Origin of the sequence: Aurantimonas sp. 22II-16-19i, assembly GCF_002088275.1 — a bacterium.
GTDB lineage: Bacteria > Pseudomonadota > Alphaproteobacteria > Rhizobiales > Rhizobiaceae > Jiella.
Genome location: NZ_AQQS01000021.1, coordinates 56,455 through 104,720, shown reverse-complemented (window position 1 = coordinate 104,720; position 48,266 = coordinate 56,455). Strand labels below are relative to the sequence as shown.

The window sequence follows — 48,266 nt, the reverse complement described above, 5'->3', positions numbered from 1 at the left end:
GCCAGACTTTCCGCGGGCGGCGCCATCCGGCGCCGCCCGTTTCGTTTTTCGATACCAATTGCTTAGAAGTTTATTGTTCCATAACGCGACGGTAAGGATTACGTCGAAAGAATGCCCAGCGACGAATCGAAGCCGGTCGCGGGCGTGTCTCGATTTCCCCCCCTTCGGCGAGCGCGCCGCGACCGAGCCATGGATACCCGTTCGATGGAAGCCATGCCCCAGGACACCCGAAACGAGGCGGACCCGATCGGCGACGTCTTCCAGCTGGCGCCCCTGCCGCTCTGGCTGGAAGACTTCAGCGCCGTCAAGACGCTCCTCGAGGGCTGGCGTGCGGACGGTGTGAGCGACCTCCGGGCCCATCTCGAGGCGCATCCGGACCTCGTGCGCCAGGCCGCCCTGTCGATCCGGGTGATCGCCGTGAACGACAAGACCGTCGAACTCTTCGAGGCCGACAGTCCCGAGCACCTCATCGCCAATCTCGACGTCGTCTTTTCCCGCGACATGCTCTCCTCCCATATGGGCGAACTGTGCCAGCTGTGGGAACGCAGCGACGGCTTCGAGAGCCAGGCGGTCAACTACACGCTGTCCGGCCGCCGCCTCGACGTCCTGCTGAAGGCCCGCATCCTGCCGGGCCACGAGGACGACTGGGGCCGGGTGATCCTGTCGACCGAGGACGTGACCGAAGGCGAGGAGGGCCGCCGGCGGCTCGCGGCCAGCGAAGCCTTCGCCCGCGGGCTGTTCGAGCACTCGCCGATCTCGCTCTGGGTCGAGGACTTCTCCGTCGTCAAGTCGCTCATGGACGAGGTGCGCGAGCGCGGCGTCAGCGACTTCCGCACCTTCCTCGACGTGCATCCGGAATTCGTCTTCCGCTGCATGAGCGAGATCCGCGTCCTCGACGTCAACCGCCACACCCTCGAGCTGTTCCGCGCGAAGGACCGGCCGGATCTCCTCAGCCGCCTCGGCGAAGTGTTTCGCGACGACATGGAGCCGCATTTTCGCGAGCAGCTCATCGATCTCTGGTCCGGCCAGCTGTTCCAGCAGCGCGAGGTGGTGAACTACGCCCTCGACGGCGAGGGACTGCACGTCCACATGCAGTTCTCGGTGTTTCCCGGACGCGAGGACGACTGGTCGCTGGTGCAGGTGGCGCTCACCGACATCACCGCCCGCAAGAAGGCCGAGGCCTATCTGGAATTCCTCGGCAAGCACGACATCCTCACCAAGCTCTACAACCGCTCCTTCTTCGTCGACGAACTCAACCGCCTCGAACGCAAGGGGCCGCTGCCGGTGACGGTGATCGTCGCCGACCTCAACGGCCTGAAGGCGGTCAACGACACGCTCGGCCACGCCGCCGGCGACGCGCTGCTCCGCCGGGCCGGCGAGGTGCTGCGCGAGGCCGTGCAGAAGCCCCATTGCGCGGCGCGGATCGGCGGCGACGAGTTCGTCATCCTGCTGCCGGCGAGCGGCGAGGCCGAGGGCCTGCAGATGATCGCCGACATCGAGGAACTGGTCGAGCTCAACAACCAGTTCTACACCGGCTCGCCCCTGTCCTTCTCCCTGGGCCTCGCGACGTCGCTGCAGCTCGAGCGGCTCGAGGAGACGGTGAAGCGCGCCGACAAGCGGATGTACGAGGCCAAGCACCGGCACTATGCCGAGGCCGACGGCGAAGCCGGCGCGCCCGGCGTCAAGCACAGCCGGGGGGCCTGAACACCGGCCCCGCCGCCCGGCGCGACCGTCGCCGGGTGGGCGATGCAGGCCGACGAATGAGGAGACTGTCGACGGCGGCGCCGGAACCGTCTATGCCGTCGAAAAAGGCTCGCGAGCCGCGCCCAAGCGGCAACCGACGACCCCTTCCGGCGCCGCAGCGACGGCACAGGGGACGGGCGGGTCAAGCGACAGCAACGGGATCGAAGACGCTTTTGCCTGCCAAACCAACCAATCGCGACGCATCGCCCAACACTCGGCCCAGTGCTGGACCCGGCGCCTCGCCCGGCGCCGGGGCTGGCCAGCCCTCCGCCGGGCCGGCAACGCCCGTCCTCCTCGCCGTCATCGGCGGCGCCCACGGCATCCGCGGCGAGTGCCGCGTCAAGTCCTTCACCGAGGAGCCGGAGGCCTTCGGCCGCTACGGCCCGCTCTACGATGCCAAGGGCAACCGCTACACGGTGAAGGCCGCGCGGCCCCAGAAGACCGTGCTTCTGGTGCGCTTCGCCGAAGTCGCCGACCGCAACCAGGCCGAACGGCTGAACGGCACCGAACTCTTCGTCGACCGCTCGCTGTTGCCCGAGACCGAGGACGACGACGAGTTCTATCTGGAGGACCTGATCGGCCTCGAGGCGCGGGCGGTCGATGGCGAGCTCATCGGCCGGGTCTTCGCGGTGCACAATTTCGGCGCCGGCGACATCCTGGAGATCGCCCCGCCGAAGGGGCCGACGGTGATGATCCCGTTCTCCGAGGCCGCGGTGCCCGGGCTCGACCTGGAGGCGGGGACGATCAGCGTCGATCCGGTCGCGGCGGGGCTCGTCGACAGCGACGACGACGCCGACGAGATGGGCGAAGATCCGGCGGGCAAAGACGAGATGGGCGAAGACGCAGGCGCGTCGCCGCGCCGCCACCAGACACGAGAGGACGACCGATGATCATCGTTTCCGGCATCCTGCGGCTTGCCGCAGCCGATCTCGCCAGCCTGCGCGAGGCGGCGGCGGGGGTGCTCTCCGCGACCCGGGCCGAGGACGGCTGCATCGTCTATTCCTTCGCCGAGGACCTGCTCGAGCCGGGTCTCGTGCGCATCTACGAGGAATGGGAGAGCCGCGAGGCGCTCGCCGCCCATGGCCGCTCCGCCCACATCGCCGCCTGGCACAAGGCGCTCTCGGCCGTCACGGTGATCGAGCGCGACCTGAAGCTGATCGAGGCCGGCAAGGCCGAACCGCTCGGCTGATGGCCTTCCGCGCCACCGTCCTGACGCTCTATCCGGAGATGTTTCCGGGCCCCCTCGGCGTGTCGCTGGCGGGCCGGGCGCTGGAGCGCGGCGACGCCGTCGTCGAGACCCGGCAGATCCGCGACTTCGGTCGCGGCCGCCACCGGGCGGTGGACGACACGCCGGCCGGCGGCGGCGCCGGCATGGTGCTGCGCGCCGACGTCCTGGCCGATGCGATCGACGCGGCGTGTGATGAGGGCGATCTTCGGCCCCGCCTGCTGATGAGCCCGCGCGGCCGGCCGCTGACCCAGGATCTCGTCCGCGAACTCGCGGCGGGCGAGGGGGCGCTGATCGTCTGCGGCCGCTTCGAGGGCGTCGACGAGCGGATCATCGAGGGGCGGGGCCTTCGCGAAGTCTCGATCGGCGACTATGTGCTGTCGGGCGGCGAGATCGCCGCGATGGTGCTGCTCGACGCGGTGATCCGGCTGCTGCCGGGCGTCATGGGCAACGACCAGTCGGGCCTCCACGAGAGCTTCGAGACGCAGCGCCTGGAACACCCGCACTATACCCGGCCGGCCGAGTGGGAGGGCCGGACCATCCCGCCCGTCCTCACCTCCGGCGATCATGGTGCCGTCGAGCGCTGGCGTCGCGCCGAGGCCGAGCGGATCACCGCCGAGCGGCGGCCGGACCTTCTCGCACGCCACGGCCGCGGCGACAGCTCGGCCTGACAGGTGGCCGCACGGAACCGCTACCGCCTGCGCCGGCGGCTCGTCCCATCGGCGGCGATCGCGACCGGCTCCATCCCGTCCTCGTGACGCTCCCGCCGGAAGGCTGGTCGAGCCACCCTCCCGGATCATGCGACGCCGGCTCAGCGCCGACGGGCGCGGCCCGACGGACCCTTCGACCGTGTCCCCGGACGCGCGCGCGTGGGCGAGGTCGGGGCGGGTCCCGAGGTGAACAGGTCGCTCGCTCCGCCGGCCTCCGAGACCTGGTCGTCGGAGGCCTTGGCGCTGACGGCGCCGGTCTTGGCCGGCGTCTTCGCCGCCGCCTTGGCGTTGCCGGAGGCGGGCTTTTCGGCAGCCGACTTCTCCGGCGCGGCAGGCTTGGCTTCGCCGGCAGCAGGCTCGGACGCCGTCGGTTCCGGCTTGGCAACGTCTTTCGCTTCGGCTTTCACGTCGGCCTTCGACTGTGCCTCGGTTTCGGACTTGGCCTCTGCCTTGGGGGACGCCTTCGGTGCGGGCTCCGCCTTGGCAGCCGGTGCGGGCTCCGACTTGGCCGCGGGTTCGGCGGCCTTCGGCGTGGCCTCCCCAGTCTTCGCCGGGGTCTTTGCCGGAGCCTCGGCCTTGGCCTTCGCCTCGGCGGTAGCGGGAACCTCGGCCTTCGCCGCCGGTTTGGCGGCGGGTGCTTCGGCCTTCATGTCACGCTTTGTTGCCGGCTTGTCGGCCTCGGTCTTCGCGGCGTCGGCCTTGGCCTCGACCTTCGCGGCCGGCGCGTCATCCTTCGGCGCAGCCTTCGCGGCCGGAGCGGGCTCGGCCTTGGCGGCCGGCGCGGCCTCGTTCTTCACCGCCGGTGCAGGCGCTGCCCGAAGCGTCTCCGCCTGGGCGGGCGTCTCGGCGGCCGGCACCGGAAGGGGCGTCGCCTTGATGCCGCCATTCGAGGTCGACCCGGCGGGGCTCGCCGGCTGGCGCGTGATCGATGGCGCGGAGAAGCCGGAATTGTTGCTGCCGGCAAACGAGCCGTAGGAGTAGTTGGCGGCCTCGAGGGCTGTCGACATCAGCGCCTTGGCCGGCGCCGCCATGGCGTTCATCGCCGCTTCGAGGCCCTCGAGCCCGTTCAGCGTGGCGACTGCGCCGATGCCGCTCTCGCCCGAGGCGGGCACGCGGCGGCCGAGGGTGCCGGCCTTGGCGATGCGCTCGGCATAGGCGCCCATGCGGCGGGGGCCGGTCTCGGCTTCGGCCGACTTGCGCGGCTGCGAGGCGCCGGTGTGGGTGGTGCCGTGGGTCAGCGCGAAGTCGACGATGCGCGGGGCGATCTCGGCGCGGAAGCGCGAGCCGTTGAAGACGCCGTAATGGCCGACCTTCGGCTGCACGTAGTGGACGCGCTTGTCGCCGGGAATGTTGATGCACAGGTCCTGCGCCGCCTCGGTCTGGCCGACGCCGGAAATGTCGTCGTTCTCGCCCTCGACGGTGAGGAGGCCGGTGCGCCGGATCGCCGTCAGGTCGATCCGCTTGCCGCGATGGGTGATCTCGCCCTTCGGCAGCGAGTGCTTGACGAACACCTCGTCGACGGTCTGCAGGTAGAACTCCGCCGTCATGTCCATCACGGCGTTGTACTCGTCGTAGAAGCTGCGGTGCTTCTCCGCCGAATCGCCGTCGTCCTTGACGAGGTGCCAGAAGAAATCCTTGTGCGCGGTGACGTGGCGGTCGAGATTCATCGACATGAAGCCGGTCAGCTGCAGGAAGCCCGGATAGACCTGCCGCATGAAGCCGGCATGGGGGAAGGGCACCGACATGATGACGTTGTCGCGGAACCAGTCGATGCCGCGCTCCTTGGCGAGATCGTTGACCGCCGTCGGGTTGATGCGCGTGTCGATCGGCCCGCCCATCAGCGTCATGGTCGCCGGCGCGCACGGGTCCTCGGCCGCCTCCATCACCGCCGTCGCCATCAGCACCGGCACGGCCGGCTGGCAGACGCCGATGACATGGGTGTCGGGCCCGAGGAACTGCAGGATCTCGATGACATAGTCGACATAGTCGTCGAGGCTGAAGGAGCCGGCCGCGAGCGGCACGCTGCGGGCGTCCTTCCAGTCGGTGATGTAGACGTCGGCATAGGGCAGCAGCGCCTCGACGGTGCCGCGCAGCAGCGTCGCGTAGTGGCCGGACATCGGCGCGACGATGAGGATGCGCGGGTCCTTGCCGTGGCCCTTCGGCAGCGCGCGCTCGAAATGCAGGAGGTTGCAGAACGGCTTCTTCCACACCGGCTTGTCGGCGACCGGGACACGTAGCCCGCGGATCGTCGTCTCGTGGAGGCCGAATTCGGGCTTTCCGTAGACCCGCGTCGTGCGTTCGAACAGTTCGGCCATGGCCGCGAAGGAGCGGCCGGCGGTGGTGTGCGACAACGGGTTCAGCGGGTTCTGGTAGAACAGGCGGGTGGCGTCCGCCACGGCGCGGAACGGCGTCAGCGCGGCGTGATTCCACTCATAGAGCTGGTACAACATGGCAAGTGCCTCTCGTTTCCGCCGAATATAGCAATCGTTGCTGCAATGCACAAATTGAAGCGTCTGGCTTCGGGCGGCCCCTTGCGAAACGCGCCAGCTCGCGGTTTCGCTGCAGCGGTGTCGCAAATCCGTTCCGCTCGCCGTGCCGACGCCGAAGCAGCGCGGCCGCCCGTCACGGCCCCCGCCGCTGGTGCCGTTCGGCAAATGTCGCAAGGCCTGCGGCCGGCCGATCCCGGCTCGTCATGACTTAACCGACAAATCCTTTCGTGAAACCTTCATGACATCGCCCTGATCATAACAGGATGAATCATTGCGCAAGTCGACCGCTCTTGCGCATGGACACCGCACGCGGGCGAACGACCGTGCCTTTCGCGTCACTGCGAGGCGTCTGCGGGCCCCTCGGCGGCCCGTCGCAGTCGTCCGGGCGGCTCCTCACAGCCAGCGGATCATCGCGCAGCGTGTCGCCGGGTCGCTTCCCGGCGGCGTTTCCACCTGCCGGAGGTCGCGCAGCCAGGGCGGACAATCGTCCCCCGGGATCTTCGTGAAACCGGACGTCTCGTAGAAGGGCGCGCCGACGGGGATGTCGGCACAGGTCGTCAGGCCGACGGCCCGGTGCTGGAACCAGCGGGCCCGTTCGAGAACGGCCCCGACCAGCGCGCGGCCGATGCCGCGGCGCCCATGCGCCGGATCGACGGAGAGTTCGGCGATCCAGTAGAGGTCCGGCAGATCGTGCGCCGCGACGAAGCCGACCGCCTCGCCCGAGCGCTTGTGCTCGGCGACGAAGACCTCGTTCTCGACCAGCAGCCTCACGAAGTCGCCGATCTCCGGCGGCGGCGCCTCGGCGAGCTCGGCCTTGCCGAGGGCGATCAGCGTCGCCTCGGCGCGCCGCTCGATCGCCATCAGTTCGCGCGCCTCGCCCGGCTCCATCATCCGGATGCGGTAGCCCTTCGGCGCCATGCCCTTGAACGCCTTGCGCCCCGGCCGCGGCTCTCGGCCAGGGGCGCGGCCGCGAGGCTCAGCCGTCATAGCCCTCGATGATGATCATCTCCGCCTCGGCGACGGTCTGGCGGATGGCCTTGGCCTTCTGGTAGTCGTCGCTCTCGTAGCAGGCCCGGGCCGTCTCGACGCTGTCGAACTCGATCACCACGTTGCGGTTGCGGGCCGTTCCCTCGAGTGCCGCGAACTCGCCGCCGCGCGCCAGGAACTTCGCCCCATGGGCCTCGAAGGCGGGCTTGGCCGCCGCGACATAGGCCTTGTATCCCTCGGGGTCGCGGACGTCGACGCGCGCGATCCAGTATCCCTTGGCCATCATTTGCCTCCCTTTTCTTATGGTCGTTTTGCAGTCGCGCCTCAGGCCGCGGCGCCGGCCATTTCGGCGAGGATCGCCTCGGCTGCTGCCCGAGCGTCGCCGGCGGCGACGATCGGCCGTCCGACGACGAGATGCGAGGCGCCCGCGGCCAGGGCGTCGGCCGGCGCCGCGATGCGCTTCTGGTCGCCGCTGTCGCTTCCGGCCGGCCTGATGCCCGGGGTGACGATCGCCATGTCGGGGCCGATCGCGCGCCGGATGGCCGCGGCCTCGGCGGGCGATGCGACGACGCCGCCCATGCCGATGTCGCGGGCCTGGGCGACGCGCGCGGCGACGAGCTCGGCAACGCTCATCCGGTAGCCGCTGGCGACAAGGTCGTCGTCGTCGAGGGACGTGAGCACGGTGACGCCGAGAAGGGTGAGGGGGCTGCCCTCGGCCGCCTTCACCGCGGCGCGCATGGCATGCGGATAGGCGTGGATGGTCAGCATCGAGGCGCCGAGGTCGAGGGCGCTGGCGACACCCTTCTCGACGGTGTTGGAGATGTCGAGGAGCTTCATGTCGAGAAACACGCGCTTGCCCGAGCGGGCCAGCTCGCCGACCAGCGGCAGGCCGCCGGACAGCGCCAGCTGGAAGCCGATCTTGTACCAGGTGACCGTGTCACCGAGGGTGTCGACGACGGCTTCGGCTTCGGCCCGGCCGGTCACGTCCAGCCCGACGATCAGCCTGTCCCTTGCGGCTTCGAGACTCAAACTTCACACTCCTCGCGGCTCGTCGGCGTCAGGCTTCCGGCCGCCGTCATTTCATCATTCGGGAGGAATGTCGACGGTCACGGTGGTGCCGGTGGTAAGGGAGTTCACGTCGATCGTGGCGTCGAGACCCCGGACCAGCGACACGGTGATGCGGCCGCCGAGCCCGCCTTCGACCTCCCGCGCCCTCTGCCGGCGGGCCGCCTGCTCGCCGGTCTCGACGATCTGGCTGCCGGGCTCGCTGGTGCCGCGCGACATGCCGAGGGAGTCGGCGAGCTGGCGCGCCTCGTTGACAGTGTCGTCCTCGACCGCCGCCCGTGCCGCCTCCTGCCGGATCGCGTTGATCTCGTTTTGGCTGAGGGGTGCCGGCTTGGAGTTGTCGTAGGGCCACGCGCTGCCCTTGGGCAGGCCGACGCCGTCGTCGGTCACGGTGAGGCGGATGACGCCGGAGGAGAGCATCTTCAGCCGCGCCTCGACGAGGCCTTCCTCGCGGCCGTCGAAGGCATGCTTGAGGGCGTTGGTGAGCAGCTCGGAAAACAACAGCCCGATCCGCGCCGCGCGGTCGACCTTCACGTCGATGGCGTCGCAGTCGACATTGATGCGCACCGAGTTGCGGCCGTCCAGATGGCCGATCGTCGCCGCGACGCGGCTGACATAGGCGCCGAGCGGCACGCGCTCGGAGCGGTGCGAGCCGACGCCGGCATCGGTCATCTCCTGATAGAGCAGCTGCAGGCTCTCGATCCGGCGCGCCAGCGCGCTGAAGCTCTCCTGGCTGGTCTTCATCCGCGCCTGCATGCGGATCATGCCGACGATCATCGACAGGTGGTTCTTCACCCGGTGCTGGATCTCGCCGAGGGCGGAATCCACCGGCGCCTTGGCGCCCTGCGTATGGGTCGTCGCGGCGTCCTGGCCGTCGCTCATGTCGCGCTGGACGCCGAGGAAGCACTGCAGCTTGCCGTTCTCGTCGTAGAGCGGCGTGATCATCAGGCGGTTGATGAATTTCGTGCCGTCGGCGCGGTAGTTCAGGATGTCCAGCGAGATGTCGCGCTCGGCCCGCAGCGCTTCGCCGATCTGGCGGGCGTGCTCGGGATCGGTCTCGTCGCCCTGGAGGAACCGGCAGTTGCGCCCGATCGTCGCCGCCGCGGCATAGCCGGTGATGCGCCCGAAGGCGTCGTTGGCGTAGATGATCGGGTTGCCGTCGAGATGCGGATTGGTCAGGACGAGCGCCAGCGGCAGCTTGGCGAGAGCCGCTGTCGTGATGTTCGACGGAACACCGAACGTCTCGGGAGTGTCGTCCTCGCGCGTGTCCATTTGACCTCACTGGCGCCGCTTCCAGCCGGGCGCATTCCTAAGCCGATGGGGAGCCGAAACCGTTCTCGAGCCGCCTGGCCGTCATCGGCGAGGCTGCCCCGAGGATCGTCATTTCGGATAACTCGCCCGGCAACCGCCGATAACATTGGCTCGGCCAGTCCGTTTTCAAGACTTCGGGATCGGCTCCCGTTGCGGCAATAGCCTCATGAATGCATGGGCTTGGCTGCTTCCCGGCAGGCGCTGCGAGTGCGCTCGAGGGCGGCAACTCCTTGTCGCGTCCCCGGTTTCAGTTGCAACGAGGACATCCCCGGGGATGCGCTCAGTGGGCCGCTTCCCAGTCCGCCGCCGCCTTGGCGTCGACCTCGAGGGGCACTGACAAATTGACGCGGGGGAGGGGGGCTTCGGCCATCACCCGCTTGACCAGCGGCAGGGTCGCCTCGACCTCCTCCTCCGGCACCTCGAAGACCAGTTCGTCATGGACCTGCAGCAGCATCTTCGCGGACAGCCCCGCCTCGGCGAGCGCCCCCTCCATGCGGATCATCGCCCGGCGGATGATGTCCGCCGCCGTCCCCTGGATCGGCGCGTTGATCGCCGCGCGCTCGTTGAAGGCGCGCATCGCGGCGTTCGGCGACTTGATGTCCGGATAATGCGCCCGCCGGCCGAACAGCGTCTCGACATAGCCGTGCTGCTTGGCGAAGGCCTTGGTGGCGTCCATGTAGTCCCGGATGCCGGGAAAGCGCTCGAAATAGCGCCGGATGTAGAGGCCGGCCTCCTCGCGCGGGATCGCCAGCTGGTTGGCGAGGCCGAAGGCGGAGATGCCGTAGATGATGCCGAAATTGATCGCCTTGGCCCGCCGCCGGACGTCCGACGGCATGCCCTCGACAGGCACCCCGAACATCTCCGACGCCGTCATGGCGTGGATGTCGAGCCCCTCCTGAAACGCCTGCTTCAGCTGCGGGATGTCGGCGATGTGGGCGAGGATGCGCAGCTCGATCTGGCTGTAGTCGGCCGAGACCAGGCGGTTGCCCTCCGGCGCGACGAAGGCGGTGCGGATCGCCCGGCCTTCCTCGGTGCGCACCGGGATGTTCTGGAGGTTCGGCTCCGAGGAGGAGAGCCGCCCGGTGGTCGTCGAGGCCATGGAATAGGAGGTGTGGATGCGCCCGCGCGCATCCATGTGGTTCGGCAGCGTATCGGTGTAGGTGCCCTTCAGCTTGGTCAGCTGGCGCCACGCGACGATCTTCGCCGGCAGCTCGTGGCCTTCGGCGGCGAGCTCCTCCAGCACCTTGACGTCGGTCGACCACTGGCCGCTCTTGGTCTTCTTGCCGCCCGGCAGGTTGAACTTGCCGAACAGGATCTCGCCGAGCTGCTTGGGCGAACCGGGGTTGAACTCCTCCCCGGCGAAATCGGCGATCTCGGCCTCGAGCGCGCCCTGCTTCTGGGCGAACTGCCCGGAGAGCCGCGACAGGATCTGCCGGTCGACCATGACGCCGCGCTCCTCCATGCGGGCGAGCACCGGCACCAGCGGCTTTTCGAGCCTTTCATAGACCGAGGCGAGGCCTTCGGCGACGAGGCGCGGCTTGAGCACCCGCCACAGGCGCAGCGTCACGTCGGCGTCCTCGGCGGCGTATGCGGTGACCTTGTCGATCGGGCAGGCGGCGATAGGCCTGGCAGTGCGGCCCGAACCGCAGAGATCCTTGAACGAGATCGGCTTGTGCCCGAGGAAGCGTTCCGACAGCTCGTCCATGCCGTGGCCGGAGAGCGAGGCCGAGGCGTCGAGGGCATAGGAGATCAGCATCGTGTCGTCGAAGGGGGCGACGGCGATGCCGTGCCGCAGCATGACGAGAGTGTCGTATTTGGTGTTCTGCCCGACCTTCAGGATTGCCGGATCCTCGAGAACCGGCTTCAGGATCGCCAGCGCCGCCTCCAGCGGGATCTGCGGGCCGATCTCCTCTTCCAGCGATTTTTCCGACAGAAGGTCCGCCTCGCCGCCGGGCGAGACGTGGCCGAGCGGCACATAGGCGGCGCGCCCCGGAGCCGTCGCGAAGGAGACGCCGACGAGCTTGCCGTTCATCGCCGAGAGCTGGTCGGTCTCGGTGTCGAAGGCGAGGATGCCGGTCTCGATCGCCTCGGCGAGGAAGTCCCGCAGTGATGCCTCGTTGCGGATCGTCAGATAGGCCGAATGGTCGAAGCTGGCGCCCGCCGCCTCGGCGCGGCGCTGTTCCACGAGCATCTGCGGCGTCAAGGCGAGGCGCGGCGCGCCGCCGTCCCCGTCGCCGATGGTCGGCCGCGAGACTGCCGCCGCCGCGGGATCGAGATCCGGTCCGCGCGCCGGGCCGTCCACTGCGATCGTCGCGGTCTCGACATCGCTCGCCGAGACCGAAAGCCTCGCCGCGACCCGGCGGGTGAGGGTGGTGAACTCCATCGCCTTCAGGAAGGCGATCAGCTTCTCGCCGTCCGGCTCGTGCAGGAACAATTCGTCGAGGGGGGCGTCGAGGGGTGTGTCCTGATCGAGGGTCACCAGCCGCTTCGACAGCCGCGCCTGCTCGGCGAAGGCGATCAGGTTCTCGCGGCGCTTGGCCTGCTTGATCTCGCCCGCCCGCTCCAGCAGCGTTTCGAGGTCGCCATAGGTCTGAAGCAGGTCGGCGGCGGTCTTCGGGCCGATCCCCGGCACGCCCGGCACGTTGTCGGAAGTGTCGCCGACGAGGGCCTGCAGGTCGATCATCTTGTCGGGATAGACGCCGAACTTCTCCTTCACCTCTTCGGCCCCGAGGCGCTTGTCCTTCATCTGGTCGTAGAGGATCACCCCCGGCCCGACGAGCTGCATGAGGTCCTTGTCCGAGGAGACGATCGTCACGTCGCCGCCGGCCTCGACGGCAAGCCGCGTATAGGTGGCGATCAGGTCGTCGGCCTCGTATCCCTGCTTCTCGATGCAGGGCAGGTCGAAGGCGCGCACCGCCTCGCGGATCACCGCGAACTGCGGCACGAGGTCTTCCGGCGGCGCCGTCCGGTTGGCCTTGTACTGGTCGTAGAGCTCGTTGCGGAAGGTCGTGGAGGAATGGTCGAAGATGACGGCGAAATGGGTGGGCGCGACGCCCACCGACGTCTCGCGCGATTCCTCGACCAGCTTCCACAGCATGTTGCAGAAGCCCGAGACGGCCCCGACCGGCAGGCCGTCGGACTTGCGGGTCAGCGGCGGCAGCGCGTGATAGGCCCGGAAGATGTAAGCCGAGCCGTCGACGAGGAAGAGGTGGTCGCCTTTTTTCATGGCAAGCGTGGTATCGCGCGCCCGCCGGCCTGTCCATCGCAATGGCGATGCCGCCCGGCCCCTCCCTGAGCATGGCCCCTCCCGACCATTGCCCCTCCTGACCATGGCCCTCCCGACCATGGCTTCGACGGGAGGGCCCGACGGCGGGAAGAGCCTCCGGAAAGAGGTCCGGATGAAACGTTGCTGAAATGTCACGTCGTATGGTTTCTGCATGATTGCGCCCGCTGGAGCGTTGCATTGCAGTGCGATCCATGGTCATTTCAGGAAAATCACCCAAATCACGTCGATGTGAGAAGGTGAGCCTTACCCATAGCTTGATTTCCGTGATCCGCGGTCGCATTATAATAAGCGACGGCGCGATACACAGCGTCGTATTCGGCCAAGGCACGTCCCCCGCTTTCGAGCCGAAATTCAGACGCCTGGATCCTCTTCCCCCCTCTCCAGGACCGGCGTCGCTGACAGTGAAAGAGAGCCGTCCCGGCGTATCCCCCTCCAGGCCGCGGCGGCTCTCTTCATTTGTGGGAATTTTCCGTCTTTCGCCAGTTCAGGCAAGCATACAGGCCGCTCGGTGCGACCGTTCAACCTCGAGCCCGGCCACATCCCCGCGTTCTCCAATCCAAGTCTCAGCCTGGAAACGGCCATGCGAGCGCGGTCGTCTATCTGCGGGTCACCGACGATCTGCATGAGGAGTTGTCGTGATGTTGGCCTCGGCGGAACGAAATGCAATCGACGCGATGGAGCCGCGCTGGAAGTCTCAGGGCTACCAGCTCATCCGCGAACCCGATCGCAGCGACCTGCCGGATTTTCTGGGTGGCCTTGAGCCGGATGCCATCGCGGTCGGACCCGAGCCGTCCCTCCTGATCGAGGTCATGGGGACGGGCAAGGCGGCCGAGTACAAGCTCGACCAGATCCGCAAGCTCCTGGGCGGACGGAGCGATTGGCGTCTGGAAGTGGTCTATGCGCCTTCCGACAGGCCGGTGGTTGGCCCCGTCCACGAGGCTCAGATCGCGGAGGCGCTCGCCTCCGCCGGAAGGCTGGCCGGGCAGGAGCCGAGGGCGGCCCTGCTGCTTGCCTGGTCGGCCTTCGAGGCGGCAATGCGGCGGCGGTTTCCCAACGAGGCCAAGGGACCCGTCACAGCGGGTCTGTTGGCGCTTCTCGATGCCGGCGAGATCGGCGAGGCGGACCATCGGCGGTTGCTGGGCCTCTGGCGCATACGCAATGCGCTCGCGCACGGCCAGCTGGACGTCGCGATTGTCGCCGAGGACGCGATTGCCGTCGCCAACGCCGCGTCTCGGGCCCTCGTCTCGCCGACCCCGGCCTGACCCGATCTTCGCTCCGGCCCTCGTATGCCCCAACCCGCCCGAGGCGAGGGGAGCGCTCTCCTACCGGAACGCCTTCGACGGCGAGCCGTCATGGGCGGCGACGGTGTCGCCGTCCTCGATCTCCAGCAGCTTGACGTCGTAGCCCCAGAGATTGGCGAGATGGTGCAGGACCTTCGCCGCGTCCTTGGCCTCCAGGGTCACGCCGTCGACGACGTTGTGGTGGAGGATGAGCTTGCGGTCGCCGGCAAGGTCGACGTCGGCGACCTGAATGTCCGGATCCTGCCGGCCGACGTCGAACTGCCGCGACAGCGACTGGCGCACCGCCTTGTAGCCGCGCTCGTCGTGGATCGAGGCGACGAGGATCTCGTCGTCCTCGCTGTCGTCCACGAGCCGGAACAGCTTCTGCTTGCGGATGACGTTGGGGCTGAGAAACTGCAGGACGAAGCTCTCGTCGCGGTAGTTCGCCCAGGCGTCGCGCATGACGCCGTAGGCGTCGCCGCAGCCGGCGAAGTCCGGGAAGAAGGCGCGGTCCTCCGGCGTCGGCTGGGTGGCGATCCGCTCGATGTCCTGCATCATGGCGAAGCCCAGCGCATAGGGGTTGATCCCCGAATAACGCGGGTCGTCATATTCGGGCTGGAAGACGACGCTGGTGTGGGAGTGCAGGAATTCGAGGTACGACCCGTCGGTGATCTGGCCGCTCTCGTGCAGCCGCGTCATCAGCCGGTAATGGCTGAAGGTGGCGCAGCCCTCGTTCATCACCTTGGTCTGGCGCTGGGGATAGAAGTACTGGGCGATCTGGCGCACGATGCGGATCAGCTCGCGCTGCCAGCCGGCGAGGCGCGGGGCGTTCTTCTCGAGGAAATAGAGGATGTTTTCCTCGGGCAGGCCGAGCATCTGGCGCCGGCGCTCCGAATCGTGGTCGCGCTTCGGCCCGGCCACCGTCTTCGGCAGCGTGCGCCAGAGGTCGGAGAAGTGCTGCTCGGCAAACGCCTGGCGCTCCTCCAGCCGGCGCTGCTCGAACTTCAGGTCGAGCGCGTGCTTGCCGGGATAGCGGTGGACGCCGTGGCTCATCAGCGCATGGGCGGCGTCGAGGATCTGCTCGACATTCTCCTGGCCGTGGCGGTCCTCGCAGGCCGCGACGTATTTCTTGGCGAAATCCAGATAATCGAGGATGCTGGTCGCGTCGGTCCACTGCTTGAAGCAGTAGTTGTTCTTGAAGAAGTGGTTGTGGCCGAAGGCGGCATGCGCCAGCACCAGCGTCTGCATCGTCGCGGAGTTCTCCTCCATGATGTAGACGATGCAGGGGCTCGAATTGATGACGATCTCGTAGGCGAGGCCCTGCCAGCCCTTGCGATAGAGCGTCTCGTTGCGCACGAAATGCTTGCCGAAGGACCAGTGCTTGTAGAACAGCGGCATGCCGGTGGAGGCATAGGCGTCGAGCATCTGCTCCGACGTGATCACCTCGATCTGGTTCGGATAGATGTCGAGCTGCAGTTCCTTTTCGGCGATCTCGCCGATCGCGTCATAGACCCTGGAGAGCAGCGGAAAGTCCCAGTCGCGGCCGGTGAACAGCGGCGGGCGCGAGGCGGGTGTTGCGATCTTCGGGGCGGTCTTGGCCATGGCTCACGTCTCCGCCATTTCGTCGCGGCGCTCGAACAGTTCGCGGAACACCGGATAGATGTCGCGCCGGTCGTTCACCTTGCGCATCGCCATCGGCAGGTTCGGCCGGATCAGCTCCTGATAGGCCCGCCACAGCGTCGTCTCCTGGCGGGCGAAGACGCCGTCCTCCCGGTCGTAGTCGCCGCGCCCGACCTGCAGATAGGCGTAGTATTGCGACATCGGCAGGATGGTCTCGCGCAGAAGCGCCACCGAGCGGGCGTTGTCGGAGGAGAGGTTGTCGCCGTCCGAAGCCTGCGCGGCATAGATGTTCCACTGGTCCGGCGGGAACCGCGTCTTGGCGACCTTCGCCATCTCGATCAGCGCCGAGGAGATCACCGTGCCGCCGGATTCCCGCGAGTGGAAGAAGGTCTCCTCGTCGACCTCCTTGGCCTCGTGGGTGTGGCGGATGAAGACGATCTCGACCTGCTTGTAGCGCCGCGTCAGGAACAGGTAGAGCAGCGAGAAGAACCGCTTGGCGAGGTCCTTCATGTGCTCGTCCATCGACGCCGAGACGTCCATCAGGCAGAACATCGCCGCCCGTGCGATCGGCTCCGGCGTCACCTCGATGCGCCGGTAGCGCAGGTCCACCGGGTCGATGAAGGGGATGACCCGGGCGCGCCGCTCCTGCCGCTCGATCTCGGCCTTCAGGGCGGTGATGCGGGCGGCCTCGCCGCCCGCCGCCTCGAGCTCGCTCAGCTCCTGGCGCATCGCCTCGAGCTCGGCCGGGTTCGGCCGCTTCAGCGCGATCCGGCGCGACAGGCTGCGCCGCATGGTCCGCCCGACCGACAGCGAGGCCGGCGATCCGGAGGTCTTGAAGCCGGCCGGATGCCGCTTCTCGGCGGCGTCACCCATCACCTGCCGCTTGGCGAGATTGGGCAGTTCGAGATCTTCCAGGAACAGGTCGAGGAATTCGTCCCGCGACAGGACGAAGCGGAAACTGTCCTCGCCCTCGCCGTCGGCGCTCCCCTGCGAGCCGGAGCCGGCGCCTTGCTTCGGCCGCTGGATGCGATCGCCGGAGACGAATTTCTTGTTGCCGGGCAGGACATAGTCGCGCATGCCGCCGTCCCGGCCGGCGTGGAAGCTCGGCTCGTGGACGTCGTCCGCCGGGATCGTCACGGCGCCGCCGCCGTCGATCTCGCGGATCTTGCGGCTGCCGGCGGCCTCGCGCACCGCCTGCTTCACCAGAGCCCTCGCGCGCCGCATGAAGCGTTGGCGGTTGGCGAGGCTCTTGCCCCCGGGGTCGCGGCGACGGTCGATGATGTGCATAGCTGATCCCGTGGAAAGCCTGAGTATCCTCAGCTCGCCTGTCTGACACGCATATACCATTCGACGAGTCGCCGCACCTGCCTTGGCGTAAACCCGCGCTCGACCATCCGCTCGACGAACTCGTTGTGCTTCTTCTCGGTCTCCGAATCCTTCTTCGATCCGAAGGAGATCACCGGCAGGAGATCCTCGACCTGGCTGAACATCCGCTTCTCGACGACGTCGCGGATCTTCTCGTAGCTGGTCCAGGAGGGGTTGCGGCCGCGATTGGCGGCTCTCGAGCGCAGCGAGAACTTCACCACCTCGTTGCGGAAGTCCTTCGGGTTGGCGATGCCCGCCGGCTTCTCGATCTTGGTGAGCTCCTGGTTCAGAAGGTCCCGGTCGAGCAGCTGGCCGGTGTCGGGATCCTTGTAGTCCTGATCCTCGATCCAGGCGTCGGCATAGGAGACGTAGCGGTCGAAGAGGTTCTGGCCGTAGTCGTGATAGCTTTCGAGATAGGCCTTCTGGATCTCGTTGCCGATGAACTCGGCGTAGCGGGGCGCGAGCTCGGCCTTGATGAATTCCAGATAGTCGCTCTCGATGTCTTCCGGAAACTGCTCGCGGCGCACCGCCTGTTCCAGCACATACATCAGATGCACCGGATCGGCCGCCACCTCCTCGGTGTCGTGGTTGAACGTCGCCGACAGCGCCTTGAAGGCGAACCGGGTGGAGATGCCGTTCATGCCCTCGTCGACGCCGGCCGCGTCCCGGTATTCCTGCAGGGTGCGGGCCTTGGGGTCGACCTCGCGCAGGCTCTCGCCGTTATAGACGCGCATCTTGGCGTAGAGCGAGGAGTTCTCGTGCGGCTTCAGCCGCGACAGGACGGCGAAGCGCGCCAGCATCGACAAGGTGTCGGGCGCGCAGGGCGCCTCGGCGAGTTCCGAGCCCGATACGAGCTTCTCGTAGATCTTGGTCTCCTCGTCCACCCGCAGGCAGTAGGGCACCTTGATCACGTAGATGCGATCGATGAAGGCCTCGTTGTTCTTGTTGTTCTTGAAGCTCTTCCATTCCGATTCGTTCGAGTGGGCCATGATCATGCCGGTGAAGGGGATCGCGCCGATGTTCTCCGAGCCGACATAGGAGCCTTCCTGCGTCGCCGTCAGGAGCGGATGCAGCATCTTGATCGGCGCCTTGAACATCTCGACGAATTCGAGCACGCCCTGGTTCGCCCGGTTGAGGCCGCCGGAATAGGAATAGGCGTCCGGGTCGTTCTGGGCGAAGGTCTCCAGCCGGCGGATGTCCACCTTGCCGACGAGGGAGGAGATGTCCTGGTTGTTGTCGTCGCCGGGCTCGGTCTTGGCGACGCCGATCTGCTTCAGCCGCGAGGGCATCAGCTTGGCCACCTTGAATTTCGAGATGTCGCCGCCGAACTCGTCGAGGCGCTTGACGCACCAGGGGCTCATCAGCCCCGACAGGCGCCGGCGGGGAATGCCGTATTCGGCCTCCAGCATCTCGCCCATCGTCGTCGGATCGAACAGGACGAGCGGGCTCTCGAACACCGGCGAGAGCTCGTCGCCGGCCTTCAGCACGTAGATCGGCTGGTTCTCGATCAGATATTTGATCCGCTCCGCCAGCGACGACTTGCCGCCGCCGACCGGGCCGAGCAGGTAGAGGATCTGCTTGCGCTCCTCGAGCCCCTGCGCGGCCTGGCGCAGGAAGGCGACGATCCGCTCGACCGTCTCCTCCATGCCGTAGAAGTCCGGAAAGGCCTTGTAGGTGCGGATCGTGCGGTTCTGGAAGATCCGCCCGAGCCGAGAGTCCATGGACGTGTCCACCATCTCCGGCTCGCCGATCGCCGCCAGCAGCCGCTCGTGCGGCCCGGCATAGAGGATCGGATCCTCCCGGCAATTCTCGAGAAACTGCGACAGCGACATCAGCGTTTCGCGCCGCTGCTCGTATGTCCTGGCGTACTGGTCGAACAATGTGCTCATCACCCACCTCCATTCGCCACGGCATGCTTCGAGGTGTCCTCGCGGGGCATGCCCGTCAGTCCCGACTACGCCATGCTACATCTCAAACCGTTGGAAACAATCATTAAATTTCAAAATCACCCGGCGTTTTCCATTGTCTTTGCCGCCCGGATGCGCAACTATGCGCCCGCCGGTCAGCCTGTGTGTGTCGAACGCTTCGCCATCATGCCGCGCCGCCATGCCGCAGTGCAAAACAGTTTCACCCGGCGGCCATGGAATCAAGTGGGCCGCGGCTCGAGATGCGGCAAGGCTTGCAACCGTCCGGACGCTTCACCTTCGACGTGATCGCTCCCGCTACAGGCCCTCGGCACGGGATGCTGCGCGCACGCCACGGGCAGGTTCGACCGACAAAGCGGCGCGGATGCGGCGCCGGGAATTCACGCCTGCGTCAGGCTGCCTTTCCGTATCCGGGTCCGGCCCCGGTCTCGCCGGTCCGACAGCAACGCTCGCACGGCAATCTTGAGCCAGACTATCGCGGCCTTCCGGCGGCGGGCACGCCGGCGAGGACGGCCTCGACGAAGGCGGGGACGAGGGCCGTGGCGGGGCCGTGCCGCGCCTCGTCGAACAGGAAGGTGCCCTCGGAGGGTTCGAGGTTGAGTTCCAGCGTGCGGATGCCGGCCGAGCGCGCCTCGGCAACGAAGCCCGCCGCCGGATAGACGGCGCCGGAGGTGCCGATCGAGACGAAGAGATCGGCTTCGACCAGCCGTTCATAGATCTCGTCCATCCGGTAGGGCATCTCGCCGAACCAGACGACGTCCGGGCGCATGCCGCCTTCGCGGCCGCAGGCATGGCAGGCGGTCGCCGTCGACAGCGCGGCCGACGCGTCGGCCTTCGCCCCGCAATGGCCGCAGAGAGAGCGGGAGAGTTCGCCATGCATGTGGACGACGTCATTCGAGCCGGCCCGCTCGTGCAGATCGTCGATGTTCTGGGTGACGAGGGTGAGGCGGCCGGGAAAGTCGCGCTCCAGCCGCGCGAGGGCGCGATGGGCGGGATTCGGCAGGGCGCTCGAAAGCCCGGCGCGGCGGGCATTGTAGAATGCGTGCACCTTATCCGGATCGCGGGCGAAGCCTTCCGGCGTCGCGACGTCCTCCAGCCGGACCTTCGACCAGATCCCGCCCTTGTCGCGAAAGGTCTCGACGCCGGATTCGGCGGAGATCCCGGCACCCGTCAGGATGAAGATCGCGCTGTCGCCGGAAGGCCGCGTCACGCCGCCGCCTCCGTCACGCAGAGACGAGATCGGCCGAAACCGCGCGCTCGACGCCGAGCCCGGCCATGTCGGTCCAGGCCTTGGCAAGGGAGTCGCCGAGATCGATCGCCCGGCAGGCATCCTCGATGACGGTGACGGCAAAGCCGGTCTTGCGCCCGTCCATCGCGGTCCAGGCGACGCAGAAGTCGGTGGCGAGGCCGCAGACGAAGAGCCGCTTCACGCCGCGCTCCCGCAGATAGCCGGCGAGCCCGGTCGCGGTCGCGTGGTCGGCCTCGAGGAAGGCCGAGTAGCTGTCGACCTCGGGATGGAAACCCTTGCGCACCACCATCTGCGCGGCGGGGACCTTGAGCTCCGGATGGAACGCCGCGCCCTCGGTGCCCATGACGCAGTGATCCGGCCACAGCACCTGCGTGCCATAGGCGAGTTCTGTCGTAGCGAAGGGCGCCGCGTCGTGGCTGGAGGCGAAGGAGACATGGCCCGGCGTGTGCCAGTCCTGAGTGAGGACGACGACGGGAAACAGCTCCGCCAGCCGGTTCACCACCGGCACGACGGCGTCTCCATCCGGCACGGCGAGCGCGCCGCCGACACAGAAGTCGCTCTGGACGTCGACGACGATGAGAGCGTCGTTCGGCAGGATCTCGATCATGGTGCGAGAATGCCAGCGAATGTCCCGCCTGAAAAGCGCCAGACGAGCAAAAGGCCGGAAAGGCCCGAAGGAGGGGGCCGGAGAGGGAGCAGGCCTGAAAGGGGAAAAGGCCTGAGAAGGGGAACGGGCTGAAAGGAGGAAAGGCCGGCGCGCGCCCCATCGCGCCGGCCCTTGCGGGCGCATCGCTGCGTCCCGGGTCTCAACGACGTCCGACCCAGACTTTTGGGGGCCGGACCTCACATCTTTTCGAGCGCCGCGCGGGCTCGATCCGCCGTCCGATCGAAACGATCGGCCAGCCCTTTACTGCGCCAGCGAGGCGCGCAGGTCCTGCTCGTCCTCGACCACCAGCCGGTCGCCGATGCGGCGGAAGGTGAGTTCCTCGGCGCCGCCGGAGGCCGGCACCGAGATCGTCATGGCCTGACCGTCGGCGAGGGTGGAGATGAAGCGGACGGGAGCCGAGGTCTCGCCGCCGGCCACCGTCGCCACCAGGCGCAGGCCGCCGTCCTCGACGGTGTAGTAGGCCGATCCGTTGACCGCGCCGAGATTGATCGTGTGGCCGCTCGCCGGCTTCAGATCCGCTGCGCCGGCGCCCGTTGCGAGGCCGACAAGAATTGCTGCCGCGGTGATCATCTTCGTCTTCATGGGGATTGCCTCGTTGCTTGTTTCGTCCGTGTTGACCGCAGACATATTGCCGATTGCTGCGGCGCACAATAGCATGGCAGCCATGAGTTTTTGGTCTGGCGGCGATCTTCTATTGCTCGATCGGCTGGTTCGATCAAAGCACGGGCCGCAAAGCGCGGCTTACCGGGCCAGTAAGATTATCTGATGCGAGAGCTGCGGGCCGGGCCGTGAGTCTTCCTCTGGGGAAATTTGACTTCAGCCGATCGCGCGCCAGCCTTCCGTCCGCGTTCAAGGAAGGCGCCGCGCCGAAGATCTCGGGCTGGCAGTTCCGGCGCGGAACACGAAACGTTTGGAGCACCAGTGCGATGACATCGCGTACCGATGGCAGAAGACACAAGCGATGGCTGGCCGTCCCGTTGCTGGCGGCCCTGATGGCGCTGGGCGTCGGGAGCGGGCAGAGCCTCGCGCAGCCGGCGATTTCCGCCGAGGAGGATCCGATTGCCGTCGATCCGGTCGACGCCCTGGTGGAGGTGTCGCTCGGCGACTGGGAGGTGAAGACCTCCATCGCCGAGAAGCTGTCCCGCAAGACCTCGCAGATTCCGCTGACGGTCATGGTCTCCCCCGACATCGCCAGCGACGTCTGCCCGGTGGATGCCGGCGATCTGGAGCAGCAGGTCACCATCAGCCCGACCCGGACCTGCGCCGCCAAGAAGACCACCGAAGCGCTGGAGGCCGAGGTCCGCAAGGTCGTGCGAACCGAAGAATAGGGCGGAGCGACGAGGTGGTGGCGGCGCAATAGCCGGGCTTTTTTGCAGTGCGGGACGGCTGGCGCCGCCCGGCGCCACACCTTCGCCGCATTGAGCTTCACGAGGTCATGGCAGACGAAGGCCCGGCTCTTGCGACTGGCGTCGCCGCCGGCCGCCCGCGCGGCGGGTGGGGCGAACCGGCAGGCGAGGAACGGCCGCCGGCGTCGCCACGCCCCGTGAACGAAACCACGGGGGCGGGCGCCGCGACCTCTTCTTTGGATGTGACCACGATGCGACTGATGGCTCTCGCCGCCATTCTCCTGCCCCTGTCGGGCACCCTGTCCGGCTGCGTCACCAATGACGGCATCGACGAGGCGTTGGATCTCGAGGCGCCGGTCGACGACGCCCATTGCCAGAGCCTGCTGATGCGCCCCGGCGAACTCGTCTATGCCCAGTGCCGGCTGGCGATGCGCAAGACCTATCTCAACGACTACAACGCCCGAAAGGCGGTCATCCAGTCCCAGTACGGCCCGGTCACCGGCGGCTTCGACGTGGCGCTGCGGGCCGACGCCTTCTGCAACTACGATGAAAGCGTCAAGCAGGTGACGCTCGGCCTGTCCGACGACGTGGTCGCCGAGAACGCCTACCAGGCCTGCGCCACCACCCGCGAGGATCTGTCCGCACGGTTCGCGGAGGCGACCGGCCAGCCCGGCACGATTCTCCTCGACGCCGAGCGGCCGACGATTCTCCAGCAGAACCGCGCGGCGATCGGCGAGGCGCGGGTCGTGATCAAGGGCCCGCCGGGTTCGGTTCTCGTGACCGAGTCGGAAGTCGCCGTGCAGAACGCGCCGGGCCTCCTGGCGCCGGCCGGGGTGATTCCGCCGGCACCGCTCGGCCAGTGATCCTCGCGGCGGCGCTATCGTCCGGCGCGCTCTCACCGGCGCAAGGCTTTCGAAGGCAGAAGTCCGCCGGAGCAACGATCGTGCCTCCGCCCACAAGGTTTCGTCCTCTGGAAGACTTGGCGCCCGGGGTACGTCCTGGCCCGCGACCATGTCGGCGATGCCGCAAGTCAGAAGCCGCACCGACAGTGCTTGCGGCAGCCGCGGCCGATCCGGCCGGGACACGGTCGTGGCGGCTGCGACGTCAGGTGACGGAAGAACAGGATGCGCCGTTGCTTGAGCGCGGGCATCGGGAGCGCAAACGGGCAAGTCTTGCGCTACGTCGCCCCGACGTCGGGCCGGCGCGCCGGCGCGGCTGTGGCGGAACCAACCGCCGGCTGTGCAACGGTTTGATAGCAAACGATTCGCCTGCCGTGATCCGGTGGGGCTTCGGCGTGGCGTCGGTGACGATTTCGGGCCCGCTGCGACCATCCGGCAACGCCCTTGCCAAGACCCCCGCAACTGTGACACTGGCGTCGCACGAGCCTGTCCGGCAAGGGGTTGCTAACGGTCCGAAACACCTCGGATACAATTTGTTAACGACGATCAGGATAGCTTCAAGACGTTCGGTAGGCACTGTGGCTTTTAGGCACTTGCCGCTAGCGTGTTTTGGCAACAGGTTCCGAGCGCACCGGCCGCAATCGCGTCGGGAATTTGAACTGCGGCAATCAACCGACAGGCACGAATAGGTAGTTACTATGAAGAAAGTCATCATCGCATCGGTCGCGTGCTTCGCTCTCGCAACCTTCGCCGGCTGCATGGGCAAGGGCGTCGGCAAGGGCAAGGGCAAGGCCCCGGTCGAGCCGGCGTACTCCGAGCCGGCCTACGTCACCAAGGGTTGATCCCTGCTGACATCGAGGGAGAGCCCTCGTGGCTCTCCCTCTTCAATCTGCCGGACGGCCCACGGGCCGCCGGCAATTCGGTGACGGAACCGAGCCGACCCCAGCGCATTTCCTTGCCACGCGATCGATCTCAGATCTTCGACAGGAAACCTGCGCTTCGCTCCATGGCTGGAGCATCGACAGCGTGACATGACGCCACGCCGCACTTCTGGTGACGGTTTGTTGGTCTGTATGCGTCATGACAGTTGCCCGTAAAAGAACAAGTTTGATCGGGTCTCACGTTTTGTTTTCGAGAAAGGTGGCAGTATGCTTCCCTCATTCCTTCGGCTGGTGGCTGCAGCGCTCCTGAGCCTCGCCGTTGCCGGATGCACGTCGACGGCTTCGACCAGCAACAGCGTCATGGCGAACAAGGTCGCCTCCAGCGACGGCTTCGTCCAGGCCGCCGCCTATGCGCCGACCGCCACCGCCGCGCTGTCCAAGCCCTACTTCATCTCGTTTCGCGCCCGCAATGCCGAGAGCTACGGCCATACCTTCGTGGTGTTCGGCAAGCTCGACGCCAAGGGCCGCGTTCCCTATGATTCGCAGGGCGTGCTGGTCCCGAGCATGACCGAGGTCGCCGGCCTGCATCCGGCCTCGACCAGCGTCGTGCCCTACATGATCGGCCACATCCTGCCCGTCCCCTCGGAAACCGGCGCCAGCGACGGCGACACCGAGCGTGCCTATCTCCTCGCCGAGTGGACCATTCCGCTGACCCCGGCGCAGTACAACGAGATCGCGTCCTACATTCACAATCTCCAGGCGCGCAGCCCCGTCTGGAACGCGGTGACCTACAACTGCAGCGCCTTCGTCTCCGACATCGCCCGCCACATGGGCTTCAAGACGCCGAGCCCGCTGAACCTGCCGAAGGAATACATCACCGAGCTGCGGGACATGAACAGCTGAGGCGAGGCCGCCGGACGAGGGCATCGTCCGGGACGGGTGTCGATGTCCGGCGCGGATGGCGAACCTGTCCTATCGGCGGGGCGCTTCTGATGCCCCCCGACCTGATGTCGCGCTTCGATCGGCGCAGACCCTGCAAGCCCGGTATCGTCGATACCGGGCTTTTTCGTTGCCCTGGTCGCGGGTTCGCGCGTATCGGACGGTGGGTTCCGCGGGGCAGGGAGGAAGCGGCATGGACGCCACGAAAACGGACGGCACACCGGCCGGCCAGACGAATGGACCCGCGGCGGCGCACCGGCAGGACGGCCCGCTGACCTTCGAGATCCGCGGCCGGACCGGCTGGATCACCCTCGACCGGCCGGACGCGATGAACGCGCTCACCCTGCCGATGTACGAGCGCCTCGCCGAGATCTGCGAAGCCATCGCGCGGGACGGCGACATCCGCTGCCTCGTCATCGTCGGTGCGGGTGAGCGGGCCTTTGCCGCCGGCACCGACATCGCCACCTTCCGGACCGTGACGGACGCAGCGGCAGTGCTCGGCTACGAGGCGCTGATGGAGCGCGTCTTCCGCGCCATCGAGGCCTGTCCGGTGCCGGTGATCGCGGCGATGGCGGGGGCTGCCACCGGCGGCGGCGCAGCCATCGCCTGCGCGGCCGACATCCGGCTTGCCGCGCAGAACCTGCGCTTCGGCTTTCCCATCGCCCGCACCCTCGGCAACGCCCTGTCGGTGGAGAACCTCGCCCGCGTCGGAGAGCTGGTCGGCCTGTCGCGGCTGCGCGAGCTCATGCTCACGGCCCGGTTGATCGGCGCCGAGGAAGCGCAGGCGATCAGCCTCGTCAGCCGCGTCGTCGCCGATCGCCCGGCCCTCCTCGCGGCGGCCGAAGAGATGGCGGCGGGGATTGCGGATCTGGCGCCGATCACGCTGTCGGCCACCAAGGAGGCGCTGCGGCGCCTGCGCCGCGACGGGGCGGGAGCCGGCGACCGCGATCTCCTCCTCGAAGCCTATCTCAGCGAGGATTTTCGCGACGCGGTCGCAGCCTTTGCCGAAAAGCGCCGGCCGGTGTTCAAGGGACGGTGATCGGCCGGGCCGCGATCGCGCCTTTCGGCGTCATCCGCCGGAGGCTATCAGGGAGCCCATGATGACCCGTCTCTGCCTCGCTTGTCTCGCCCTTCTCCTCGCCTTCGCCCTGCCGGCGAGGGCGGCCGCGCTCGATGAAGGCTTCCGCCGCTATCTGGAGGCCGAGATCTGGCCCGAGGCGCGGGCGAGGGGCGTTCCGCGCGCCGTGTTCGACGAAGCCTTCAGGGGCGTCTCGCCGAACACCAGGCTGCCGGACCTGATTCTGCCCGGCGGGAAGGACACCGTCGCCGAGATCAACTTTCAGGCCGAGTTCAAGAGCGGTGCCGACTATCTCTCCGAGCGCGCCGTCGCCGGCAATGCGGCGACCGGCCGGCGGCTTTTGGCGAAGCATCGCGATCTCCTCGCGCGCATCGAGCGGCAAAGCGGCGTGCCGTCACCGATCATCCTCGCCATCTGGGGCCGCGAATCGGCCTTCGGCGCGGCGAAGATCCCGATGAACGCCTTCGAGGTGCTGGGCACCAAGGCCTATCTGTCGCGCCGCAAGGAGATGTTCCGCGAGGAACTGGTCGCCGCGTTGCAGATCGTCGCCGACGGCCACCTGACGGTCTCCCAGATGAAGTCGTCCTGGGCCGGCGCCCTCGGCCAGCCCCAGTTCATGCCGTCGAAGTTCCTGCAATACGCGGTGGATTTCGACGGCGACGGCCGGCGCGACATCTGGAATTCGGTGCCCGACACGCTCGCCTCGATCGCCAACTACCTGAAGGCCGCCGGCTGGCGGACCGGCCGCGACTGGGGCTTCGAGGCGATGATCCCGGCCTCCGTCTCCTGCCGGGGCGAGGGCCCGGACCAGGCGTTCCGCATCGCCGATCTCGTCGCGGCGGGGGTGACGCGGGTGTCCGGCCGGCCGTTCCCGGCCAATGAGATGAACTCGCCGGGCCATCTCCTGTTTCCCGGCGGCCGGCTCGGGCCCACATTCGTCGCGACGCCGAACTTCTACGTCATCAAGGCATACAACAACTCCGACCTCTACGCCCTGTTCGTCGGCCACGTCGCCGACCGCATCCTCGGGGCGGGGCCCCTGACAGGGCGCTGGCAGCCGGCCGACCGGCTCACCCGTGGCGACGTCCTCCGCCTGCAGCAGCAGCTCGTGGTGAGCGGCCACGACGTCGGCACGGTGGACGGCCTCGCGGGCTTCAGGACCCGCCGCTCGATCGGCGTGATGGAACAGGTCCTCGGCCTGCCGGAGACCTGCTGGCCGTCGAAGGCGCTTGCCGAACGTCTCTGAGCGGATCGCGCCGCGCGGCATCTGCGCCGCGGGCCTTGGTTTCGGTGGCCTGCCTCGAAAACGCCCGGGCTCACGCCGGCTCCGCCGGACCGCGACTTTTCCAGAGGCGCCGCAATTGCCTGTGGATGAAGTAACGATCTGGTAACGAGAGTTGCCAATTCCTTTGGACCGAGGATTCCGGCCACTACCACCCGCAGCCCGACCATTGTATTGACTCAAATCGTGGAAGACCACGGAGAGCAGCAATCGAATGTGCTGCCGCGGCGGGAGTTGCCGGGGAGGCGACTCGGACGGTTCGGCCCCCAAAGCCGAACCGTCCCTTGACCCCGCCGGAGTTTATCCTTGCCGCCGGAAGTCCGCCTGTTGCGGGCGAGGCCCGGCGCTTGCCCCGCACCAGGCGTTGCTTGGCCCGCGAGGGGCGTTGCCTGGCATAGGACCCCGTATCGTCTCATTCCACCGCGACCACGAACGCCCCGTCCTCGCCGAGCCCGACATGCGCCGTCGTCGCGACGTCGCCGGACACCATCGCCTCGAGGAATTTCCGCGAGAGTTCCGGCAGAAGCGTCTGGGTGACGATCCGGTCGATCATCCGGCCGCCCGACTGCGGGTCGCGGCAGCGGCCGACGATTTCCGCCACCACCGCATCGTCGATCCGCAGCGCCGCCCGCTGGCTCTCCTTCACCCGTTCGACGATGCGGGCGAGCTGCAGCCGGACGATCGCCTCCAGCATCTCGGCCGACAGCGGCCGGTAGGGCACCGTCACCATGCGGCCGATCAGCGCCGGGGGAAAGACGTCCAGAAGCTCCGGCCGCAGCAGGCGGTCCAGCTCCTCGACCGCAATGTCGCGCAGCCCCTCGCCGCTGGCGGCCATGATCGCCTCGGTGCCGACATTCGAGGTGAGGATGATCAGCGTGTTGCGGAAATCGATGCGCCGTCCGGTGCCGTCCTCCATCCAGCCCTTGTCGAACACCTGGAAGAACAATTCGTGGACGTCGGGATGGGCCTTTTCCACCTCGTCGAGGAGGACGACCGAATAGGGCCGCCGCCGCACCGCCTCGGTCAGCCTGCCGCCCTCGCCATAGCCGACATAGCCCGGCGGCGCGCCCTTCAGGGCCGAGACGGTGTGCGCCTCCTGGAACTCCGACATGTTGATGGTGACGAGGTTCTCTTCGCCGCCATAGAGGGTTTCGGCGAGCGCCAGCGCCGTCTCGGTCTTGCCGACGCCGGAGGGGCCGCAGAGGAGGAACACCCCCACCGGCTTGCCCGGATCGTCGAGGCCGGCCCGGCTGGTCAGGATCCGCCGGGCGATCGTCTCCAGCCCGTGATCCTGGCCGACGACGCGCTTCTTCAGGAGGCCCGCGAGGCCGAGGACGGTGGCGATCTCGTCGCGCAGCATCCGCCCGACGGGAATGCCGGTCCAGTCGGAGACGACCGAGGCGACGGCGTCGGCATCCACATGAGCGTGGATCATCCGGCGGTCGGGATCGATGGCGGCCAGCGCGGCGAGGCTGTGCGCCAGTTCGTCGCGGGTCCCGTCTTGCTCCGGCGGCGGGGCGGGCGATACCGCGTCCCCATCGGCCGCCGTGCCCTCGACGACCGGCGCTTCGCCATCCGTCGCCCCGCCCGCCCGCGGCTTCGCCGCCCGCTCCGGGCCGGCCAGCGCGACGATCGTCTTCACCAGCGCCGCCTCTTCCTCATGCGCGGCGAGGAGCGCCGTGCGCCGGGCGGTTTTCTCGGCGATCTCCGCGGCGATCTCGCTCCGCCGCTCGCCGGTCTCCCCCGTGAGAGCCGCCTCGCGCTCGAGGGCCCGTCCTTCCGCCGCCAGCGCGTCGATCGCGGCGGCAAGGTCGGCGATGCGTGCCGGTACCGTCGTCTGGCTGATCGCTACCCGCGCCGCCGCCGTGTCGAGCAGGCTGACGGCCTTGTCCGGCAGCTGGCGGGCGGGGATGTAGCGGGCCGACAGGGAGACCGCTGCGGTCACCGCCTCGTCGAGGATGCGGACCCCGTGGTGCCGCTCCATCGGCAGGGCGAGGCCGCGCAGCATGATCGCCGCCCGGGCGATGTCCGGCTCGCCGATCGGGATCGGCTGGAAGCGGCGGGTGAGGGCCGGGTCGCTCTCGATATGGGTGCGGTATTCGGCAAAGGTCGTCGCGCCGATGGTGCGCAGCGTGCCCCGCGCCAGCGCCGGCTTCAGGAGGTTCGCCGCGTCGCCGGTTCCCTTGGCGCCGCCGGCGCCGACCAGCGTGTGGACCTCGTCGATGAACAGGATGATCGGCTCGGGCGAGGCCTGGACCTCGTCGACGAGGGCGCGCAGCCGCTGCTCGAACTCGCCCTTCACCGAGGCCCCCGCCTGCATCAGCCCGACGTCGAGGGCGTGGAGCTTCACCTTTCGCAGTGATGGCGGGACGTCGCCGGCCGCGATCCGCTGGGCGAAGCCCTCGACGACGGCGGTCTTGCCGACGCCGGCCTCGCCGGTCAGCAGCGGATTGTTCTGGCGCCGGCGCGAGAGCACGTCGACGATCTGGCGGATCTCGTGGTCGCGGCCGACCACCGGGTCCATCCGGCCGCTCGCGGCCTCCGCGGTGAGGTCGGTGGCGAAGCGGGCGAGGGGAGAGCGCGACGTATCCTCCGGCGACAGCCCCGACGCCGGTGCCCGGCCGCCGGAAACCTCCGGCAGCGACGAGCCGTCGACCGGCCGCTGGGTTTCCTCGGGCGAGCCGCCCCAGACGGTGCGGGCCGCGTCGGCGAGCCGGCCGGCGTCGATCCCGGCAAGGCTGCGCGAGGCTGCGGCGAGGGTCTTCTGCAACGCCTCGTCCCGCAGCGCGCCGACCAGCACATGGCCGCTGCGGATCGCCGGCGAGCCGAACAGCAGCGAGGCGTAGAGCCAGCCGCGATCGAGGCTTTCCCCCAGCGCCGCGCCGACCGAGGGCATCTCGGTGACGTTGCGCTTGCCCCGGCCGATCGCGTCCGCGAGTTCGGCGAGCACCGCACCGGCGGAGACGCCGAAATGATCGAGGCTCAGCGCGACGTCGGAGCCCTCGGCCGAGACCAGCTGGAACAGGAAATGGGCGAGCTCGACATGCTGGTTGCCGGCCTCCCTCGCCTGCCAGAAGGCCTTGCGGAAGGCCTCGTGGGCGAGCGGCGTCAGCTTGCCGGTGAGGATCTCGTAGCTGATGTCGGTCATGGCTGGGCCTCCTGCGGGGTGGCGTCTCGCGGCGGCGCGGGTCGCGGCGGGCCCTCGCCCGAAGCAGCTGTAGCGCCGGGAGCGCCGGGGACGTAGCGGGCGTCGAAACGGTAGGGCACGGAGCGCCCGGCTCGGCCATCGCCCGCTTGCGTTCCCGGCGGCGCGATCCAGCCGGTGAGGCCGAGTTCGCCGGCCGCGCCGAGCCGCATCGGCGGCGCGAGATCAGCGGGGATGCCGAGGCGGATCTCGGTCTCCACATGGCGGCCGAAAGCGAGGAAGACGAGCTCTGCCAGCGGCCCCGCCTTTTTGCCGCCGGGCAGCAGGGCGCGGTATTCGGCAAGGCTCCCGGCGCGGATCTCGATCGCCACCTTGTCGCCGAGCGACAGCTGGCGCGCCCCGAGCGCGGTATCCCGCCCGAGGCGTGAACGCGCCCGGCCGAGCATCGTCTGCTGGGTCGGCTCGAAGCGCAGCCAGGACGGCACCCGCTCGACGATCCGCGCCTCGATGCCGAGCGTCGCGGCCAGGAGCTGCGACAGCCGCGCCGGGGTCTTCACGCGGGCGGATAGGAGGCCGGCAAGGCCGATGCGCGCGCCCGCCGCCGCAGAGGCGGCCTTGCCGCAGGACGCGCCGCCGCCGCCCGCAAGGCGCGCCAGATGGACGGCAAAGCGATCCTCGGCCGGCCGGTCGGCCTCGGTGATGGCGCGGGCGTCGGCGAAGGCCCGGAAGAACAGCTGCAGGAAGCGGTTCGAGACGATTTCGGTGAAGCGCAGGAACGACGGATCGCGCGCGTCCCGCCAGGCGAGCGCGTCGAGGGTGGTGGCGAGCGGCAGGGCGCCCTGCGGGCCGAAATAGCCGAGGAACCGCGTCGTCACATGCGGCCGTCCGGCGCGGATCTCCAGACGCGCGACGTTGCCCGCCGGAAATCCGGCGAAGGGCTCCTGGCCGAGCGTCACGCTGTCCTCGCGGGCGGCACGGCTCCGGCCGATGCGCGGTTTTTCCAAGGCGCCGCGCTCGATCGCCCGGAGCAACAGGAACAGATCGACGGATTCGGGATCCGCCGCCGCGCGGGCCGCCAGCGAACCGGCCGGCGCCTGCGCGGCCATGCCGGCCCCCGCCGCCGCCTCCACCTGCAGGGGATCCTCGCGCCGCCCGCTCACAGCACCGGTCCGGTGCCGGAGCGCGGTGGCCAGCGCTTGACGACGCCGCGGGCGGGCGTCTCGATCACCGTCTCGGTGAAGGAATTGACGCTGGCGAGATCGGCGAAGAAGCGCTCCAGCACCGCGCCGAGCAGCATCACCCCCGCGCCCTCGAAGGCGGCGTCGTCGAGCCGCACCGTCACCTCGATGCCCCGGGCGCCGTGAAAGCCGTCCGGCCGCCGCAGCCGCCGGGTCACCGGGCGGCAGGACAAAGCGAGGATGCCCCGCAGCCGCCGTTCCGCGGCGATGTCCGAGAGGTCCGCATAGAGCGACAGGACCGCCCGGAGCGACTCGGCGCCGGCCTTCGGATCATGGCCCGCGAGCCCGTCATGGGAAAAGGCGAGGAAGGCCACCAGCCGCCACAGGATCTCGCCGCGCTCGGGGCCGCCGGCGGATCTTTGATGGGTGACGATCGAGCGCCGCGGCTCGGTCGGCCCTGCGATGGCCTCCAGCCGCGTCTCGCCGTCGCCGAAGAGGCGCATCCTGCCGCCGCCCGCCACATGGGCGAGTTCGCCGGCGAGATGCCGATTGGAGCAGAGGGCGGTGACGGCGAGTTCGCGCGGCGCCCGGCCCAGATCCGGCGTCGAGCCCTCGCCGAGGCTGAGAAACAGGTCGGTGCCCCGATAGGCCGGCCCGTCGCCGTGCCGGCGCTCGCGGTCGGTGGTCCGCCGGGGCAGGCGCCTGGTCGTGTAGGTCAGCGCCGCCCCATCGCCCCCGCCGCCGGACACGGCTGCGGCGACGTCGAGCGCCGCCGCCGGCGCATGCAGCGGCAGGACGGCGACGCCCTCCTGCTTGCCCGCATGGATCGCGGCGACCCTGATGACCCGGTGCGGCTCGTATTCGAGCAGCGCGCTGCGATCGGGCACCACCTGGTACTCGAAGCGCTCGGCACCGAGACGGATGCGGTCGCAGGGCTTCTCGAAGAGATTGACCGCCGGCGCCGCATGGAGCTGGAAGCTCTTCGCCGACACCCTTGCGGCAAGGCTCGGATCGACCTCGGAAAACTCGAAGACGAGGTCGATCTCGCCCGCCGCGACCCCCTTCAGTGCGGCCGAAAGGCCGGTCAGCCTGAAGCCGAGATACTTGTCCGGAAAGGCGAAGAACTCGCGCAGAAGCGTAAATCCGGGCGACGAGCGGTCGTCGGCGGGAAACAGCGCCTCGTCCCGGGAAAAGCCGATCTGCCGGACCGCCTCCGGGGGCGGGCGGGAAAAGCGCGGATCGCCGTTGGCGTCGAGATGACGGACGGCGACGCCTTCGAGCCGCGCGAAGAGCTGCTCGTAGATCGCGTCCCGCTCGCCGCGCGCCCCGAGGATGTGGACGGTCAGATCCTCGATCGGCAGGTCGGAAAACGGCTTTGCCGGCTCGCCCGGCGCGCCGGCCGGCGCGATGCGTCGGAGGCTGATCTTCAGGCCGGCGAGGACGCTCTCGCCCGAGCCGGCGCGCAGCGCCTGCATCGCGGCGGCCGACGCCAGATATTCGGCCGCCACGAGCTCGACGGGCCAGCGGGTGATCGGGCTGGCGAGGCGGAACTGGCAGGCGACGCCGCGCCGGGCGTCGCGGTGGGTGCTCTCCATCATCGCGCCGGCGGGGACGACGCGCGGCCCGGTGCCCGCCTCGCCGCCGGCAAGCGGCTGCGCCACGACGAGGGCGCAGGAGGGGACCGGCTCCAGATGGCCGGGCAGGAGCTGCTCCAGAAGCTCGGTGGTGAAGGTCGCAAATTCCGCCTTCAGCTGCAGCTGCACCCGGGCGGCCATGAAGGCGGCGCCTTCCAGCAGCGCCTTGATGCCGGGATCGACGGTGTCGCGCTTCAGGCCGCCGAGCCGCTCGGCGACGCCCGGAAACTCGGCGGCGAACTCCTCGGCGCGCTCGTAGAGGATGGCCAGTTCTTCTTCGAAGGAGGAGAGCAGCGCCTCGTCCATGGCGTCGCTCAGGCCGCGGACGGGCTGGCGGCGTCGATCTGCAGCTTGCCGGCGGCGACGTCGAGATCGGCATGGAAGGTTACCGGGATCGGCAGCGGCGAGAACGTGAGGTCGAGCGAGATCACGTAGCGCAGGGATTGGCTCACCTCGTTGAAGCCGTGGCGAAACGCGTCCCCCTCGGCCTCGCGGACGCTGAGACTGCCGGCGACGATCGCCGGTTCGTGGCTCTCCAGCGCCTTGTGCAGGCAGGCGGCGAGATCGTCGAGGCGGCTCGCCCCCGCCACCATGGCGGTGACGTCCGGCCGGCCGTGGTTGAGGATCGAGGCGGCGACATGGGGATGGGCGGAGAGATCGCGGGCCGAGGCGAGATCGATGGTCTCGGCGAGCGCCGTCACCCGCGCCTTGAAGCTGTCCTCGATCTGCCGGCGGGTCGCCGCGCGGCCGGGGCGCTGCTCGGTGGTCGGGCCGTGCGACGCGCGCCGGCCGCTGCCGGCTTCCTCGCGCCGGCGATGCGGCTCGGAAAACACCAGCATCAGCGGGGCCAGGTGGCGGTCCGGTGCGGGACGGGGCGGCATCGCGTGTCTCCGGGGGCTGCCGTCGGGGGGAGGCGGGTCTACACTGCGGCCGGCGCGTGGTCAGGCCGCGAGGCCGGCCATGCGCGGCAGCGCGTGGGCCGCGCCGCAGCGCCTGTCGCACGAGGCCGGCGGCAAAGCTCCGGCTGCGCGCCGTCGCCCGCCGCCGGAGTCCTCTCCCTCACGAGCCGACGTTGGCGGCGATGTCCCAGGTGGCGTCGGTGGCGGCGCCGGGCGTGCCCTGCTTGGTCTGCTCGGTGTAGGTGACGGTGTATTTGCGGAAGTTGAGGGTCACCGTCTCCTGCAGCCGGTCGAGCCCGTCGGCGGAGCCGCCGGTGGCGTAGGACGAGACGATGAGGTCGGTCATGTCGAGCTTGAAATACTCGACCGGCGCGTCGCCGCCCGCCTTGCGGATGGTCAGCAGCGCCTTCGCGATGTGCTTGCCGTTGGAGCAGTATTTCAGGATGTTGGTGGTCGCCTTGTCGCAGTATTTGGTGAAGGTGATGTCCTGCACCGCGACCTTGCCCGAGCCGGCGCCGGGGCCCATGTGGGTCGTCCCGCTCTGGGCCAGCCCCCAGCTCCAGGCGAGGACGTCGATCTCGCCCCGGTGCTTCTCGTCCTGGGCCTCGCCGGTGATGCCCTCGATCTTCAGAAAGATGTCGACTGCCATGTCGCGTCTCCAGTGATGGCCGGGCGGTCGATCCGCCCGCAAGCAATGTCATGAGGATCGGGCGGGGCTGCCTTGCCCGCTGCCGGGGAGGCGCAGGCCGGGCAGCCCCGCTCGCGGGCGGGCGCCTCAGGCGGCCTCGTTCTTCGGCAGCTTCGAGACCAGGCTGAGGCCGATATCCATGCCTTCCAGCTGGAAATGCGGGCGCAGGTGGAATTTCGCGCCGTAATAGCCGGGGTTCTCCTCGTCGGGGAACACCTCGACCCGCGCCTCGGCGAGCGGCCGCTTGGCCTTGGCTTCCTCGGACGAATTGCGCGGATCGCCGTCGACATACTGGTAGATCCAGGTCTGCAGCCAGGTCTGCAGCTTCTCCTGCTCCCTGTAGGTGCCGATGTGGTCGCGGACCATCTGCTTGAGGTAATGGGCAAAACGCGACACCGCGAACATGTAGGTGAGGCGCGAGGAGAGGTTGTCGGAGGCGGTGGCCTCGGCGTCGTCGTAGGCCTTGGGGCGGTAGAGCGACTGGGCGCCGATGAACGCCGCCTTGTCGGTGTTCTTGCGGTGGATCAGCGGCAGCAGCCCGGCCTTCGACAGCTCCGCCTCGCGCCGGTCGGAGATGGCGATCTCGGTCGGGCATTTGAGGTCGATCATCTTGCCGCTGCCGGCGTCCGGATCGCTGGTCGAAAAGGCGTGGGTGGGCAGGTCCGAGACCTCGCCGCCGGAATTGACGCCCCGGATGCGCACCGTCCAGCCATAGTCCTTGAAGGCGCGGTTGATGTTGGCGGCATAGGTGTAGGCGGCGTTCATCCAGGCGTATTTCTGCCCGGCATGGCCGTCGGTCTCCTCCTCGAAGCCGAATTCCTCGACCGGCACCGATTTTGCGCCATAGGGCTCGCGCGCCAGCACCCGCGGCATGCAGAGGCCGAGATAGCGGGAATTCTCCGAGTCCCGCAGCGACTTCCAGGCGGCGAAGTCCGGCGTGTCGAGGACGGTGGAGATGTCGCGCGGCTTCGACAGTTCGTTCCAGCTCTCCATGTCGAGCAGCGCCGGGCCGGCGGAGGCGACGAAGGGGCAGTGGGAGGCCGAGGCGATCTTGCCGAGATGGCGCAGCAGCGCGATGTCGGTCGGTGACTTCTCGAAATAGTAGTCGCCGATCAGCGCGCCATAGGGCTGGCCGCCGAGCTGGCCGAACTCCGCCTCGTAGAGCTCCTTGAACAGCGGGCTCTGGTCCCAGCGCGCGCCGCGATAGCTCTCGAGCTCCCGGTAGAGCTCCAGCTTGCCGACATTCATCACCTTGAGTTTCAGGTTGGCGTCGGTCTCGGAATGGGTGACGAGATATTCGAGCCCCCGCCAGGCGCTCTCGATCTCCTGGAAGGTCGGATGGTGGATGATGGCGTTGATCTGCGTCGACAGCGCCTCGTCGATGCGGGCGATCATCGCTCCCAGCGTCTCGTAGACGTCGGAGCCGACGAGGTCGGCATTTTCCAGCGCCTCGGCGATCAGCGTGTCGAAGGCGCGGTCGACCTCGCTGGCGCGGGCCTCTGACCTTGTCGGGTTGATGCTCTGCTTGAGCAGCGCTGCGAAGGCGTCGGCCTCGTTCGCCCCGGCCTCGCTGACCGTGCCGGCGACGGCCTCGCTGCGGGCTTCCAGGGCGGTGGACCGGATCTCGCTCATCGGCGCGTTCTTCCTTGTCGTCTGGTGTCGTCTGGGGTCGTCAGGCGTGGCCGCCGGGCTTTTCCGCATCGCTGCCGCGCTCGGCGCCTTCACCGTCTGCCCCGGCGACGGCCGGAATGCCGGCCCGCCGATCCTTGATCGCCGCCATCAGGGCCGGGTCGGACAGGAGCTTCTGCAACAGATCCTCCGCCTGGACGCGGCCGGTCATGTAGCTGCGCAGGTTCGACAGCTGCTGGCGCGCCTCCAGCAGCTTCCTCAGCGGCGGCACCTTGCGGGCGACGGCGGCCGGGCTGAAATCGTCCATCGACTGGAAGTCGAGCTCGACGGAGAGGCGGTCGCCGCCCCCGTCCTTCGAGGTGCTCTCGTCCTTCAGCGTGCTCTCGGCGGCGAAGCGGACGCCGGGCTTCAGCTTGGCCATCAGGTCGTCGAAAGTCTCCATGTCGACCTGCTCGAAGGTCCGCTCGCCGACGGGCGGCTTCTCCCGGCCCGGCGCATTGCCGGAGAGATCGGCCATCACCCCCATGACGAAGGGCAGCTCCACCCGGCGATTGGCATCGTGCGGATCCTCGTAGGAGATCTGCACGCGCGGGGGGCGGTTGCGCTGGATGAAGCGCTGGCCGGAATCGGAGGCCATGGCTGCTGCTCCCTGTTGCTGTGTCGAACCGAAGCAAGCCAGAGTTGAAATATAAAGTCAAACAAAACTTATACGAGTTGTTGGCCCTGCCCGAGAGGCAGCTGCCGGGCGGCGCGGGCGGCCGCGCCGGGCGCCGCGGCACGCCGGGTTCAGTCCGCGTCCCGGCGGAGCGACGGGAACAGTTGCGGCAGCAGCGCCGCGAAGTCGCGGCCGATGAGCCCGCGCGCCCGCGCCAGCAGCAGCGGCACCGGGCTCGACGGCTCGGCGAGGCGGAAATAGGCCTCGACGCTGGCGATCAGCGCTGCGGCAGCCTCGCGGTTCTTCGCCTCGAAGCGCATCGTCGCAGGAGCCCCATGGCCGGCTCCGGCGGGCGCCCGGCCGCCGGCCCCGGCGTCGGCTGCACCGCCGGCCGTGTCGCTCAGCGCCTGCAGGCGGGCGAGGTCCAGCGCCAGACCGGGCGCCCCGTCGATCCCCAGCGATGCCTCGGCGAGCCGCTCGGGCGCCAGCACCGCCAGCGCCTCCATCAGCGGGCGGCCGATCAGAGCCCGCGCCTGATGGACGAGCAGCAGCGACGGCGAGGACGGCTCGCTGGAGGCGAAATAGCGGCCGGCAGCGAGAAGGGCCGCCGCGGCCTCGTCATGATGGCCGATCGGGATCGTCGCCAGCGCCGCAAGGCCGGGCGGCGGACCGGCCGAAGCCGCTGCCCCCGGTGCCGGGCCGGCGGCCTCCTGGCCGCGCCGGTCGGGCGGCCCGCCGCATGCCTCGTCGATCAGCGCGGCGATCCGCCCGGCCATGGCGCGGAACGCCTGCATCCGGGGCGCCGCGCCCGCCGCGCCATGGGCGGCGAAGGCCGCCTTCACCGCCTCGATCGCGTCCTCGATGGCGAGGAGCGCGTCGCGCGTGGCCGCCACCGCTGCCCGGTTCGCCGGATCGGCCAGGGCGGCGCGGATGGTCGCCTCGTCGAGGGTCGTTTCGCTCTCCGGTCCCCGCGCCTCGCCCGCCGCGATCATCACGTCGCGAAAGCGGATCGCCCCCGCCCGCCGGTCGCGCAGGATCGGCACGAATTGCAGCGGGATCGGACCCGCCACGGGCGGCTCGAAGGCCTCGAACTCGCTCCGCCGGTCCGCCGCCGCCTGCGGATGCACGCTCTCCCAGTGGGTGTCGAGGAGCCTTGCCGCGAGCGCGATCCGGCCGGCGAGCCCCGGCAGGTCGCCGGCCAGCAGCAGGAGCCGCGCCTCGAGCAGCACGAGGCGCAGATCGCGGGATCGGGCGAGAAGCGCGGCGATCGCGGCCCGCTCGTCGCGCAGCCGGATCTCCCGCACGTCGAAGGGCAGCCCGTCCTCCCGGGTGAGGCGCCCGCCCGGAAAACTCGCCGGCAGCAGCGCCTCGATCCGGTCCCGGAACGTCAGCACCTGCGGATCGCCCGCTGCCACGAGATCGGGGCCACAGGGTTCGTCCGGGGAGAGAGGCGCCAGCAGGGCGGTTTCGTCGGCTACCATGTCCGCCATCGCGCGCCGCGTCCCGCGCGGGGTCTACTGGACGCTCACCCGCATCTCGACCCTGCGGTTGACCGGATCGAGCGGGTCGGCGACGCGCGGCACCCGCTCGCCGAGGCCGAGGGCCGAGATCTTCCCCGGCTCGATGCCCCGGGCGAGCAGATAGGCCCGGACGGATTCGGCCCGCCGGCGCGAAAGCTCCTGATTGTACCGGTCGGCGCCGCGGGCGTCGGTGTGGCCCTCGATGACGAACTGCACCGCGCTCAGCCTGCGGTCGGTGAGGGCGGCGGCCATCTCGTCGAGATTGTCCCGCGCCGCCCCGGTCAGCGTCGCCGAATCGTAGTCGAAGTTGATGAGGAGATCGAAGCCGGTCGGCCGCTGGGCGCCTTTGCGGCATTCCGATTCCAGCCCGACGCAGATCCCCCGGGTGCCGGCGACGCGCATGGACCTTGTCTTGCCGAGACCCTTCACCTCGCCCGCCGATTTCAGGAAGAACTCGGTCACCTCGCGGCGATCATAGGCCGGATCGGCCGCGGCCGGTCCTGATTCCGCGATGACTGCCGCCATGGCCACCGCGAGGCTGAGTGACAGGGTCGGATGTCGCGACATGGGCGGGCCCCACAATTCTCGTTAAACGAGCATCGATTAAATCCTCTGCAATCTTTGGTGTCAATCTGGGCTGCCTCGCCGCTCCGCCCGAACCGCGCCGCCGCTGGCGCGGGGCAGGCTCGCAACGGCGTCATCGCTCCCCGTCACCCCCGCTTGCTCCGGGCGGTCTCGTCGTAGATCTCGCGAAAATACTGCAGGAACACGTCGAGCATGCCGTGCTCGAAGGGCTCGGTCTTGGCGTCCCAGCGGGTGACGAAGAGATCCCAGGCCTGCGCCTTCTTCGAGAACGGCATGACCGACGAGGGCAGCCGGGCGGTGATGGAATCGGGCGACAGGTCGTCGATCAGCCGCTTCAGCGCCTTCTGCATGGCCGCGAAGGTGATCAGCTCGTGGCGGGAGAGGTCGCGAAAGGCCTCCTCGAAACTCTCCCCGGCGGCGAGATAGCCGGGCCCCTCGGCGCCGAACATCTTGGCGAGTGCGCCTTGCGCGTTGGGCGAGAACTTCAGCGCGTTGTTGCCCGCCGCCTCGATCGTCGTGCGGTCGGCGCTGCGGGTCAGCGTCTTCGCCTTCGCCCGCATCCGCAACAATTCGCCCACCCCGCCGGTGACGAGAGCCAGCAGCGCGCCGATCTCGCGGGCGACCTCGTCGGCCGGCCGGCCGGTCAGGACGCGGGGGTCGAGGCCCGCCGCCACGGCGATGTCGGCGAGCAGGCGCTCGGCGCCGGCGGTGTCGGCCGCGGGACCGGTCGTTGGCCCGCTCGGCGCGGGGTCGGCCATCGAGGGCGCCGGCGTCGATGGGCCGTGCGTCGAGGGCCCGTGCGTCGAACGTCCCGGCATGAACGAGGCTTCGACCGGTCGCGGGGCAGGGCGCGCCGGGACAAAGGCCATCGGGGCGGCGGCATCCGCCATCCTCGCGCCCGCCGGAAGCGTCGCCGGCCGGCGCTGCTCGTCGCCGATCGCTTCTTGCGAAGCGCGCCGGGCCGCAGCGCCGATCTCGAAGACGTCGTCGTCCTCCCGGCCGGGCGAGGCGGCGTCGGGATCGCCGGTTTCCTCGCCCCCGTCTCCCCAGCCGTCTGCGCCGCGAGGACCGCGAACCCCGCCCGCCCATCCGCTATCGTCCGGAGGCGTGACCGCTCCGGCGGGCCGGAAGCCGCCGCTCGCCGCGCCGCCCCCGGAACCGCCCCCGGAACCGCCCCCGGGACCGCCCCTGGAGCCGAAAGACAGGACGACGTCGGCCTCGAAGGAGGGCGGCAAGGGGCGGGGCGGCGGCGTCAGCTCGATCGGCGGGGCGAACGGCCCGTCGATGGACCACGGATCGTCCGATGCCTCGCCCCAGCCGGCGTCCTGCCGGGCGCCGGATGGTTCTGGGCGCTCCTCGCCCCAGCCGTCCGCCCGGCCGCCGATCGCAGGATCGCCGATCACGGGATCGCTGACAGCCGCGCCGCCGATCGCCACCGCGACGACATATCGTCCGATCTGGATCCGGTCGCCGCTGGCCAGTCGCTGCGGCCCGGTGAGCCGCCTGTCCGAGCCGTTGAGGAAGGTGCCGTTGGTCGAATGGTCGACCAGCACGAAGCCGCCGGCCTCGAAGCGGACCTCGCAATGGCGGCTGGAGATGAAGCGGTCGGGATCCGGCAGCACCCAGTCGCGCGGCGGTTCGCGGCCGATCTCGAAGGAGCGGTCGACAATCGCGATCCGCGTCGGCCCGCCATTGGCGAGGGTGTCGATGTTCTCGATGACGAGTTCGATGCGCATGGCGGGCTCCGGGCTCGGTTCGCGTCTGGCTAGGCCGGCCGCCCCGCCGCGATCGCCGCGGCGATGCGCCGTCCGATGGCGACGAAGCCGGAAAGGGTCGCGGCCCGCTCGGCGATGTCGGCGCGGGCGAGGAGGCCGAGCACGCCGGCATTGATCGCCCGCGGCGTCGCATAGGCTGGGGCGGTGAGCGGCGGCAGGTCGGGGGCGGAGAGGCTGCCCGTGCTCCAGGCGAGGCCGAGGGCGATCCAGACGACGGGGCTGCGCGGGCGCGACGTCTCGGCGACGGCGCGGATCTCCTGCCGCAGCGCCTCGCGCTCGTCCGGTGCCAGACCGCTGGCCACGAAGACGGCGATGAGATCGGCGAGCGGCCGTTCCGCCGGCGTCGTCGCGGAGGTCTTCGCGGCGATGCAGCGATGGCCCCAGAGCACCGCCGCTTCGGGCGGCAGGAGATAGGCGAAGAAGGTCACCGCCTCCTCCGGGGTCGGGGAGGCGAGCAGGCGATCGACGAAGCCGGGGCACGTCTCGTTCGACGGCCTCGCCCCCATGTCCTCGGCGATCTCGGGAATCGCCGTGAAGACGTCCCGGGCAAGGGGCGGCAATCCGCTGCGCGCTGACGGCGTCTCGCCGGCCGGAGCCGGAGCTCGGTCGACGGGCGCCAGCACGTCGCCTGCAGGCGCCAGTGCTTCGCCTCGGGGCGAAAGAGCGGGGTCGAGCGGCTCGCTCATGTGTTGATCTTCACCAGAGCACCCTTGATGTCCATCAGGACGCCGGCGCTATGCTCGGAGTTCATGCTTGCCCGGGAGGTGAACTCCTGCGATGCCCTGATCTCCACATTGGGCGACTGGATGGTGATCGAGCCGGCATCGATGACGATCGAACTGGCGCCGACCTTCAGCGTGATCCGCCGCCCGGCGGTGACGGTGAGGTCGCGGCCGACGGTGAGCGTGTCGTCATGGCCGATGCCGGTCGTGCGGTCGTTTAAGACCTCGCGCCGCTCGTCGTTCAGGACCTTGGCCTGAAGGTCGTGCTGGGCATGCAGGCGGACGAGCTCGTCGCCCTTGGTGTCGTCGATGGCGAACTCGTTGTAGCCGCCGCCGCCGATGGTCGAGCGGGATTTCCAGCCGGCGATGGTCTTGGCGTCGCCGAGCGGATAGGGCGGCGTGTTCTCGCCGTTGTAGACGCAACCGGTCACCACCGGCCGGTCGGCGTCGCCGTCGAGGAACTGGACGATCACCTCCATGCCGACCCGGGGGATGAAGATCGCGCCGAAGCTCTTGCCGGCCCAGGCCTGGGTGACGCGGCAGCGCATCGACTGGTCGCCTTTCCGGTCCCAGTGGAAGCGCACGAGGATGCGGCCATGGGCGTCGCAGTCGATCTCGCCCTCGCCGACGACCGTGGCCGTCTGCGGCCCGGGCGCCCTCGGCCGCGGCGTCGCCGCCAGCGGCACGAAAGGGATGTCGGAGGCGAGGAACGTGTAGCTGCCCTCGTAGGAATCCTCGTCGCCGGAGGCGCCGCTGACATAGTCCTCCGCCCGGTAGTGATGGCGCGCCGACAGGGTCAGGTATTCGCGGTTGAGCGGCCCGCTCGGGTGGTTGGCGAGCGTCACCAGATGGCCGGGCGACAGGCTCATGCAGTCGCCATCGGCGCTGATCTGCCGGTCGAGGCTGCGCGACGCGTCGATCCTCAGGCGCGAATAGACCTCGCCGTCGCCTCGCTCGGTGTAGCGGCCGGGATAGCGGTAGACTTCCAGCCCGCCATGGGCGTGGTCGGTGTCGCCCCGTCGTTCCGCCGTCAGGTCGGCGCTCGGCTTTTTGAAGTCGTAGTCGTTGAGGGTGGAGCGGCCGTGGGTGAAGCGCCGCCCGGCGACGACGCGGGCGAAATGCTCCTCGTCGCGCCGATATTGCCGGTCGAGCGGATAGTAGTTCCGGGTTCCGCCCGGCACCGGATCGTAGCCCGAGATGCCGTCCGCCATGACCAGCGTGTGCTCGCCGCGCCCATGGGTGAAGTAGTAGGCGATGCCATGGGCCTCCATCAGCCGGCGGCAGAAGTCGAGATCGCTCTCCTCGGCCTGCACGGTGTATTCGAGGGTCGGATAGGAGCGGGTGAGGCGCCGCTCGAAGCGGGCGAGGCCGCCATGGCCGGCAAACACCCTGGCGACGATGTCGGGTGCGGTCATCTCGTGGAAGATCAGCCGGTCGATCCGGTGTCCCAGCAGCTCGAACCAGGGCCGCAGCGTCAGCTGGTAGCGATAGGCGCCGTCCTCGGCGCCGAGCCACTCGGCGTCGGTGAGGAGGCCGTCGAAGAAGCGCATGCCGTCGCGGATGGTGTTGAGGCGGACGGTGCAGTGCTCGCCGATGGCCGTGGAGAAATCGAGACCGGGCACCTTGGACAGGGCATCCACCCGCAGCTCGAAATTCTCGCTCAGCGCCTCGGTCCCGGTCAGCCGGTGCAGCACCAGGACGTCCTTGCCGAACGGCGTCGTCAACTCGCCGATGCGCGTTCGTTGCAGGAGCGCTCCGCTCATCGATCCCTTTCCCGGGAAGAGAAGCCACGTCGCGTCGACGCTGTCTATCCGTGCGCCCCGAGGGGGGACCGGATGCAGGGTCGACCGTCGCAGCCTATCAAGGATCGCATGCGATCAACAACCTATATATGCATAATCGAAACAATCTCTCGTAAAGGTGGTTGTCCCGGTCGCGCGGCGGCATGGCCCGGCTCGACGGGCGATCCCGGCGACGCGCAAGGCTGGCGGCGTGGAAGGCAGGTGACGTCGAAAGGGAGAGGAGATGGGCTGCGGCGTTCGTCCGGCCCCGGTCAGGCGGCGTTCTGCGCCATGGCGTTGGTCATCAGCGCATAGATCGCGTGGGCATCGCGGGTCTCGCGGATCTCCTCGACGATCTTGCGGTTGCGCAGGAGGCGCGCGACCTTGGAGAGGGCCTTCAGGTGGTCCGCCCCCGAGCCCTGCGGCGCCAGCAGCAGGAACACGATGTCGACCGGCTGGTCGTCGAGGGAATCGAACTCCACCGGCCGCGTCAGGCGCGCGAAGACGCCGACGATCCGGCCGAGATCGGCGAGCTTGCCATGGGGAATGGCGATGCCGTTGCCGACCCCGGTGGAGCCGAGCTTCTCGCGCGCCAGCACCGTTTCGAAGATTTCGCGTTCCGCAAGGCCGGTGAGCTCGGCGGCCTTGGCGGCCAGCTCCTGCAACACCTGCTTTTTGGAATTCGCTCTGAGATCGGGCAGGATCGCGCCGGGGTCAATCAGAGTATCGACATCCATCGAGAGCCTGCCTTCTCATTTCGGGCACGTCATCCTACCGCGCGGAGCTTATCGCGCGGTTACGATTCCCGCGAGTAGTTCGAGGGGTCGACCCAACCGTAATTCCCGTCGGCGCGGCGGAAGACGATGTTCAGATCGCCGGAGTTGACGTTTCTGAACAGCACGAACGGGCTGTCCTGTCGGTCCAGCTCCATCACGGCGCCGGCGACCGAATGGGTACCGACGGCCAGCGTCATCTCGGCGATGATCGCCGGCGCATAGTCGGCGGGAACCTCCTCGTCTTCCTCCGGGATCGCCGCCATGACCTGGTAGGCCATCTCGCGGTGGCTGTTGTTCTGGTGGTCCTTGAGGCGGCGCTTGTAGCGGCGCAGCCGCTTCTCGATGCGCTCGGCGGCCTCGGCGAAGCTCACGTCGGGGTCATGCGCCTCGCCCGCCGCCTGGAAGACGACGCCGGTGTCCAGATGCAGGGTGCAGTCGGTTGCGAAGCGGCTGCTGCCTTCCTTCGAGACGACGACCGTGCCGGAGAAATTGCCGTCGAAATACTTGTCGACCGCTTCGCCGAGGCGCTCCTCGATCCGGATGCGGAACGCTTCGCCCACGTCCATATGCTTTCCCGATACGCGCAAGGCCATTCGACTTCTCCTTGTTGCCCGAAGCCGACCCCGTCGACGGTACGCCGACGATCCTGCCCCAAACCTTCGTTTCCATGCATGACGCGATCCTCACGGCCGCCGCGGCCGTCCGCCATCATGCTTCGGGAGCGCCGGCCCCGGGAACGACCCCCGGCGGCACTCCGGTTCCTCGCTTCTCTTACGGGCGGGAGGCACTGCGGCTTTCCCGTCCGACGTCGTCGCCAAGGGGCGATCCGGCAACGCCGACGGCCCCCCGCACGGCAGCGCGCCGCGCGTCCGCAAGGTGGCGCCTTCTAGGAACGTCGTTCGCCCCTGTCAACGCGACCTGCCTTTTGACACAACTAGATACTGGCCCGGACTTCGCAATGGATGGCGCGCCCGCAGCGCGCCCGGACCCTGCCGCGCGCGGCATCGCGGCCGGGCGCCCTCAGGAGGCGAGCTTGCGGGCATTCATCTCGCGCCGGCGCTGGATCGACGACGGGATGCCGAGCGACTCGCGGTATTTCGCCACGGTGCGGCGGGCGAGATCGATGCCCTCCTTCTTCAGGATGGCGGCGATGTCGTCGTCGGACATCACGTTGCCGACGCTCTCGGCGTCGATCAGGATCTTGATGCGGTGCTTGACGCTCTCGGCCGAATGGGGATCGCCGCCGTCGGCCGAGGCGATCGCCACGGTGAAGAAGAACCGCATCTCGAAGGTGCCGCGCGGCGTCGCGATGTATTTCGTCGAGGTCACCCGGCTGACCGTCGATTCGTGCATGCCGATCGCCTCGGCGACCGACATCAGGGTCATCGGCCGCAGGCCGCCGACGCCGCGGGTGAGGAACCCGTCCTGGCGGCGGACGATCTCGGTCGCGACCTTCAGGATCGTGCGGGCCCGCTGGTCGAGCGAGCGCACCAGCCAGTTGGCCGACTGCTGGCACTCGCCGAGGAAGGCGACGTCCTCGTCGGTGAGCGTGCCGCCGCGCACCGCCGCCAGATAGGTGTTGTCGACGATCACCCGCGGCAGGGCGTCCGGGTTGAGCTCCACCCGCCAGCCGCCATCCGCCGCCTCGGTGACGAAGACGTCCGGCACGATGGCCTCCGAGCCGTCGTGGTCGAAGGCATGACCGGGCTTGGGATCGAGGCCGCGGATCTCGGCGAGGATCTCCATCAGCTCCGCCTCGTCCTCGCCGGTCAGGCGCCGCAGGGCGGAAAAGTCGCGCCGCGCCAGGAGGTCGAGGTTCTTCAGGACGATGCCGATCACCGGGTCGAAGCGGTTCAGCCGCTTCAGCTGGAGGGTCAGGCATTCGGCGAGGTCGCGGGCGAACAGGCCGGCCGGCGTGACCTCCGCCTGCAGGCGGGTGAGGATGTCCTCGACGAGGCCGGTGCGCAGGCCGAGACCGGCCGCGACGGTCTCCGCCGAGACGCGGATGTAGCCGCTTTCGTCCAGATGCTCCACCAGCGCCTCGCCGACCTTGCGGCCGGTCCCGCCGCCGAGGATGTCGGCGACCTCCTTCATGGCATGGCCGTGCAGCGAGATGTGGCGGTCGGCGAGGTCGTCGATGCTGTAGTCGCCGTCCCCGGATGGGCCGCGGGCGGCGGCGCGGCGCGGCGCGGCGGCTGCCGGCGCAGGGCCGCCCGGCGACGTGGCGGCGGCGCTCTGCCCGACGGCCGTGCGCAGCGCGCCGTCAGCCACCGGGAGAGACCCCTCCGCTCCCGCCGCCGCACCCTGCGCCAGCAGCGGATTGCATTCCATCTGGCTGTCGACGAAGGCCTGCAGCTCGGTGTTGCTGTACTGCAGGAGACGGATGGACTGAAGCAGCTGGGGCGTCATCACCAGCGACTGGGATTGTCTGATCTGCAGCTTAGCGGATAGTGCCATTTACGCCGATCGAATTCGCGGTGGACCCGGCGCGACGTGGCGTCATGCCAGTGTCACGCGACGACGATGCAACGGCCGGGAGGCAAGCCGCGCGTTATCCCTCCCGATCCGCACAGGCGTCATCAAAGCGAGTCATGTGACAGGTTGTCAATCGTCCTTGTGGACCTGTCGGTGGCCGCGCCGCCGAGACCGGCCGGCGACGACGCGGTCCAGCCCGTGAAACCCTGCCGGCCTGCGGTGACGCAAGGGCAGGGCCGGGGCGGGTCAGGCACCATGGCCGCGGCCGTGGGCCCGGCATGCCGGTGCCCGATCCGCGCGGCGGACGGGGAGCCCGGAGCTGCTCGAATGCAGCCCGGAGGCGCTCGCGAGAGCATGATCCCGAAAAGTGGGAACCTCCTCTCGGGAAAAGGGGGAACCTACTGTCGGAAAGAACCATGGGGCAACGAGAGTCAGAAATCAAAACCTGCGTCTGATAATCCAGCCATCATTGCCTCGGTCACCATGGGAGGCAAGGCTGATAACAGAAAATTTATCGTATAACATACTGTAGATTAAATCATATCGTACATTTTCCTTAGCATAAAAGGATCTAACGGTACATTCAACATGAATTCTGCAAGCACCCATACTTGTCTCGCAGGCGCGTATTCCGCTTGTGGGTTTAATAGAGCGTTCCGCTATGTAATTAGCCAGTATGGATCCGTAATCATCGAGGCCGTTTTCTATCACAAATGGATATTTATCTTCGATAAACGACGCTAATGCGGCTGAACTCGCATCTGGCTGGGGCGCGCAAATCGCCTCGAACGCTTTTCCATGGGGATTCGAACACGAAGCCAACATTACTAGCGCAGATATGAATATTGATGGCCGATTCATCGCACCTAGAAAGCCCGGAACTGGCGATAGAGGATCGCCGGCATCACCTGGCGCTCCGGACCACTGATCGGCCGGTGACGCTCGCTCGACCTCGGCCTGGCTCATCAGCCAGACGATCTCGCCAAGCACGATTGAGCGAGATGTCGATCGAAGCTGATCTCAACCCACCCGCTAGAAGTGGAACTGGTCGCCGAGATACAGCCGGCGCACGTCGGGATTGTCGACGATCGCCTGCGGGCTGCCATGGGTCAGCACCGAGCCGGCATGCATGATGTAGGCGCGGTCGATGAGGCCGAGCGTCTCGCGGACGTTGTGGTCGGTGATCAGCACGCCGATGCCCCGCGCCGTCAGGTGGCGCACCAGCCCCTGGATGTCGGCGACGGCGATCGGGTCGACGCCGGCGAAGGGCTCGTCGAGCAGCATGAAGGTCGGCCGCGAGGCCAGCGCCCGGGCGATCTCGCAGCGCCGCCTTTCGCCGCCGGAGAGCGAGGTCGAGGGCTGCCTGCGCAGATGCGCGATGTGGAACTCCTCGAGCAGTTCGTCGAGCTCGAGCTCCCGGGCCTTGCGGTCGGGCTGCGTCACCTCGAGCACGGCGC

40 protein-coding genes and 1 pseudogene (1 of these 41 running past the window's edge) are annotated in these 48,266 nt (G+C 68.8%); 13 read left to right on the top strand and 28 right to left on the bottom strand.

The window, feature by feature from the left end:
- Positions 1-204: 204 nt before the first annotated feature.
- The 4 genes from ATO4_RS16825 (at position 205) to trmD (ending at position 3,639) form a co-directional block, all read left to right on the top strand.
- Positions 205-1,704 (top strand): sensor domain-containing diguanylate cyclase, encoded by a 1,500-nt coding sequence (locus ATO4_RS16825; protein ID WP_139802513.1) that lies wholly within the window; start codon positions 205-207, stop codon positions 1,702-1,704.
- Between the two features lie 212 nt (positions 1,705-1,916).
- Complete coding sequence (rimM, locus tag ATO4_RS16820; protein WP_280940508.1) at positions 1,917-2,633, top strand: ribosome maturation factor RimM; 717 nt, start codon at positions 1,917-1,919, stop codon at positions 2,631-2,633.
- Positions 2,630-2,932 carry a putative quinol monooxygenase gene (locus ATO4_RS16815; protein ID WP_083592690.1) on the top strand — a complete coding sequence of 101 codons (303 nt, stop codon included), beginning with the start codon at positions 2,630-2,632 and terminating at the stop codon, positions 2,930-2,932. The genes rimM and ATO4_RS16815 overlap by 4 nt, the downstream gene beginning before the upstream one ends.
- Positions 2,932-3,639 (top strand): tRNA (guanosine(37)-N1)-methyltransferase TrmD, encoded by a 708-nt coding sequence (gene trmD, locus ATO4_RS16810; RefSeq protein WP_083592689.1) that lies wholly within the window; start codon positions 2,932-2,934, stop codon positions 3,637-3,639. Before ATO4_RS16815 ends, trmD begins: the two co-directional genes overlap by 1 nt.
- A 1,280-nt stretch (positions 3,640-4,919) precedes the next feature.
- Here the strand turns inward: trmD and phaZ are convergent.
- The 6 genes and pseudogenes from phaZ to polA form a co-directional block, all read right to left on the bottom strand.
- A pseudogene (phaZ, locus tag ATO4_RS27240) lies at positions 4,920-6,128 on the bottom strand (polyhydroxyalkanoate depolymerase); the annotation flags it as partial.
- Positions 6,129-6,560: 432 nt separating this feature from the next.
- Positions 6,561-7,085, bottom strand: coding sequence for a GNAT family N-acetyltransferase (locus ATO4_RS16800; protein ID WP_176223033.1), 525 nt, complete (start codon positions 7,083-7,085; stop codon positions 6,561-6,563).
- Positions 7,086-7,143: 58 nt separating this feature from the next.
- The gene (locus ATO4_RS16795) at positions 7,144-7,437 is read right to left on the bottom strand and encodes a DUF1330 domain-containing protein (RefSeq protein WP_083592700.1); all 294 of its coding nucleotides are present in this window, start codon (positions 7,435-7,437) and stop codon (positions 7,144-7,146) included.
- 41 nt (positions 7,438-7,478) lie between these two features.
- On the bottom strand, positions 7,479-8,183 hold the full coding sequence (gene pyrF, locus ATO4_RS16790) for an orotidine-5'-phosphate decarboxylase (RefSeq protein ID WP_083592686.1): 705 nt from the start codon (positions 8,181-8,183) through the stop codon (positions 7,479-7,481).
- A 54-nt stretch (positions 8,184-8,237) separates the two neighbouring features.
- Positions 8,238-9,491: a PAS domain-containing protein gene (locus tag ATO4_RS16785; protein WP_083592685.1), complete on the bottom strand. Its 1,254-nt coding sequence runs from the start codon at positions 9,489-9,491 to the stop codon at positions 8,238-8,240.
- Between the two features lie 319 nt (positions 9,492-9,810).
- Positions 9,811-12,756 (bottom strand): DNA polymerase I, encoded by a 2,946-nt coding sequence (gene polA / locus ATO4_RS16780; protein ID WP_083592684.1) that lies wholly within the window; start codon positions 12,754-12,756, stop codon positions 9,811-9,813.
- Between the two features lie 698 nt (positions 12,757-13,454).
- On the opposite strand from polA, the gene ATO4_RS16775 reads away from it, so the two are divergent.
- Entirely contained in the window at positions 13,455-14,078 is a 624-nt protein-coding gene (locus ATO4_RS16775) for a hypothetical protein (RefSeq protein ID WP_083592683.1), read from the top strand.
- Between the two features lie 60 nt (positions 14,079-14,138).
- On the opposite strand, the gene ATO4_RS16770 is transcribed toward ATO4_RS16775, so the two are convergent.
- Genes ATO4_RS16770 through ATO4_RS16760 form a run of 3 tightly spaced genes read right to left on the bottom strand, consistent with a single transcriptional unit; the run spans position 14,139 to position 18,970 of the window.
- Positions 14,139-15,698 (bottom strand): SpoVR family protein, encoded by a 1,560-nt coding sequence (locus ATO4_RS16770; RefSeq protein ID WP_083592682.1) that lies wholly within the window; start codon positions 15,696-15,698, stop codon positions 14,139-14,141.
- A gap of 3 nt (positions 15,699-15,701) precedes the next feature.
- Positions 15,702-17,003: a YeaH/YhbH family protein gene (locus ATO4_RS16765; RefSeq protein ID WP_083592681.1), complete on the bottom strand. Its 1,302-nt coding sequence runs from the start codon at positions 17,001-17,003 to the stop codon at positions 15,702-15,704.
- Positions 17,004-17,032: 29 nt separating this feature from the next.
- On the bottom strand, positions 17,033-18,970 hold the full coding sequence (locus tag ATO4_RS16760) for a PrkA family serine protein kinase (protein ID WP_083592680.1): 1,938 nt from the start codon (positions 18,968-18,970) through the stop codon (positions 17,033-17,035).
- 48 nt (positions 18,971-19,018) lie between these two features.
- Between ATO4_RS16760 and ATO4_RS27235 the strand changes: the two genes are divergently transcribed.
- On the top strand, positions 19,019-19,294 hold the full coding sequence (locus ATO4_RS27235; protein WP_139802512.1) for a hypothetical protein: 276 nt from the start codon (positions 19,019-19,021) through the stop codon (positions 19,292-19,294).
- A gap of 184 nt (positions 19,295-19,478) precedes the next feature.
- Here ATO4_RS27235 and ATO4_RS16755 read toward each other — a convergent pair whose 3' ends face one another.
- The 3 genes from ATO4_RS16755 to ATO4_RS16745 form a co-directional block, all read right to left on the bottom strand.
- The gene (locus ATO4_RS16755; protein WP_245308787.1) at positions 19,479-20,216 is read right to left on the bottom strand and encodes an NAD-dependent deacylase; all 738 of its coding nucleotides are present in this window, start codon (positions 20,214-20,216) and stop codon (positions 19,479-19,481) included.
- Between the two features lie 13 nt (positions 20,217-20,229).
- A complete protein-coding gene (pncA, locus tag ATO4_RS16750) occupies positions 20,230-20,862 on the bottom strand; it encodes a bifunctional nicotinamidase/pyrazinamidase (protein ID WP_083592678.1) in 633 nt (210 codons plus the stop codon).
- A 300-nt stretch (positions 20,863-21,162) separates the two neighbouring features.
- Positions 21,163-21,504 carry a hypothetical protein gene (locus ATO4_RS16745; RefSeq protein WP_083592677.1) on the bottom strand — a complete coding sequence of 114 codons (342 nt, stop codon included), beginning with the start codon at positions 21,502-21,504 and terminating at the stop codon, positions 21,163-21,165.
- Here ATO4_RS16745 and ATO4_RS27230 point away from each other — a divergent pair.
- The 7 genes from ATO4_RS27230 (at position 21,485) to ATO4_RS16720 (ending at position 27,311) form a co-directional block, all read left to right on the top strand.
- On the top strand, positions 21,485-21,688 hold the full coding sequence (locus tag ATO4_RS27230; RefSeq protein WP_139802511.1) for a hypothetical protein: 204 nt from the start codon (positions 21,485-21,487) through the stop codon (positions 21,686-21,688). The two genes, ATO4_RS16745 and ATO4_RS27230, sit on opposite strands and share 20 nt — an antisense overlap.
- Before the next feature lie 22 nt (positions 21,689-21,710).
- Complete coding sequence (locus ATO4_RS16740; RefSeq protein WP_139802510.1) at positions 21,711-22,250, top strand: hypothetical protein; 540 nt, start codon at positions 21,711-21,713, stop codon at positions 22,248-22,250.
- A 269-nt stretch (positions 22,251-22,519) separates the two neighbouring features.
- The gene (locus ATO4_RS16735) at positions 22,520-23,131 is read left to right on the top strand and encodes a hypothetical protein (RefSeq protein WP_139802509.1); all 612 of its coding nucleotides are present in this window, start codon (positions 22,520-22,522) and stop codon (positions 23,129-23,131) included.
- A gap of 734 nt (positions 23,132-23,865) precedes the next feature.
- Positions 23,866-24,009, top strand: coding sequence for an ABC transporter (locus ATO4_RS27225; protein WP_139802508.1), 144 nt, complete (start codon positions 23,866-23,868; stop codon positions 24,007-24,009).
- A 306-nt stretch (positions 24,010-24,315) separates the two neighbouring features.
- A complete protein-coding gene (locus tag ATO4_RS16730; protein ID WP_083592674.1) occupies positions 24,316-24,951 on the top strand; it encodes a hypothetical protein in 636 nt (211 codons plus the stop codon).
- Between the two features lie 229 nt (positions 24,952-25,180).
- Positions 25,181-26,026, top strand: a complete 846-nt coding sequence (locus ATO4_RS16725; RefSeq protein WP_083592673.1) for an enoyl-CoA hydratase — start codon at positions 25,181-25,183, stop codon at positions 26,024-26,026.
- A gap of 58 nt (positions 26,027-26,084) precedes the next feature.
- Entirely contained in the window at positions 26,085-27,311 is a 1,227-nt protein-coding gene (locus tag ATO4_RS16720) for a lytic murein transglycosylase (protein WP_083592672.1), read from the top strand.
- A gap of 448 nt (positions 27,312-27,759) precedes the next feature.
- Here ATO4_RS16720 and tssH read toward each other — a convergent pair whose 3' ends face one another.
- From tssH to lptB, 16 genes are all read right to left on the bottom strand, one after another.
- Positions 27,760-30,495, bottom strand: a complete 2,736-nt coding sequence (gene tssH, locus ATO4_RS16715; RefSeq protein WP_083592671.1) for a type VI secretion system ATPase TssH — start codon at positions 30,493-30,495, stop codon at positions 27,760-27,762.
- Complete coding sequence (gene tssG, locus ATO4_RS16710; protein WP_139802507.1) at positions 30,492-31,652, bottom strand: type VI secretion system baseplate subunit TssG; 1,161 nt, start codon at positions 31,650-31,652, stop codon at positions 30,492-30,494. The genes tssH and tssG overlap by 4 nt, the downstream gene beginning before the upstream one ends.
- Positions 31,649-33,610 carry a type VI secretion system baseplate subunit TssF gene (gene tssF / locus ATO4_RS16705; RefSeq protein WP_083592669.1) on the bottom strand — a complete coding sequence of 654 codons (1,962 nt, stop codon included), beginning with the start codon at positions 33,608-33,610 and terminating at the stop codon, positions 31,649-31,651. Before tssF ends, tssG begins: the two co-directional genes overlap by 4 nt.
- A gap of 8 nt (positions 33,611-33,618) precedes the next feature.
- Complete coding sequence (locus tag ATO4_RS16700) at positions 33,619-34,185, bottom strand: hypothetical protein (RefSeq protein WP_083592668.1); 567 nt, start codon at positions 34,183-34,185, stop codon at positions 33,619-33,621.
- Positions 34,186-34,363: 178 nt separating this feature from the next.
- Entirely contained in the window at positions 34,364-34,852 is a 489-nt protein-coding gene (locus ATO4_RS16695; protein WP_083592667.1) for a type VI secretion system tube protein Hcp, read from the bottom strand.
- Between the two features lie 126 nt (positions 34,853-34,978).
- Positions 34,979-36,523 carry a type VI secretion system contractile sheath large subunit gene (gene tssC / locus ATO4_RS16690; RefSeq protein WP_083592666.1) on the bottom strand — a complete coding sequence of 515 codons (1,545 nt, stop codon included), beginning with the start codon at positions 36,521-36,523 and terminating at the stop codon, positions 34,979-34,981.
- Between the two features lie 40 nt (positions 36,524-36,563).
- Positions 36,564-37,157, bottom strand: coding sequence for a type VI secretion system contractile sheath small subunit (gene tssB, locus ATO4_RS16685; RefSeq protein ID WP_083592665.1), 594 nt, complete (start codon positions 37,155-37,157; stop codon positions 36,564-36,566).
- Positions 37,158-37,306: 149 nt separating this feature from the next.
- Positions 37,307-38,656, bottom strand: a complete 1,350-nt coding sequence (locus ATO4_RS16680) for a type VI secretion system ImpA family N-terminal domain-containing protein (RefSeq protein ID WP_176223032.1) — start codon at positions 38,654-38,656, stop codon at positions 37,307-37,309.
- A 33-nt stretch (positions 38,657-38,689) separates the two neighbouring features.
- Entirely contained in the window at positions 38,690-39,262 is a 573-nt protein-coding gene (locus tag ATO4_RS16675) for an OmpA family protein (protein ID WP_083592663.1), read from the bottom strand.
- Between the two features lie 143 nt (positions 39,263-39,405).
- Positions 39,406-41,016 carry a type VI secretion system-associated FHA domain protein TagH gene (gene tagH / locus ATO4_RS16670; RefSeq protein ID WP_083592662.1) on the bottom strand — a complete coding sequence of 537 codons (1,611 nt, stop codon included), beginning with the start codon at positions 41,014-41,016 and terminating at the stop codon, positions 39,406-39,408.
- A gap of 29 nt (positions 41,017-41,045) precedes the next feature.
- The gene (locus ATO4_RS16665) at positions 41,046-41,741 is read right to left on the bottom strand and encodes a hypothetical protein (RefSeq protein ID WP_139802506.1); all 696 of its coding nucleotides are present in this window, start codon (positions 41,739-41,741) and stop codon (positions 41,046-41,048) included.
- The gene (tssI, locus tag ATO4_RS16660) at positions 41,738-43,540 is read right to left on the bottom strand and encodes a type VI secretion system tip protein TssI/VgrG (RefSeq protein WP_083592660.1); all 1,803 of its coding nucleotides are present in this window, start codon (positions 43,538-43,540) and stop codon (positions 41,738-41,740) included. The genes ATO4_RS16665 and tssI overlap by 4 nt, the downstream gene beginning before the upstream one ends.
- Before the next feature lie 290 nt (positions 43,541-43,830).
- Complete coding sequence (gene ptsN, locus ATO4_RS16655) at positions 43,831-44,295, bottom strand: PTS IIA-like nitrogen regulatory protein PtsN (protein WP_083592659.1); 465 nt, start codon at positions 44,293-44,295, stop codon at positions 43,831-43,833.
- Positions 44,296-44,354: 59 nt separating this feature from the next.
- Positions 44,355-44,927 (bottom strand): ribosome-associated translation inhibitor RaiA, encoded by a 573-nt coding sequence (gene raiA, locus ATO4_RS16650; RefSeq protein WP_083592658.1) that lies wholly within the window; start codon positions 44,925-44,927, stop codon positions 44,355-44,357.
- Positions 44,928-45,354: 427 nt separating this feature from the next.
- Entirely contained in the window at positions 45,355-46,791 is a 1,437-nt protein-coding gene (rpoN, locus tag ATO4_RS16645; RefSeq protein WP_083592657.1) for an RNA polymerase factor sigma-54, read from the bottom strand.
- Between the two features lie 1,050 nt (positions 46,792-47,841).
- Positions 47,842-48,266 carry the 3' portion of an LPS export ABC transporter ATP-binding protein gene (lptB, locus tag ATO4_RS16640; protein ID WP_083592656.1) on the bottom strand. It continues 349 nt past the right edge of the window, so the window shows 425 of its 774 coding nt (coding positions 350-774); its start codon lies beyond the right edge, outside the window; the stop codon is at positions 47,842-47,844.

Excerpts from the sequence above, each read along its gene's own strand:
- ATO4_RS16825 (WP_139802513.1), top strand. The coding sequence starts at position 205 with ATGGAAGCCATGCCCCAGGACACCCGAAACGAGGCGGACCCGATCGGC.
- ATO4_RS16815 (WP_083592690.1), top strand. The coding sequence starts at position 2,630 with ATGATCATCGTTTCCGGCATCCTGCGGCTTGCCGCAGCCGATCTCGCC.
- trmD (WP_083592689.1), top strand. The coding sequence starts at position 2,932 with ATGGCCTTCCGCGCCACCGTCCTGACGCTCTATCCGGAGATGTTTCCG.
- ATO4_RS16800 (WP_176223033.1), bottom strand. The coding sequence starts at position 7,085 with ATGGCGCCGAAGGGCTACCGCATCCGGATGATGGAGCCGGGCGAGGCG.
- ATO4_RS16795 (WP_083592700.1), bottom strand. The coding sequence starts at position 7,437 with ATGGCCAAGGGATACTGGATCGCGCGCGTCGACGTCCGCGACCCCGAG.
- ATO4_RS16785 (WP_083592685.1), bottom strand. The coding sequence starts at position 9,491 with ATGGACACGCGCGAGGACGACACTCCCGAGACGTTCGGTGTTCCGTCG.
- polA (WP_083592684.1), bottom strand. The coding sequence starts at position 12,756 with ATGAAAAAAGGCGACCACCTCTTCCTCGTCGACGGCTCGGCTTACATC.
- ATO4_RS16775 (WP_083592683.1), top strand. The coding sequence starts at position 13,455 with ATGTTGGCCTCGGCGGAACGAAATGCAATCGACGCGATGGAGCCGCGC.
- ATO4_RS16770 (WP_083592682.1), bottom strand. The coding sequence starts at position 15,698 with ATGGCCAAGACCGCCCCGAAGATCGCAACACCCGCCTCGCGCCCGCCG.
- ATO4_RS16765 (WP_083592681.1), bottom strand. The coding sequence starts at position 17,003 with ATGCACATCATCGACCGTCGCCGCGACCCCGGGGGCAAGAGCCTCGCC.
- ATO4_RS16760 (WP_083592680.1), bottom strand. The coding sequence starts at position 18,970 with ATGAGCACATTGTTCGACCAGTACGCCAGGACATACGAGCAGCGGCGC.
- ATO4_RS27235 (WP_139802512.1), top strand. The coding sequence starts at position 19,019 with ATGCCCGTCAGTCCCGACTACGCCATGCTACATCTCAAACCGTTGGAA.
- pncA (WP_083592678.1), bottom strand. The coding sequence starts at position 20,862 with ATGATCGAGATCCTGCCGAACGACGCTCTCATCGTCGTCGACGTCCAG.
- ATO4_RS16745 (WP_083592677.1), bottom strand. The coding sequence starts at position 21,504 with ATGAAGACGAAGATGATCACCGCGGCAGCAATTCTTGTCGGCCTCGCA.
- ATO4_RS16735 (WP_139802509.1), top strand. The coding sequence starts at position 22,520 with ATGCGACTGATGGCTCTCGCCGCCATTCTCCTGCCCCTGTCGGGCACC.
- ATO4_RS27225 (WP_139802508.1), top strand. The coding sequence starts at position 23,866 with ATGAAGAAAGTCATCATCGCATCGGTCGCGTGCTTCGCTCTCGCAACC.
- ATO4_RS16730 (WP_083592674.1), top strand. The coding sequence starts at position 24,316 with ATGCTTCCCTCATTCCTTCGGCTGGTGGCTGCAGCGCTCCTGAGCCTC.
- ATO4_RS16725 (WP_083592673.1), top strand. The coding sequence starts at position 25,181 with ATGGACGCCACGAAAACGGACGGCACACCGGCCGGCCAGACGAATGGA.
- ATO4_RS16720 (WP_083592672.1), top strand. The coding sequence starts at position 26,085 with ATGATGACCCGTCTCTGCCTCGCTTGTCTCGCCCTTCTCCTCGCCTTC.
- tssH (WP_083592671.1), bottom strand. The coding sequence starts at position 30,495 with ATGACCGACATCAGCTACGAGATCCTCACCGGCAAGCTGACGCCGCTC.
- tssF (WP_083592669.1), bottom strand. The coding sequence starts at position 33,610 with ATGGACGAGGCGCTGCTCTCCTCCTTCGAAGAAGAACTGGCCATCCTC.
- ATO4_RS16700 (WP_083592668.1), bottom strand. The coding sequence starts at position 34,185 with ATGCCGCCCCGTCCCGCACCGGACCGCCACCTGGCCCCGCTGATGCTG.
- ATO4_RS16695 (WP_083592667.1), bottom strand. The coding sequence starts at position 34,852 with ATGGCAGTCGACATCTTTCTGAAGATCGAGGGCATCACCGGCGAGGCC.
- tssC (WP_083592666.1), bottom strand. The coding sequence starts at position 36,523 with ATGAGCGAGATCCGGTCCACCGCCCTGGAAGCCCGCAGCGAGGCCGTC.
- tssB (WP_083592665.1), bottom strand. The coding sequence starts at position 37,157 with ATGGCCTCCGATTCCGGCCAGCGCTTCATCCAGCGCAACCGCCCCCCG.
- ATO4_RS16680 (WP_176223032.1), bottom strand. The coding sequence starts at position 38,656 with ATGGTAGCCGACGAAACCGCCCTGCTGGCGCCTCTCTCCCCGGACGAA.
- ATO4_RS16675 (WP_083592663.1), bottom strand. The coding sequence starts at position 39,262 with ATGTCGCGACATCCGACCCTGTCACTCAGCCTCGCGGTGGCCATGGCG.
- tagH (WP_083592662.1), bottom strand. The coding sequence starts at position 41,016 with ATGCGCATCGAACTCGTCATCGAGAACATCGACACCCTCGCCAATGGC.
- ATO4_RS16665 (WP_139802506.1), bottom strand. The coding sequence starts at position 41,741 with ATGAGCGAGCCGCTCGACCCCGCTCTTTCGCCCCGAGGCGAAGCACTG.
- tssI (WP_083592660.1), bottom strand. The coding sequence starts at position 43,540 with ATGAGCGGAGCGCTCCTGCAACGAACGCGCATCGGCGAGTTGACGACG.
- ptsN (WP_083592659.1), bottom strand. The coding sequence starts at position 44,295 with ATGGATGTCGATACTCTGATTGACCCCGGCGCGATCCTGCCCGATCTC.
- raiA (WP_083592658.1), bottom strand. The coding sequence starts at position 44,927 with ATGGCCTTGCGCGTATCGGGAAAGCATATGGACGTGGGCGAAGCGTTC.
- rpoN (WP_083592657.1), bottom strand. The coding sequence starts at position 46,791 with ATGGCACTATCCGCTAAGCTGCAGATCAGACAATCCCAGTCGCTGGTG.